Origin of the sequence: Gordonia spumicola (genome assembly GCF_009932475.1) — a bacterium.
Classification (GTDB): domain Bacteria; phylum Actinomycetota; class Actinomycetes; order Mycobacteriales; family Mycobacteriaceae; genus Gordonia; species Gordonia spumicola.
The window spans coordinates 1,319,421-1,377,091 of the sequence record NZ_BJOV01000005.1; the positions used below are offsets into that span (position 1 = coordinate 1,319,421).

Consider the following 57,671-nt stretch of genomic DNA (forward strand, 5'->3'; position numbering starts at 1 on the left):
TGGTCCCGAAGAACATCACGCTCGCCGGGCCCGAGAGCGCCGCGATGCTCCTCGTCCCGGTCCACCTGTGGTTCCTGCGCCTGGCGAAACCGTTCATCTGGGTATTCAACGCGCTCGCCAACGGCGTCCTGCGTCTGTTGCGCGTGGAGCCGAAGGACGAGCTGGCGGCCACTGTCACCGAGACCGAACTGGCGCAGATGATCGGCGAGTCGCGGGACTTCGGTCTGCTCGACGCGGGGGAACACGATCGCCTCACCCGCGCGCTCGACACCGTCCAACGGACCGTGCGGGAGGTGATGATCCCGCTCGGAGCCGTCCGCAGCGTCCAGGTGCTCCCCGACCCGGCGACCGGTGGTCTCGGACCGCGACTGGGGGCCCTCGAGGACGCTGTCCGCGAGACCGGGTACTCACGGTTCCCGGTCCGCGGTCTGGACGGGAGCTACATCGGCTATCTGCACCTCAAGGACGTGTTGGACGACGTCTTCGACGACGACGTCGACTCCGACTCCCTCGTGGCCGTCGACAAGATCCGTCCGCTTCCCCGGGTGTCCGCGACGACGCCGCTCGACGAGGCCGCCACCCAACTGCAGCGAGCGAGCGCGCACCTCGCCTCGGTCGTCGACGCGTCGGGCGCGATCGTCGGCATGGTGGCCCTGGCCGATCTCGCGGAGGCCTTCGTCGGAGCCGTCCGCGACTCGACGCACCGGATCTGATGGAGTCGTCCCTCACACGGGCGGAGTGGACGGCGCTCGCCGCCGCCCACCGCGAGCGGATCGACCGACTGATCGGCCCGTACCTCGCCGACCGACGACGCGGGGCGTCGCATCCGGTCGTCGACTTCCTGTTCACCTACTACGCGGCACGTCCGGCCCAGGTCACGCGGTGGCATCCGGGCTTCGGCGTGACCCTGGCCGACGCGCGGCGACACTACGCCGGGCTTCGCGGATACACGGTCGACGACGCGGGCTCGGCGACCGTGTCCGCAGCACACCTGGCCGCCAAGGTCGACCTCCTCGACGCGACGCTGGCGATCACCGAGGCGACCGCCGCACGCTCGCCTCGACTCGGCTGCTTCGGGCTGCACGAGTGGGCGATGGTGTATCGGACCGACGACAAGCGCCATCCCCACCCGCTGCGGCTCGGCTCGGCGGGCACCGACGCCGTCGTCGAACGGAGTTCGCTGCGCTGCACTCACTTCGATGCTTTCCGCTTCTTCACCGAGCCTGCGCGCCCACGCAACGTCACCGCCCTGACCAGGTCGGACGCCGTCGCGAACGAACAGCCCGGATGCCTGCACGCCACCATGGACCTGTACCGGTACTGCCTGCGGCTGTCCCCGTTGATCGGATCGGATCTCCTCGCCGACTGCTTCGAGCTCGCACTGACCGCGCGCGAACTCGACATGCGGGCCAGCCCCTACGATCTGACCGGTGTCGTCGACATGGCGGGTCGGCCGTACGAGCCCGTGCCGATCGAGACGCCGGAGGGTCGCGCACGGTACGTCGCGGAACAGTCGTCGATCGCCGAACGCGGCGCGATCCTGCGCGAACGCGTCGTCGCCGATTGCCGTCACCTGCGGAGTCGAGTCACGGGTCCGGAGTCCGCCGCGCGCCGTGGGCCGGTAGAATAGCCGACGCCGGATGCCTCAGTGTCCGGAATTCGCGAACGCCCACTAGAAAGGTCGTCATGTCTGATCGTGTCACCGTCAACGGCTTGCAGGTCGCTGAGGTCCTCTACGACTTCGTCAACAACAAGGCTCTGCCCGGCACCGGTGTAGACGCCGACGCCTTCTGGACCGGAGCCGCCGCGGTGATCAACGACCTCGCACCGCGCAACCGCGAACTCCTCGCCGTCCGCGACGAACTCCAGACCAAGATCGACGCCTGGCACCGCGACCACGACACCATCGACTTCGACGAGTACAAGGCCTTCCTCACCGAGATCGGCTACCTCGTCCCCGTCCCCGACGACTTCGAGATCACGACGGCAGGCGTCGACGAGGAGATCACCTCGGTCCCCGGCCCGCAGCTCGTGGTCCCGATCCTCAACGCCCGCTTCGCGCTCAACGCGTCGAACGCGCGGTGGGGCTCGCTGTACGACGCCCTGTACGGCACCGACGCCATCTCCGAGGCCGAAGGCGCGGAGAAGGGCTCGTCGTACAACAAGGTCCGCGGCGACAAGGTGATCGCCTTCGCGAAGGCCTTCCTCGACACTGCCGTTCCGCTGGAGCAGGGCAGCCACGCCGACGTCACCTCGTACGTCGTCGACGGCGACAAGGTCGTCGCGACGCTCGGCGACGCCACCACCACGTTCGCCGATCCGACCGCGTTCGTCGGCTACACCGGTGAGCCGTCGGCCCCGACCGGCGTTCTGCTGCGTCACAACGGCCTGCACCTGGAGATCCAGATCGACGCCTCGTCGCCGATCGGTTCCACCGACAAGGCCGGCGTCAAGGACGTCGCCGTCGAGTCGGCTGTCACCACCATCATGGACTTCGAGGACTCGGTCGCCGCGGTCGACGCCGACGACAAGGTGCTCGGCTACACCAACTGGCTCGGCCTCAACAAGGGCGATCTCGCCGAAGAGGTCAGCAAGGGCGGCAAGACGTTCACCCGCACGCTGAACCCCAACCGGACCTACACGGCGCCGGACGGCTCGACGCTGGAACTCCACGGCCGCAGCCTGCTGTTCGTCCGCAACGTCGGCCACCTGATGACCAACCCGGCGATCCTCGACGCCGACGGCAACGAGGTCCCCGAGGGCATCATCGACGCCCTCGTCACCTCCGCGATCGGCATCCACGGCATGAGCCCGGAGGGCCTGCAGAACTCGCGGACCGGCTCGATCTACATCGTGAAGCCGAAGATGCACGGCCCCGACGAGGTCGCGTTCACCGCCGAACTGTTCGGGCGTGTCGAGGACGTCCTCGGCCTCGACCGCAACACCCTCAAGGTCGGCATCATGGACGAGGAGCGTCGCACCTCGGTGAATCTGAAGGCCGCCATCAAGGCCGCCTCCGAGCGCGTCGTGTTCATCAACACCGGCTTCCTGGACCGCACCGGCGACGAGATCCACACCTCGATGGAGGCGGGTCCGTTCGTCCGCAAGGCCGAGATCAAGGGCCAGACCTGGTTCAACGCCTACGAGGACTCGAACGTCGACACCGGCCTCGCCGCGGGTCTCGAGCACAAGGCGCAGATCGGCAAGGGCATGTGGGCCATGCCCGATCTGATGGCCGACATGCTCGAACAGAAGATCGGCCACCCGAAGGCGGGCGCGAACACCGCATGGGTTCCGTCGCCCACCGCGGCGACGCTGCACGCGCTCCACTACCACGAGGTCGACGTCTTCGAACGTCAGGACGAGATCGCCAAGCGCGATCCGGCGTCGGTCGACGACATCCTCACGATCCCGCTCTCGGCGAACCCGAACTGGACCGACGAGGAGAAGCGTGAGGAGCTCGACAACAACGCGCAGTCGATCCTCGGCTACGTCGTGCGGTGGATCGATCACGGCGTCGGCTGCTCGAAGGTGCCCGACATCCACGACGTCGCGCTCATGGAGGACCGCGCCACGCTGCGCATCTCGAGCCAGCTGCTCGCCAACTGGCTGCGTCACGGCATCGTGACCGAGGACGACGTCGTCGCCGCTCTCAAGCGGATGGCTCCGGTCGTCGACCGCCAGAACGCCGGCGACCCGGAGTACCGTCCGCTCGCGGCCGACTTCGACTCGAACATCGCGTTCAACGCCGCCAAGGAACTGATCCTCGAGGGCGCCTCGCAGCCGAGCGGCTACACCGAGCCGATCCTGCACCGCGCGCGCCGCGAGTACAAGGCAGCAAACGCCTGACACACCTGACGGCATAGGGCGCCGGGCCGGAGGCGGTGACGTCTTCCGGCCCGGCCTCGTCAGTTCGACGACACCCGGGGTGGGCCGGGGAAGCACAGGAGGGAACGCGGTGTCGAAGCATTCGACAGGCGAGCAGAACCGGCATTTCATCGCACGACCACTCGTCGCGGGGGCACTGGTGGTGATCCTCGTGGTCGCCGTGATCGCGGCGTGGACGCACCTCGGAGACGACATCGACTCATCGGCGACGTCGGACGCCGCCGCGTGTGTCGACGGGCCCGCGAAGGTGGCCGTCGTCGCCGATCCCGCGATCGCACCCGCCCTCCAGCGGATCGCCCAGAACTACAACGACACCCAACCGGTGGTGCGCGACAAGTGCGTCACCGTCCAGGTCCGGCCCGCCGACGCGCGTGCGACTCTCGAAGGCTTGACCGCGAAGAAGTGGGACACCGAGTCGTTCGGCCCGTACCCCGGCGCGTGGGTGCCGGAGTCGTCGGTGTGGTCGGCGAAGCTTCAGACGTCCAAGGCTGCGATCCTGCAGGGACCGCCGGCGTCGCTCGTCACCTCCCCGGTACGCCTGGTGCTGCAGCGGCGTCTCGCCGAGTCGATCAACGGACGCATCGACTGGAAGGATCTGCCCGGCCTGACCGAGGCGAACTCCCTGTCGGTGTACGGTCACCGCGAGTGGGGATCCTTGCGGATCGCCATGCCGAACGGCCCGCAGTCGGACGCGTCCGCGCTCGCCGCGCAGGGCGTGGCCGCGGCGGTCGCCGACACGAAAGGCTCACTGACCGCGGCCCAGGCGTCGTCTCCGCAGGTCAAGCGCGCCGTCGAGCAGTTGATCTCCGCCCAGTTGAAGGTCGGCGACGGTTCCACGGCGTCCGTCGTGTCGTTCATCGGCGAACAGGCCGATCCGGCGACCGCCAAGGTCCGCGCGGTCCCCGCGACAGAGCAGAGCGTGTACGCGTCGACGGTCGACGACAAGACCGCGAAGGTCGCGGTGGTCTCCCCGTCCGGGGCGACGCCGGTCGCCGACTACCCGGTGATCAAACTGGCCGGCGACCTGGTCCCCGCATACGTCGGCGACGCGATCGCCGAGTTCTTCACCTTCGCCCGCAAGCCCCCGCAGATGGCGCTCATCACCGCCTCCGGCTTCCGCGGAGCGGGGCCGCTGCCCGCGCCGACCGCGACCGTTCCGTTCGGGGACGTCGTCGACCCGCTGCCGGCGGCCGAACCCGCGGCGATGCTCGCGATCAATCGGATCGTCCTGCCGGCCGCCGCCGGGTAGCCTCAGGCCTCATGTCATTCGGATTCAGAGTCGGCGTTCCCGGCATGAGGGTCCGCGTGTCCACGCGTGGAGTCCGGACCTCGATCGGCCCGCGCGCCGCACGCGTCCACGTCGGTTCGGGACGAACCGGATTCTCGACCGGATTCGGACCGTTCTACGCCTACCAGTCTGTGGGCCGCGGCCGCCCCCGATCACGCAGCAGGTCGTCCCGTCCGACGGCCGCACAGATCCAACGGTCGATCCGCGCCGCCGAACGCGAGCAGCAGATCGCGCAGCGCAACGCCGAGATCGCACGCCTCCTTCAGTACCGGACCGCGTCGGTGTCGGCGCACCTGGAACGGTTCCCACCCGCTGAGTGCCCGGTGGTGCAACCGCCCCCACCGGTGGCCGTCGACGCTGTCCGAGACGAGGCCCGGCGTCTGCGCCTCGCGTCGATTCCGATACTCGACCGATCCGCCCGCACCGATGCGAAGCGGCAGGCCGACATCGACGCCGCAGACTACTGTGCGGACGAATCGGCGCGCCTGGACCAGGTGTTCCATCGTCTCGTCGACGGCGCGGGCGACTGGTGGGCGGCGCTGACGGCCAATGACGAGGCGACAGTCTGCGAGGCTGTCAACGCAGCGTTCGCCGACAACGCCGCCGCAGGTTGCATCGTCGGCGTCGACGGCGCCGACGGATCGATCATCATGCGACAACCCGACCTCGACAGCCTCCCGGACCGAATGCCGGGCACCACCGCAGTCGGCAATCCGACGCTGCGGGCGCTCACGAAACGTGACAGGCTTGCCTGGTGGTACGACATCCTCCTGTCGAACGTCGCCGCGACGCTTCTCGAGGGATTCGCCACCGCTCCGGCGCTCGCACGCCTGCACCTAGCGGTGATAACCCGCCTACCCGGCGACCGGACACTAGGTGTGGTCATGTTCGGCACCTGGACGCGGCCCGACGTTGAACGGGTGTCGTGGACGACGACAGCCGACGCCGTCCGCGTCCTCGACATCGCTTCCGACCTCTCGTCGGCGATCAGAACCACACCGTCGGGCAACCTGTCGGCGTCTTTCAAGAAGCTGTCGTCGACGGCAGTCCCCGGACTCGACGATCTTCTGCGCACCGCCGATGTAGAGGACGACGACGATGTCGTGGGGCTCGATGAGGCCGCGCACGGTGCGGCAGGCGTCCAGGCCGGATCGAGCGACGGCGACCCGTTCGCGCTCCGCCCGTTCGCCGAGTGGGCCGCCCAATCGTCGTCGACCGGCAAGACGCGAGAGCAGGTGTACGCAGAGGAACTCGTGGTCCCCGAGGCCGCAGCGGGGACGGTGCGCAGGCTCGACGACGCCGACGCCTCCCACCTCTACGTGTCGATCGCCGGAGCACCCGACGTCGATGTGGACGTCATCGTCGGCGAAGGCGCACCCTACGCCGGGGTCGGCGTCGGTCGGCTCGCCGGTTCGGCTCCGAGCGCAGAGTTTCGTCTGCATGACCTCCCGCCGACGGTCGACCGCATTCGGGTCGTCCTTTGCGGCGTGCACCTCCGGGGCGAGACCATCGGATACGTCGCGGCACCCAACGGTCACCTGCAGGCCTGGCGTCTGCCGACGACGCTCGACGGCGACATCGTCATCGCCGAGTTCCGTCGACAGGTCTCCACCTGGTGGGCGAAGACGGACGCCACTGCTCTAGACGCTTGATCCCCGATACCGGTGGCCCCTCACGGACGCCGGTTCCAGAATTGATGCGTCACGCCGCTCCCCGTCGTCACCGACTCGATGTCGAAACGTTCGTGGACGTCGCGCCCGCCGTCGAAGATCGAGACGCCCGAGCCGAGCACGATCGGGACCGTGACCAGGTGCATGAAGTCGACGAGGTCGGCGTCCAGGAACTGGCGTACCGACGACGGACCGCCGCCGAGGCGGATGTCGCCGCCGTCGGCGAGTTCGCGCGCGAGAGCGAGTGCGTCGGCCGGTGAGGCGTCGACGAAGTGGAAGCTCGTCCCGTTCTCGAACGTCAACGTCTCGCGCGCATGGTGGGTCAGCACGACGACCGGCGTCGTGAAGGGTGGTTCGGTCCCCCACCAGCCGATCCACTCGTCGTCGGTCCACGGCCCGGTCTGCGGGCCGAACTTCTTGCGCCCCATGATCTCCGCGCCTATCCCCTGGCCCCACATGCTGTAGAACGCGCGGTCGGCGGTGATCGGCTCGTCGACGGCGTGCACGCCGTCGATCACGCGACCGTCGAATCGACTGAACAGTGCGCGCGCATGCCCGATCGGTTCGTCCAGGGTCACCGTCCCTCCGGCGCTGAAGCCGTCGAGGGAGATGTTCAGGTTGTGTACGCGCACTTTCGACATGCGGCAACGGTAACCGACGTTGGGCGCGTCGTGAGTCCAATCCGGGTGCCTCACACCAGATCCCGACAGTTGGATTCACGACGATCCCATCGGTCGACGCACCGCGCCGCGCCGCGCACCATCTTGTGTCATGACCGCTGTAGAGCTCTCCAGGAACCGATGTCGCTGACGGACCCGTCCTCTCATCCGTCGATCCCCACAGGAGCATCACCTCAGCCATGACAGACATCAGTTCCGAGCGGCTCGAAGCCGCATCAGCTCCACTCCAGTTCGCGTACTGGGTGCCGAACGTCAGCGGCGGCCTCGTCGTCTCGACGATCGAGCAGCGCACCGACTGGAGCTACGACTACAACCGCAAGCTCGCCGTCCTCGCCGAGAACAACGGCTTCGACTACGCGTTGTCGCAGGTCCGGTACATCGCTTCGTACGGAGCCGCCTACCAGCACGAGTCGACGAGCTTCTCGCTCGCCCTGCTCCTCGCCACCGAGCGCCTTAAGGTGATCGCCGCCGTCCATCCCGGGCTGTGGCAACCGGGTGTGCTCGCCAAGTTCCTGACCACCGCCGATCACCTCTCGGGCGGACGCGCCGCCGTGAACGTGGTGTCCGGATGGTTCAAGGACGAGTTCACCAAGCTCGGCGAGCCGTGGCTCGAACACGACGAGCGGTATCGCCGCACCGAGGAGTTCATCACCTATCTGCGTCGCATCTGGACCGACGACCACGCCGAGCTGAAGGGCGACTTCTACCGACTGCACGACTTCGACCTCAAACCCAAGCCCGTCGACCTGCCGGGCCGGCCGCATCCGGAGATCTTCCAGGGCGGCAACTCGACGGCCGCCAGGGCCCTGGCCGGACGCGTGTCCGACTGGTACTTCAGCAACGGCAAAGACTTCGACGGACTCACCGAGCAGGTCGTCGACGTCAACACCGAGGCCGCCCTGCACGGCCGGACCGTCAAGTTCGGCCTCAACGGGTTCCTCATCGGGCGCGACAGCGAGTCGGAGGCCCGCGACGTGCTGCGGGAGATCGTCGACAAGGCCGACCGACAGGCGGTCGAGGGCTTCGGGTCGGCCGTCAGGCAGGCCGGACCGGCCACATCGGACGGCAAGGGCATGTGGCAGGACTCGGAGTTCGCCGACCTCGTCCAGTACAACGACGGATTCCGAACCGGCTTGATCGGCACGCCCGAACAGATCGCGGAACGGATCGTCGCCTACAAGACGCGCGGCGTGAACCTGTTCCTGCTCGGCTTCCTGCACTACCTGGAGGACGTCGAGTACTTCGGCTCGACAATCCTCCCCCTGGTCCGCGAACTCGAAGCGGATCTGACCACCAGCGGCAGGCTCGAATCCGAGCTCGCACGCAACGGCGTCCTGAGCGCCTGACCCCCACCTCACAGACAGGACTCTTCATCATGACAATCACCGAATCCGCGACCGCGGCGGTCGACGCCGTCGACGGCCAGTTCGAGGCCGCGCTCCGACGGGCCGACCTCGTCGCCGCCGAGCTCCGCGCCACCGCGGCCGAACGCGACCGCGCCAACGGCGCACCGACCGCCGAGATCGAACTCCTCCGCAGCAATGACCTCCTGCAGGTCGGCGAGCCCGTCGAGTTCGGCGGGTCGGGACTGAACTACGCCCAGACGCAGCAGATCACCCGGCGCATCGCCCGCGGCGACACGTCGATCGCGCACCTGCTCGGCTACCACTACGCCCAGCAGCGCATCGCCCACCTGTTCGGGACACCGGAACAGGCGGAGGCGCTCTCGAAGCGCAACGCGTCCGAGCGCCTGTTCTGGGGCGGTGTGCAGAATCCGCGTGGCGGAAGCGGTCTGGAACTGACCCGTGACGGGGACGGATTCCGCCTCAACGGTCGACGCACCTTCGCGTCCGGCGCGAGCGTCGGCGATCAGCTGTCGGTGACCGCGACGTTCGGCGACGCCCTCGTCTTCCTGTCCCTGCCCGCGGGCAAGGAAGGCTTCACCGCGCTCGGCGACTGGGACAACATCGGCCAGCGGCTCACCGACTCGGGCGGTGTCGAGTTCGTGAACACCCCGATCTCCCGCGAGGAGATCCTCGGCGACCCCGACTCGCCGCCGACGTTCACCGCGTTCCAGCAGCTCGTGACGCCGCACTGGCAGTTGGCGTTCGTCAACTTCTACATCGGAACGGCCGAAGGCGCGTTCGACGAAGCGCTCGACTGGACGCGGTTGAACGCCAGCGCGTGGGAGACGTCGGGCCTCGACGCGGCGACGGACGACCCGTACATCCTCGAACTCGTCGGCGAGGTCCGCTCGGAGATCAGTGCGGCCGTCCTCCTCGCCGACCGTGCAGGCGACGCCCTGCAGCACGCCCTCGACATCGGCGAGTCGCTGACCGACGAGCAGCGAGCGGAAGCCGCGGTCGCGATCGCCGAGGCCAAGTACGTGACGACAAAAGTCTCGTTGGACGCGGCGTCGCGCCTGTTCGAGATCCAGGGCGCCCGCGCGACCACCACCGCCTACGGGTTCGACAGGCACTGGCGCAACCTGCGTACGCACACGGTCCACGACCCGGTGGCGTACAAGGCGCGCGAGGTCGGCGACTGGACGCTGAACCGTCGAGCACCGGCATTCTCGCTGTACAGCTGACGTGACGACACAGCTGACCGCGTCGATCACCGACCACGACGCCGCAGTCGCCGCGGTCACCGCGCTCGCACCCGCCGTCGCGGCGGGTGCGAGCGTCCGCGACCTCGCCCGCGACCTGCCGTTCGACGAGGTCACGGCCCTGTCCGCCTCCGGCCTGCTCGGCATCACCGTGCCGCGCGAGTACGGCGGGGCCGGGCTCGGCGCGGTCAGTCTGGCCGTCGTCACCGCGACTCTCGCGGCGGCGGACGCAAGCCTCGCACAGATCCCGCAGAGTCATTTCGTGTTCGTCGACGCCGCACGTCGGGTCGGCACGGACATGCTCAAGCGGCGACTGTTCGGTCGAGTCCTGGCCGGGGCGCGCATCGCCAACGCGCAGACCGAACGCGGCGGTCGAACGGTCCTCGACGACGCCACCGCCCTGCGTCGCACCGCGCGAGGCCTGCGCCTGACCGGAACCAAGTACTACTGCACCGGCGCGGCGTTCGCCGACCTGCTCGCCGTCCGGGCCGTCGGCCCCGACGGCGGATCCGTCGTCGCGTACGTCCCCGCCGACGCCGAGGGGGTGACGATCGCCGACGACTGGGACGGTGTGGGACAGCGCACCACCAGCAGCGGCACCGTCGCCTTCGACGACGTCGTGGTCGACGACGACCTCGTCCTCGACTTCGCACTCCTGCGGTCGACGCCCGGCACCTACGGCACCACCGCCCAACTGCTGCACGCAGCCGTCGACGTCGGGATCGCGCGCGGGGCCCTCGACGCACTCCCCGATCTCGTCGGCCGCGCCCGGCCGTGGTTCGAAGCCGACGTCGAGCGGGCCGCGGACGATCCGCTCCTGATCGCGCAGGCGGGGGAACTCGAGATCGACGTGCGCGCCGCGGAGGCGTTGCTCGAACACGCGGCCCGCACGGTCGACGCCGCCGACGACTCCCGCCGGTCGATCGCCGACGCGGCGCTCGCGACGGCGGCGGCGAAGGTCGCCGCCGGTCGGGCCGCTCGGCGGGTCGGATCGGAGTTGTTCGACATCGGCGGCACCCGTGCGGCTTCCTCGGCTGCCAACCTGTCGAGGCACTGGCGCGACGCGCGCACCCACACTCTGCACGACCCCGAACGCTGGAAGGTCCAGCATCTGGGCAGGTGGGCGCTCGATCGCCGCACGCCGCCCAGTCATGGAACGCTCTAGAAGGAAGTCATGTCTCTCAAGCTCCACTGGTTTCTGCCGACGTACGGCGACTCCCGATTCATCGTCGGCGGCGGCCACGGTCTGCCCGCCGGGATCGCGCGCGGCGACCGCGACGCGTCGATCGGATACCTGTCGTCGATCGCGAGGACGGCCGACGACTTCGGCTTCACCGCGGCGCTCACCCCGGCGGGCGCGTGGTGCGAGGACGCCTGGCTGACGACGGCGATGGTCGCCCGCGAGACCGAGCGTCTCGGCTTCCTCGTCGCGTTCCGCCCCGGGCTGGTGAGCCCGACGCTCGCCGCGCAGATGGCCGCGACCTTCGACAAGCACGCGCCCGGACGGCTGCTGCTGAACGTCGTCACCGGCGGCGAGTCGGCCGAACAACGCGCATACGGCGATCATCTGGACAAGGCCGCCCGCTACGCTCGGACCGACGAGTTCCTGAGCGTCGTCCGACGCCTCTGGGCGGGCGAGACCGTCACTCATCACGGTGAGCACATCACCGTCGACGACGCCACCCTCGCCACGCTCCCCGACCCGGTGCCGCCCATCTACTTCGGCGGATCGTCGCCGGAGGCCGGCGTGGTGGCCGCGCGTCACACCGACGTGTACCTGACGTGGGGCGAGCCGCCCGCCGCCGTCGCGAAGAAGGTGGAGTGGATACGGGGACTCGCCGCCGCGCAAGGACGGACCGTCCGATTCGGCGTCCGGCTGCACGTGATCACCCGCGACACCGCGGAGCAGGCGTGGGCGGAGGCCGGACGTCTCCTGTCGGCCCTCGACGACGACACCGTCGGCCACGTGCAGGACGGCCTGGGACGCAGCGAGTCGGTCGGTCAGGCCGCGATGCGAGACCTGCACGCGACGCACCGGGCCGACGGCTCGTGGCGCGACCCCCGGGCCCTGGAGATCGTCCCGAACCTGTGGTCGGGCGTCGGCCTCGTCCGTGGCGGCGCGGGTACGGCGCTCGTCGGATCACACGGCGAGGTCGCCGACCTCATCGCCGAGTACACGGCGGCCGGAATCGACGAGTTCGTGCTCTCCGGATACCCCCACCTGGAGGAGCTGTACTGGTTCGGCGAAGGCGTGATCCCCGAACTGACCCGGCGTGGGCTCTTCGACGACGGGCGGCCGCGCACCCGGGCCTCCGCAGGCAATCCATTCGTCCCCGCAGGCCGCTGATCCGGCCGAGATGACAGGAAGTCAGGACTGATATGACCGCCATCCTCGCTCGCCAGGCCCCCAGCGACCACGCCGCCCTGCGACGTGTGTTCGGACAGTACCCGTCCGGCCTCGTCGTGGTCGCGGCGCTCGGGCCGGACGGCCCGGCAGGCATCGTCGCGTCGTCGTTCACCTCCGTCTCCCTCGATCCGCCGCTCGTGTCGGTCAACATCGCCCGCACGTCGACGACACTGCCGGTCCTGCGCGGTGTCGAGGACTGGGGAGTCAGCGTGCTGGCCGACGACCAGTCGGCGGTCGCCGACCTGCTGCGACGTCCGGCGACCGAACGATTCGACGGCATCGACTGGACGTCGACCGACGCCGGGGCCGTCCACATCGACGGCGTCGCCGCGGGCTTCCACACCCGGGTGCACCGCATAGTGCCCGCGGGCGATCACGTGATCGCGCTGCTCGCCGTCACCAACCACTTCACGAGCCCCGAGTCGGGCCCGCTCGTCTTCCACCGCAGCCGTTTCCACCGCCTAGAACAGGAGAACCCTTCATGACGACGACCCCAGCGCTCCGCATCGCCGTCCAATCCGACTCGTCCGACTGGGTGGAGATCACCTCATCCGACGACGCCCCGGTGAAACGCGTGCGCACCGGCAGCCTCGGCCAGGCCGCCCAGGCGACGTCGCGGTCGTCACGTCCGGTGTTCGTCGACCTCGACGTGCACGTGTCCGACACCGTCGCCAACGCATACGCCGAATACGCCGCCGACCATCCGGGATGGTCCGCAGGCACACGCACCGGCGTCATCGTCCACCCGGGAACGGTCGCGACACTCGCGTCGCTCCTCGGCGACGTGTCGGCGGCACACGTCGCCGACGGCGTGACCCTCCGCGGCCCGGACGCCGCGGCTCTGGCCCGCATCGTCGACGACGTGACGCCGTTGCTCGCGGCCCGCGGCGTCGCGGTGCGCACCTCGGCGGCCTGACGCGGCCCTTACTCGGCGAACGCGTCGAGCGGCGGGCAGCTGCACACGAGGTTGCGGTCGCCGAACGCGCCGTCGATGCGGCGGACCGACGGCCACACCTTCGGGCGTGCGCCCGATGACGGGAGTCCGTTCGGGTACACGGCGGTCATCCGGTCGTAGCCGTGGTTCCACTCGCCGACCAGGCTCTCGGCGGTGTGCGGCGCGCCCGCGAGCGGATTGTCGTCGACGGCCCACGTGCCGTCGGCGACCTTCTCGATCTCGCCGCGGATCTTGATCATCGCGTCGATGAACGCGTCGATCTCGGCGAGGTTCTCGCTCTCGGTCGGCTCGACCATCAGGGTGCCGGCCACCGGGAAGCTCATGGTCGGCGCGTGGAAGCCGTAGTCGGCGAGACGCTTGGCGACGTCGTCGACGCTCACACCGCTCTCCTTCGACAGCTCGCGCAGGTCGAGGATGCACTCGTGGGCGACCCAGCCGTTCTCGCCCGTGTACAGGATCGGGTAGTACTCACTCAGACGTCGAGCGATGTAGTTGGCCGAAGCGATGGCCGTCAGCGATGCCGCACGCAGACCCTCCGCGCCCATCATGGCGATGTACGCGTACGTGATCGGCAGGATCGACGCGGAACCGTACGGTGCGGCCGAGATCGTCACGCCGGTCTGGTCGAGTTCGGATGCGAGCGGGTGGCTCGGCAGGAACGGTGCGAGGTGCTCACGCACCGCGACCGGTCCGACGCCGGGGCCGCCGCCGCCGTGCGGGATGCAGAACGTCTTGTGCAGGTTCAAGTGCGAGACGTCGCCGCCGAACTGGCCCGGACGCGCGAGACCGACCATGGCGTTCAGGTTGGCTCCGTCGACGTACACCTGGCCGCCGGCCTCGTGGACGGCATTGCAGATGTCGGTCACCTCGTCCTCGAACACGCCGTGCGTGGACGGGTACGTGATCATGATCGCGGCGAGCTGATCGCGATGCTTGTCGATCTTGGCGCGCAGGTCGTCGATGTCGACGTCGCCGGTGTCGCGGCTGGCGACGACCACCACGCGCATGCCGGCCATGACGGCCGACGCGGCGTTGGTTCCGTGTGCGCTCGACGGGATCAGGCACACGTCGCGTGCCTCGTCGCCACGCGAGCGGTGGTAGTTGCGGATCGCGAGCAGACCCGCGTACTCGCCCTGCGAGCCGGCGTTGGGCTGCAGGCTCACGCGGTCGTAGCCGGTGACGGCCACGAGCCAGCTCTCGAGGGTGGTGATGAGCTCACGCATGCCCTCGGTGTCGCCGAGCGGCGCGAACGGGTGGAGGCCGCCGATCTCGGGCCAGGTGATGGGCTCCATCTCGGTGGCCGCGTTGAGCTTCATGGTGCACGAGCCGAGCGGGATCATGCTGCGGTCGAGGGCGATGTCCTTATCGGACAGTTCGCGCAGGTAACGCAGCATCGCGGTCTCGGTGCGGTAGGCGTGGAACGCCTCGTGCTCGAGGTACGCGCTGGTGCGGTTCTCGATCGGCGTCGAGAACGTCGTCGGCTGAGCGGCGCCGGCGCCGAAGGCGTCGAGGACGGCCGCGATGTCGGCGTCGGTGGTGGTCTCGTCGCAGGCGATGCTCACCCGGTCCGCGTCCACCTGGCGCAGGTTGACGCCGTGGGCCTTGGCCGCGGCGACGATGCCGGCGGCGCGGCCCTGCGCGAACACCTGGACGGTGTCGAAGAACGACGCGTGCTCCACCGTCAGTCCGGCGGCGGTCAGGCGGTCGGCGATGTCCGCGGCGTGGCCGTGGACGCGCTGTGCGATCGCCTTGAGGCCGTCTGGCCCGTGGTACGACGCGTACATCGCGGCGATGATCGCCAGCAGCACCTGGGCGGTGCAGATGTTCGACGTCGCCTTCTCGCGGCGGATGTGCTGCTCGCGGGTCTGCAGCGCGAGGCGGTAGGCGAGGTTGCCGTCCGCGTCCTTCGACACGCCGACGAGCCGACCGGGCAGCTGACGCGTCACCTTGGTGGGGACGGCGAGGTAGCCCGCATGCGGTCCGCCGAAGCCCATCGGGACGCCGAACCGCTGCGTGGTGCCGAAGCAGGCGTCCGCACCGAGTTCGCCCGGCGCGGTCACCAGGGTCGCGGCGAGCAGGTCGACGCCTGCGGCGACGAGAGCGCCCCGTTCGTGGGCCGCGGCGATAATCGGTGCGGAGTCGACGATCACGCCGGACGCGCCCGGCGTCTGGAAGATGACGCCGAAGAAGTCGCCCTCCGGGAGGCCGGCGTCGTCGGCGGTCGGATCGAGCCGCGCCTCGACGACCTCGATGCCGAGCGGTTCCGCGCGCGTCTCGATCACGGCGCGCGTCTGCGGGAACAGATCGGCGTCGACGACGACGCGCGGCGACTTCGACTTGCCCGCACGGCGCAGCAGTGTCATCGCCTCGGCCGCGGCGGTGCCCTCGTCGAGCATCGAGGCGTTCGCGACCTCCATTCCGGTGAGGTCGGCGACCATCGTCTGGAAGTTGAGGAGCGCCTCGAGGCGGCCCTGGCTGATCTCCGGCTGGTACGGCGTGTAGGCCGTGTACCAGGCGGGATTCTCGAGGATGCTGCGCTTGATGACCGCGGGCGTGTGCGTGTCGTAGTAGCCGAGGCCGATCATCGACCGGGCGACGACGTTGCGGTTCGCGAGTTCGCGCATCGCCGCCGTCGCGGCCGCCTCGCTGAGCGGCGCGGGCAGCGCGTCGAGACCGGTCGGGATGCCGTCGGCGTCGACGCCGTCGGCGATCGTCGCGGGCACGACGTCGGCAGCGAGTTCGTTCAGCGAGGACACGCCGAGGACGTCGAGGATCTTCGCGAGTTCGGCGCCGTCCGGGCCGAGGTGACGCTGGGAGAACGGTGAAGACGGAGCGGAATTCGGCAGGGACGTGTCCGACACGAAGGGACCTATCTATGTCGGTCCGAGCACCGCGCCCGGACACCGGTCCTCCCCCTCTGTCGTGTCGCGAGCGACGCCTGAGAGATTCGGCTGCGGGTGACCGCGGCCTTTCACCGTGGGCGGACGGGTCGACCCGTCACTTTCCAGAGACGCCGGCAGTTGCCACGGTCCCGGGTGCCTGAGAGTTTGACGGAGAGGTGTTGCTCCTTCGGCGGCCGTCCGAGATGATCGGACGACGCTCTCCCGCGGCGTAGCGGCGCACGGACAGGATACCAAGGTGCGCGGATAGATCCGCGATCGACGAACGCCTGTCCCGTCGTACTCACACGTTCCACTGTTCGGCCTCTAGTCGCGCGCCTGCACTACCTCTACCGTTCCCCAAATGTCGTCTTCTCCGCCGCCCCGCGGGCAGATTCCGTTCGGCCCCGCCCCGTACGCGCCGAGTGGGCCCCCTGCACCGGTCGGCCCACCGGGTGGCGGTAGACGTCGCAGAAGCAGATTCAGGTCGTTCGCCGTCGCCATCGTGGCGGGAGCACTCGCTATTCTGACCGTCGTCGGCATCGTGTTCTCGGATCCGATCTCCGCGAAGATCGACGAATGGCGTTTCGGCAAGCCCGGCGAGGGCAAGGAAGCGGTTCACGTGTACTCAAACGATGCCCGTCGTCTGGTGAAGCGGTACCGCGACGTGGTCAGCCTCGACACATGCGAAGAGAAGCCCGGTGGGTCGCAGCTCTTGTTCGTTGTGAGATGCGAGCCCGCCGAGGCCAGCCCGCTGCGGGAACCCGGCTGTGCCGACTCGCGATCCGCCAACGGCGACGACGCACGCGTCGTCCAGCAGATAGCGATCACGGGGATTCCGCACGACCTCGCCGTGGGCATCCAGACAGGCGAATCGAATTACGAGTTCACCGGCGTGCCACGCAAGGGTGTTCTTCCCTCCGGCGAAACCGCATGGCTCCTGTCCGACTACGCACGCAACACGTATGGAACCAGCACGGAGTACTCCATACTCAGGAACGGCAGAACGTCGCACATACTCGCATTTCCCGCCTACACCTGCGACGAAGCGAACCTGCGGGAGTACATCTCCGCCTCGGAGTTCATCGTCCGCTGAGATCGAACGGCACCGCCGCCCCGCGATAGCAGAAAGCCACAAAAGTCACGCGGCGTCCTGGTTCAACCAAGACCGCCGCGCGACTTTTGTGGCATCGCGCTGCTAACCGGTCTTCTGGGAGCGGTTCTTGCGGCGGGCGGCGAGTTCGTCTTCCGGCGACTCCTCGCTGAAGCCGCCGTCGGCGCGTTCGGCCGGGAAGTCGGAGATGGTGCCGGTGAGTTCGCGCATGGCACCGGAGACCGCGATGCCGAAGACACCCTGTCCGCCCTGGAGGAGGTCGACGACCTCCTCGGCGGACGTGCACTCGTAGACGGTGGTCCCGTCGGAGAAGAGGGTGATGCGCGCGAGGTCTTCCACGCCGCGCTTGCGGAGGTGATCAACGGCGACGCGGATGTTCTGCAGCGAGATGCCGGTGTCGAGGAGTCGCTTGACGATCTTGAGGACCAGGATGTCCTTGAACGAGTACAGGCGTTGCGTCCCCGATCCGCCCGCACCGCGGATCGATGGAACGACGAGCTGCGTGCGCGCCCAGTAGTCGAGCTGACGGTAGGTGATGCCGGCGATCTGGCAGGCGGTCGGCACGCGGTAGCCGACTAGTTCGTCGGGAATCGTGTCGTTCGGGAACAGGCCCGGAGCAATGTCGTCGAGACCGCCCTGCACGGGCTCGGTGACGGCATCTGACCGACGATCGGACGGCATATCGCCCACGGTGACACTCCCTCGTGAACAGGACCGCTTCGCGCGCCCCCTCTGACAAGGGTACGCCCGCACGCGGTCTGCGTGAATCCCGAAGCGAACTGCTTCGGTGCTGGGAATGAAATTAGGGCCCCCGGAAGCCTCGATCAACGCAACACACCGTAAACCTCAACTTTAGGTTCAGATGTGACTATTCCGTTACCAATGAGGCTGGTGTTACTCGTGTGACTCGAGTGGCGACTATTGGGGAGACTCGGGGCCGAGGAAGTCTTCGGGAGACACCTGATCGAGGAACTCACGGAACGCTTCGACCGCATCGTCACTCGACGCGTCGTCCTCGTCCGCGGCCGCCGAATCGTCCTCCTCGGGGATCAGCAGGCCCGCGTCGTCGAGCACCTCGTCCGACGCCACGATCGGAGCCTTGGCACGCATCGCGACGGCGATCGCGTCGGAGGGACGCGCCTGGACCACGACGTCGCCGTCGAACACCATCTCGGCGTAGAACGTGCCCTCCTGCATGTCGACGATCCGCACCTCGACGAGGGTACGGCCGAACGACGTCACCAGTTCGACGATCAAGTCGTGTGTGAGCGGACGCGGAGGCTCGACACCGCGCTGTTCCAGCGCGATGGAGGCCGCCTCGCTCTGACCGATCCAGATCGGCAGGTACCGGGACCCGGCGACCTCGCGCAGCAGCAGTACCGGCTGGTTCTGTGGGGGCTCCACTCGAATGCCCACGATTCGCATCTCGCCCATCTCGGGGCCTCCTCACGGCCGCCTGTCGCGGCCAGTCGACTGCGGACCCTAATCGAGCGCGGTGCGGACCGCGGCCTTGACGAGCTGGGTGTGCAGGGTGACCGACAGCGCGGCCATCTCGCGCACCAACTCCTCGGCGCGGTCACGAGCACCGGTGCCCTTGCCCTTGGCGATGGGGCCCGCGATCTGTGCGACGAGTCCGGCCTCACGGTCGGCACTCACCTTGAATGCGCGAAGGTGGCGTGTCTCCACGCCGAAGTTCGCCAGTGCGGCGGCGGCCTCGACGAGACGAACCGCGTCCTCGTCGAAGAATCCGCCCGGCCCCGACGACAGCAGACCGTTGCGCATCAGCTCGGCGATGAATGCCGAGTCGACGCCGGTCCGCTCGATGAGCGACTCGCGGTCGACCCGGCCGCCACGCGACGCGAAGTCCGTCGCAGGCGCGACCGCGGTCCGCGCCGAGGACAGCAGACGCGCGCCGCCCGCGGCGTCGGACGTCTTGCTGTCGATCGCGTCGAGCTGCTCGCGAATCACCTTCAGCGGCAGATACCGATCCCGCTGCGCCGTCAGGACGAAACGCAGGCGCTCACAGTCCGAATTGCTGAAACGCCGGTAACCCGACGGAGCGCGCTCCGGGGTCACCAGACCCTCCGCCTCCAAGAAGCGGATCTTCGAGATCGTGACGTCCGGGAAGTCCTCGCTGAGGACCGCCAGGACCGCCCCGATGGACATCGCCGGATCGCCTGCGGCGTCCGAGCGTGCGGGCGAAGCGCTCACGCTTCCCCTGCGCGGGGTCCCGCGAGGAAGACCAGACGGAACTTGCCGATCTGGACCTCGTCGCCGTTCGCCAGGGTCGCGGTGTCGACCGGCTCACGGTTGACGTAGGTGCCGTTCAGGCTGCCGACGTCGACGACCTGGAAGTCGTCGCCGTCGCGGCGGAACTCCGCGTGACGGCGGCTGACGGTCACATCGTCCAAGAAGATGTCGCTGTCGGGATGACGACCCGACGACGTCGCGGCCTGGTCGAGCAGGAATCGCGATCCCGCATTGGGGCCACGCTTGACCACCAGCAGCGCAGTTCCGGGCGAGAGTCGTTCCACACCGGTGTCTGCGGGCTCGGCCGTCGTCGCCGGAGCGTCGATCTCCTTGATGTACTCCTCGCGGAAGACCGAAGTCGTCTCCACGGGCGCCTCAAAACCGTTGTCGTTACCGGTCACCACATCTCCTTAACCACCGTGTCCGTCGTTCCCGAGATCCCCGGGACCGGAGCGGACACTTCGCCTATTCGTGTTCAACAGATCGCGTTTCGACGCTGAAACGACTACTTGCTGGCAGGTCCGACAGTCATGTCTGAACCTACCGGTTTGTGTTCATTCACATCCCTGGTCGGGTGTGAATGAACGAACACTGGTCATCATATCCGTCTCCACCGACAAGGTGAGGGTTCGTCAACGCTGACGTGACGGATCGTTAGCCAATCGTTCAGTTTTGTCCGGCCGTCAGCCCGCGATCGCCGCGGCGTAGCCCGCGGCGTCGAGCAGATCGTCGAGGACCGCGTCCAAGTCGACGTCGTCGGCGACGGTGATCTCCACCAACCAGCCGTCCTCGTACGGCGACGAGTTGACGAGTTCGGGCGCACCGTCGAGTTCGTCGTTGGCCGCCGAGACGGTTCCCTCGAGGGGACCGAAGATGTCGGACACGCTCTTGGTCGACTCGACCTCGGCGAACGACTCGCCGACCTCGACGTCGGAGTCGACGTCGGGCAGCTGGACGAAGACGACGTCGCCGAGTGCGTCCTGTGCGAAGTCGGTGATGCCGACGCGGACGGTCTTGTCGCCGACCTTCGAGATCCACTCGTGCTCGGCGGTGTACTTCAAGTTCTCCGGGATCTTCGTGTCGCTCACGCGGACACCCCTCTCTGCTTCACAGGGACAACGGACGCCGCGAGATGCTCCCCCGACGTGACGTCAGAACTCTATCGTCCGCACGGCGTCGCGGGCGCGGCAGGGACGAAACTCATGCACGAACCGGGGGCATCGTCCGCACGACCGACACCGTCTGGATCCAGTACAGGACCAGCGACCACACGTACAGTGCGACCCCCCAGATCAGGAAGGCCCAGCCGATCGGGTAGGTGATGGTCCCGACGAGCCCGTCGATCTGGCCCGCGAGGAGCCACGGGAACGAGCTCATCAGGGCGAAGGTCGCAGCCTTGCCGATGTACAGGGTCGGCAGCGCGGTGACGCCGCGGGACTTCAACAGCGGGGCCGTCGCGAACAACAGCACGTCGCGCCCGACGATCAGCCCGATCAACCACCACGGCACGAATTCCCGCAGGCCGAAGCAGATCGGGATGACGATCACGTACAGACGGTCGGCCGCCGGGTCGAGCAACGCGCCCAGCTTGGACGACTGGCCGAGCCAGCGCGCGAGCTTGCCGTCGAGCCAGTCCGTGACACCGGAGACGAAGAGCACGACGAACGCCCAGCCGGCCGACTCCTCGACCATGAGGAGCCAGATGAAGACCGGGATCAACGCCAAACGCAGAACGCTGAGCGCGTTCGGGACGGTCCAGACCGCGTCGCTCTTCTCCGGCGGCCCGGCGGCCGTCGACGGCTCGTCGGTCACCGGAAGATGCCCACGATCCCCTGCACCGCCTGCGCGCCCGCGGACGCGAAGTGGTTCTCGTGCACGAGATAGGTCCACGTCATCGTCGAGCGGTGCATGTCGGCGTCGTCGAGGTCGAGGCCGTCCGCGGTGATCGCGGCGGTCGTGAAGGTCTCGCGCGCACCGGCCATCGCCTCGTCGACGAGCTTCGTGAACTCGGCGAAGATCAGCTTGTGGAACTCCTCCAGCGGGCTCTGCTGGCCGAGTGCGCGCAGGTGGATGCTGGCCTGCACGTCGGCGACGTACGCCAGATGGTCGGCCCACGCGCGGTCGAGGTGGAACAGCACGATCTGGCGCGCGACGTCGCCGAGGACCTCGTCGCTCACCGTCTCCGACAGTTCCTCGTACCGCTCGGCCTCGAGCTCCTTGAGATCAGTGAACGCCTTGTCGGTCTTCAGGATCGCCATGCGGCGTCGGACGATCGAGTTGCGCTGCTCGTTGACCTGGGCGTTGAAGTTCCAGGTGTTGGCGTGCAGCTGCAGCATCGCGCCCTCGGCGATCCGCTGGGCCTGCTGCACGATCTCGACGCCGCGCGGACCCATGAGACCGTCGCTGTCGTCGGGATGAAGTTCGCGCAGGTGCGTCTGATTCTTGGTGACGAGCGGATCCTCGAGGCTGGAGAAGAACACCGAGCGACCCGGATCGCCCTGACGTCCGGCGCGGCCGCGAAGCTGATTGTCGAGGCGTTCGGTGTCGTACCGGCCGGTGCCGACCACGCACAGTCCACCGAGCTCGACGACCTCGTCGCGCGCCTCGTCGTCGCCGTCCGAACCGCCGAGGCGGATGTCGGTGCCGCGACCGGCCATCTGTGTCGAGACGGTGACCGCGTCCTTGCGACCGGCCTCGGCGATGATCGCCGCCTCCTCCCGGTCGTTCTTCGCGTTGAGGACGACGGAGGCGATGCCCGCGCGCTCGAGGAAGTAGGCGAGCTCCTCGGACTGCGCGACGTCGTGGGTGCCGATGAGGACCGGCTGACCGGTCTCGTGGACCTCCTTCACGTAGTCGACGACGGCCTCCATCTTGTTGGCCTTGTTGTCGTAGACGCGGTCGGGCTCGTCCTCGCGGACATTCGGCATGTTGGACGGGATCTGCGAGACCCCGAGACCGTAGAACTGGCGGAACTGCTCGCCCGCCGCGATCGCGGTGCCGGTCATGCCGGCGACCGTCGGGTAGCGACCCATGAGCGCCTGCACGGTGATGGTGTCGATCACCTCGCCCGACGCGGTCGGCTTGAGGCCCTCTTTGTACTCGACCGCGGCCTGAACGCCGTCGGGCCAGCGCTGCAGTCGCGCCACACGCCCGCGCGACGCGTTGATCAGGTGGACTCCCCCGTCGCGCACGATGTAGTGGACGTCGCGTTCGAGCAGGTAGTACGCGTACAGCGCGACATTGACGTGCACGAGCGTGGTGCCGACGTGCTCGTCGCCGTAGATGTCGATTCCGCCGAGGGTGTCTTCGACGAAGCGCGCGCCCTCTTCGGTGAGCGACACGTTGCGCCCGTCGGTGTCGACCTCGTAGTGCTTGGACTTCAGGTGCGACACCACTTCGTGGATCGCGGTGTTGGGCGTGTCGGCCTCGGTCGATCCCGCCAGGATCAACGGCACGAGCGCCTCGTCGACGAGCACCGAGTCGGCCTCGTCGACGAGCACCACCTCGGGCTCCGGGGCCACGAGCTCGTCCTCGTGCAGCGCGAGCTGATCGCGGAGCACGTCGAACCCGATCTCGTTGACCGACGCGTACGTGACGTCGCAGGCGTACGCCTCGCGGCGCTCGTCGCGCGTGGAGTGCTCCGAGATCGCACCGACAGTGACACCGAAGACGTCATAGAGCGGACGCATCCACTCGGCGTCACGACCTGCGAGGTAGTCGTTCACCGAGACCACGTGGACGTGCTTGCCGCCGAGCGCGTATCCGATGGCGGCGATCGCACCCGCAAGCGTCTTGCCCTCACCGGTCGCCATCTCGACGACGTCACCGTCGAGCATGCGGAGCGCGCCCTGCAGCTGGACGTCGAACGGCGTCATCGAGACCGCGCGCTCACCCGCCTCACGGATCAACGCGAGGAACTTGGCGCGACCGTCGACGGTGTCGATCTCGAGGTCGGCCGCGGCGTCGGCGAACTCGTCGTCCTTGAGTTCCTTCGCCCACGACTGTTCGTCGTGCGACTTCTCGATCAACGAGATGGACTGCGACTGGTTGCGCGACGCCTGAGCGCCGAGCAGGCGCCACATGGCGTTCGAGAACTTACCCACTAGCTACCTGTTCCTCACGTGGTTCTGGTGTCCGATCGTGATCTACCGTACGCGGCGCGTCCACCGCGGGGCCGGTCCGGCTGAACTACCGTGGCCTCATGGAACACCCACGCGATCGCCGCCATGCCGTTCGAGTCCGACTGCTGCCCGTGCTCGCCCTCGTGGCGGCGGCGTCATTGGCGCTCGCCGCGTGCGGATCGGACTCGTCGGGTTCGACCTCCGACCCGGCCGCCCTCGTCGGCAAGACCTACGTGTCGGACGAGGCGACCGATCGGGTGGTGCCCGGCGGCGGACCGCTCACCGTCGCGTTCGGCGAGAACGGCCAGATCAGCGTGAACGGCGGCTGCAACGGGCAGGGCGGCACCGCCACCTTCGACGGAGACACGATGACCGTCGGGCCGATGGTCGGGACGATGATGGCGTGCCCACCGCCGCACGACACCGTCGACGCGTGGATCACGAAACTGTTCGGCGAACCGCTGACCTGGTCACTCGACAGCCGCACCCTGACGCTCACCCGCGGCGACCAGCGGATCTCCCTCAACGAACGGGTGACCCGCGCGATCGCGGGCACCACGTGGACCGTCACGGCACTGGTCCGCAACGAGGCCGTCGAGAGTTCGGCGGTCCTCGACCGCGTCAAGCCGACCCTCCGTATCGGCGGCGACGGCGTCTTCACCGGCTTCACCGGATGCAATCAGATGCGCTCCGACGCGACGGTGACCGGGTCGGGCAGCGACCAGACCATCAGATTCGGCGCCATCGCGACCACCCGCAAGATGTGCGCACCCGAGGTCACGGACGTCGAACGAGCCGTCCTCGCCGTGCTCGACGGCGACGTCACCGCCGAGGTCGACGGCGACAGTCTGCGCCTGACCAACGTCAAGGATTCGACGATCGGGCTGCGACTCACCGCCACTCCAGCGACCGAAGGCAAGTGAGCACCGCGAGACACACCCTAAGATCGTCGGCATGGCGAAGAATCCGGCACCCGTCCCGGCGAACAAGTTGACGAAGGGCATCTACGAGGCGGAGATGTTCCGCCTACAGACCGAACTGGTCGCCCTGCAGGAGTGGGTCAAAGAGACCGGCGCCCGCGTCGTGGTGATCTTCGAGGGACGTGACGCCGCGGGCAAGGGCGGAGCCATCAAACGCATCACCGAGTACCTGAGCCCGCGCATATGTCGCGTCGAGGCGCTGCCCGCGCCGACCGACAGAGAACGCGGCCAGTGGTACTACCAGCGGTACGTCGAGAAGCTGCCGACGACCGGCGAGATCGTCCTCTTCGATCGCTCCTGGTACAACCGGGCGGGCGTCGAGAAGGTGATGGGATTCTGCACCCCCGAGGAGCACACCCGCTTCCTGAGGCAGACGCCGATCTTCGAGCAGATGCTCATCGACGACGGGATCCTCCTGCGCAAGTACTGGTTCTCGGTGTCCGACGACGAACAGCTCCGCCGTTTCCGCGCGCGCCGCGACGATCCGGTCCGACAGTGGAAGCTGTCGCCGATGGACCTGGAGTCGGTGTACCGCTGGGAGGACTACTCGCGGGCCAAGGACGAGATGATGGTCCATACCGACACGTCGTCGAGCCCGTGGTACGTCGTCGAATCGGATCGGAAGAAGAACGCCAGGCTCAACATGATCTCGCACATGCTGTCGACGATCCCGTACACGCACGTCGAACGGCCTCGGGTGAAGCTGCCGAAGAAGCCGATCGCGACCGGCAGCTATCACCGGCCGCCGCGATCGCTGTCGAAGTTCGTGCCCGACCACGTCGCGACTCTCCTCGGCGACACCGACAACTGACGACATGGCACCCGATCTCTCCGACCTGCGACGGCGCACCCGGTCGGTGCGCGCCAGAGTGCGCTCACGCATCGACTCGGCCGATCTGATCTATCTCGTCACGACCGCGGGATTCCCCAATTACGGCGACGAGCTGATCACCGAGGCGTGGCTCCGGCACATTGCGCGGCGCCGTCCGACGGCCCGCGTCGTCGTCGACTCCCCGCGTCCGGGCCAGGCGTCGCTTCTCCTCGGGCACGCGAACCGGCGAGCCGTCTTCGTCGACACCCTGTGGGAACTCGTCCGCCACGCGAACTCGCCCGACGCGGTCGAGGTGGATCCCGGCGCCCCCTGGGCGTGGGTGTCCGACACGGCGAGCAGGCTCGGAGCATCGCCCCGCAACGACGCCGGGATCGAACTGCTCCTGCGGGCCGGGACGATCCACCTCGTCGGCGGCGGCTACGTCAACGCGGTCTGGCCCCACCACGTGGCGCTGGTGACGGCGATGTCGGCCGTCGCGGCGCAGACCGGCGCACGCACGGTGGCGACGGGCGCGGGCCTCACCCCGGCGGCCCCCGGGGCCGCGGGCGAGGCGCTGCTCGACGCCGCCGCTCGATTCGACGTCCTCGACGTCCGCGACGAACCGTCGTTCGATCTGCTCGCCGGGGCCCCCGGGCTGTCGCGGACCGGCGACGACGCGTGGCTCTCGCCCGCCGTCGCCCGAACACAGCGTCCGCCGTCCGGGTCGGGAGTGGTCTTGTGCGCGCAGAGCGACCTGACCGACGCGTTCGCCTGGGGCGGACTCGCCGGGACCGAGGCGCTCGTGTCGTTCGTCCGCGACACCCTCGACGCATGGGATGTCCCCGGCCGGGACGTGACGGTCGTCGAATGCATCCCGGGACACGACTACACGATCCCGACGATGCTCGGTGACCGCATCGACGGCGCAGCGGTGATCCCGTTCCGGAACCTGTGGCGCGACGGTCTGCCGGTGAACCGAGGGACGTGGCTGTCGACGCGCTATCACCCGCACATGCTGGCCGCCGCCGCGGGCGACTCCGGCGTCGCGATCGCCGCCAGCCCGGACTACTACGCGACCAAACACCAGGCCCTCGTCGACGTCGGATCGCGGTGGACCGTGGTGTCCGGCGGCGCGACCGAACCACCGCCGCGCCCGACCGCCGGCGGATTCGGCGTCGACGCCGTCCGCGCGAACGTGGCGGCGAAGAAGTCCCTCGCGAACAGTCTCTATCCGATCGGGGCACGCGTCAGGTAGAGTCGGCGATCCCATGTGGATCGGTACTCTTGAATTCGACTTCCTTCTCGGCGACGTCCACTCCCTCAAGGAGAAGCGTTCGGTCATCCGCCCGATCGTCGCCGAGATCCGCCGCAAGTACTCCGTCTCCGTCGCGGAGACGGATCATCTCGACCTCCATCGGCGCTCGGGCGTCGGCGTCGCCGTGGTCAGCGCCGACGCCGCGCACGTCACCGAGATGCTCGACACCCTCGAACGGCACGCCGCCTCCCGACCCGAGGTCACGCTCCTGTCGGCTCGACGACGTCTGGTGTCGTCGGACGAGTTGTGACGGAGTCGATCGCATCCGACACCGACTCGGCGTCGGCGCCCGCCCGGTATTCGGCCGACACCGTCCGGTAGACGGGCGTCCGGAACGCGACCGCGGCGGCGAGAACTGTCAGGACGCCCGCGACGAGGAAGATCAGTGCGATCCCGCGCGCCGGACCGGTGCCGAACACTGGCGCGAGCACCCGCGCTCCGTCGCCGTCCGCCCACGGGATGACGATGTTCTCGGCGATCGGGGCCACGATGAACGCCGTCACCGGGGCGGCCGCGGCTTCGAAAGCCCCGGCGAAGCCGAACACACGACCTTGTCGCGGCAGCGGGACGACGCGCTGAATCACGGTCTGCTCGGCCGCTTCGACGGCCGGGAACATCGCCATGAAGAACCAGGCGAGGACGATGCACAGCATGGGAGACGCCCGAAGCGTGATGGCGCCGCCGATCACGCCGGTCACCATCACGGCGATCAGCATCGTCCGCATCGGGTTCGTGCCGAGCCCGAACTTGGCGACCAGGGCGCCGCCGACCATGAAACCGGTCGCGCTGATCGCAAACACGACACCCCACATCTGCACGGAGAACAGTTCGAGCCCGTATGGGTCGAACAGCGCCATGTGGACGCCTCCGACGAAATTGTTGAACGTGGAGAACAGGATCAGCGCGAACAGTCCGGGGACGGCCCGGACCGCGCGGAACGACCCGCGCAGGTCGAAGGCGCCCTCGGCGTCGGACGCGGCCGGTTCGACTTCCTCCGGCAGCGACACGACCATCAGGTGGGCCAGCCCGACCGCCACGAACACGACCGACAACACCACCGTCCACCCCATGCCGAGGAATCCGACGGCGAGGCCGGAGAACACGCTGGTCACCATGAACGCCAGACCCTGCACAGTGCCGACCCACCCGTTGGCGCGGTCCCTGCGGTCGGCGTCGATCAGGATGGTGACCGTGGTCGAGAGCGCCACCGAGCGCATGTTCTCGATCACGGCGCCGACCAACACAAAGATCGCGAACAGCCACAGCCACGGGGAGGTCATGCTCGCCGCGGCGTCGGCGGGCATGCTCGCGAACACGACGCCCGCGAGGACGAACATGACGAGGGTGAACACCGCCGACACTCGCATCACGGTGAGCTTGCGGAACCTGTCGACGACCGTCCCGAATCCGATGCTCGCCATCGCGATGATGAGCATGTAGCCGCCGCCGATCACACCCGTGGCGATCACGTTGCGCGTCTCCAGGTAGATCCAGAAGGTCAACGCGAACCACAAGAAGCTGGTGGTGACGTTGGCGACGGCGGTGTTCAGCAGGATGTGTGCGAAAGTCCGATCACGTTCGCGGCTCGGGCGACGGAGTCCGGTGGTCATAGCAGCGTCAACAGTAGTGTCGTCGGATTCCACCCCTCAACCGAATTTCGGCGCGTCAGTGGTGCGTCGCGACGCAGAACTCGTTGCCCTCCGGATCGGCGAGGACGGTCCAGCTGAACTCGGGCATCGACCGTTCGGCGACGAGGACGGCCCCCGCGTCGACCAGCCTCGTCACCGCTTCCGCTCGATCGGCCACGCCGAAGTCGAAGTGGATCCGATTGCCCTGAGCCGGGTCGTCGACCCTCTGAAAGGCCAGCCCGGTCCGACCCTCACCGAGTGAGACGATGACGAACCAGCCGTCGTTCTCGGCGACGATCTCGCCGTCGAACGCCGCGGCCCACCAACGGGCGAGGCCGAGCGCGTCTGTCGTGTTGATCGTGACGTTGAGCAGGGTGTTCTTCATGGTGTCCACCCTACCCGGACAATCGCACTGATGTTCTACGAATACCGGGGCGATGCGTCAGGGGCGAGCGCTGAAGCCGGTGAACAGAGTCTTCTTCGCCGCCTGATACTCGGTGTTCGACGGATCGGAGGTCTGCATCGTGACCGACGCCGTGGTCCCGCCACCCGACTCGTTCGGCACCGACACGACCAGGACGCTGGCGTCGAGGTCGACGCCGTTCTGCGAGGTCATCGTGTAGTCGAAGACCTGACTGTCGAATCCGCAGGTCGACGACACCGGCTCACGCGTGATCGTGTCGGTCTTCACGACTCGCCGGAGCCCGGCGGCCTGGCGGTCGAACTCCGACTGACCGGTGGTCGGAGACTTCTCGACCGTGATCGTGAAGTTCGGGGCGAACTCGTCCGCGATGAGCGACCTGTTGACCATGATGAGCCGGACGATGTCCGAATCCATCTGACTGAAGCGCTCCCAGCCGTCGATCTTCGGTACCGCGAACCGGGCCTCACCCGGCTTGTGGGTCACCTCGATCGCGTCGGACACGTCCGCACACGGGTGCGCGTCGGCCCCCGATCGTGTCGGTGCGGCCGCGGATGTCGACTGTTCCGACGTCGTGCTCGTCGGCGCCGCGGTCGACGAGTCGTCCGATCCGCACGCCACGAGCACCAGCGGCGCCGCCGCGATGACCAGCCATGCTCCCCGTGTGCGTCGTGTCATGTTCTCTCCCCCTGCGTTCGGCTTACCCGGCGAACTATGCCAGATCCGACTCAACGACCGAAACCGGCGTCCCGGAGCGCTTGCGCCATCGAACCGCTCGCGCTGCCGCCGTCACGGTCGCTCCGGCTCTGACCGCGGTTCTGGCCGCCTGCCCGGTTCTGGCCGCCGCCTCGGTTCTGTCCCCCACGCGGTCTGCCCGACCGAGGCCCGCGACCCTCCGACTTCACGCCCTTGTCACCCGGTTCGTCGTCGAGCCGCAGCGACAGGCCGATGCGCTGGCGGTCGACGTCGACCTCCATCACCTTCACGCGGACCACCTGGCCCGACCGGACGACGTCGTGCGGGTCGGAGACGTATTTGTCCGACATCGCCGACACGTGCACGAGGCCGTCCTGATGGACGCCGATGTCGATGAACGCACCGAATGCGGCGACATTGGTCACGACGCCCTCGAGGACCATGCCGGGCTTGAGGTCGGACACCTTCTCGACGCCGCTCGCGAAGGTCGCGGTCTCGAATGCGGGTCGCGGATCGCGTCCGGGCTTCTCCAACTCGGCGATGATGTCGGTGACGGTCGGGACGCCGAAACGCTCGTCGGCGAACGCCTCCGGCTTGAGCGCGCGCAGCGTGCGCGTGTCGCCGATGATCTCGCCGAGCGGCCGGGCCGCCCCGTCGAGGATCTTGCGGACCACCGGGTACGACTCCGGGTGCACGCCGGACGCGTCGAGCGGGTCGACACCGCCTCGGATGCGGAGGAAGCCCGCGCACTGTTCGAACGCCTTCGGACCCAGCCGCGGGACGTCCAGGAGCGCCTTGCGACTGGCGAACGCGCCCACCTCGTCGCGGTGCGCGACGATCGCGTTCGCCAGCCCCGGAGTCACGCCCGACACCCGGGCGAGAAGCGGGGCCGACGCGGTGTTCAGGTCGACGCCGACCGCGTTCACCGCGTCCTCGACGACGGCGTCGAGGCTGCGGGCCAGGGTCGCCGGGGCGACGTCGTGCTGGTACTGGCCGACGCCGATCGACTTCGGGTCGATCTTGACGAGTTCGGCGAGCGGATCCTGCAGCCTGCGTGCGATCGAGACGGCTCCACGCAGCGACACGTCGAGCTGCGGCAGTTCCTGCGAGGCGTACTCCGACGCCGAGTACACCGATGCTCCCGCCTCGCTGACCACGGCCTTCGCCGGGGCCCGTCCGCCGCTCTTCGCGATCTCGGCGACGAGTTCGGCGGCCAGCGCGTCGGTCTCGCGGGACGCGGTTCCGTTTCCGATCGCGATCAGCTCGACGTCGTGACGCAGGACGAGCGCGGCGAGTTCGGCCTTCGCACGGTCCCACTGCTTCTGCGGCTGGTGCGGGAACACCGCGGTCGTGTCGACGACTTTGCCGGTCGCGTCGACGACGGCCACCTTCACACCGGTCCGGAAGCCGGGGTCGAGGCCGAGGGTCGCGCGCGTGCCTGCGGGCGCGGCGAGCAGCAGGTCCTTCAAGTTGGTCGCGAACACCGCGACCGCCTGCTCCTCCGCGCGCTGGCGGAGCCGCATGCGCGCCTCGATCGTCGCGGTGATCATCAGCTTGGTGCGCCACGCCCACCGGACGGTGCCCGCCAGCCAGGTGGACGCGCCGCCCGGGGTCGACGTGTCGACGCCGAGGGTCTGCGCGACGAGCGCCTGGTACGGCTCGTCCTCGCCGCCGTCGAAGGTCAGCGACAACGCTTCCTCCTTCTCGCCGCGCAGGACGGCGAGGACACGGTGGGACGGCATCGCGTCGAGGGACTCGGCGAAGTCGAAGTAGTCGCGGAACTTCTGGGCGGCCGCGGCGGCCTCGGCCCCCGTGCGCACCTCGGTCCGCAGACGGCCCTCCGCCCAGAAGCGGGTCCGGACCGCGCCGACGAGTTCGGCGTCCTCGGAAGCCCGCTCGATCAGGATGTGACGCGCGCCGTCAAGAGCCGCCGCGGCGTCGGCGACGTCTCCGGTCACGTACTCGGCCGCCGCTTCGTCGGGGATCAGCGTCGGGTCGGCGAGCAGCGCGTCGGCCAGCGGTTCGAGACCTGCTTCGCGGGCGATCTGCGCCTTGGTGCGACGCTTGGGCTTGTACGGCAGGTAGATGTCCTCGACGCGCGCCTTGGTGTCGGCGCTCAGCAGGGCGGCACGGAGCTCGTCGGTCAGCTTGCCCTGCTCCTCGATGGACGCGATGACCGCCGCCCGACGCTCGTCGAGTTCACGCAGGTAGCGGAGGCGTTCGTCGAGCAGTCGGAGCTGGGCGTCGTCGAGGCTGCCGGTCGCCTCCTTGCGGTAGCGGGCGATGAACGGGACCGTCGACCCGCCGTCGAGCAGGGCGACGGCCGCGGCCACCCGGCCCTCGGCGACCCCGAGCTCTCGGGCGATTCGGGTGTTCACGGACTCGACGCGCACAGTGTTGCTCACTCGGAGCAGGCTACCGAAACGCCTCGCCCCGACGTCGACGGGATGCTCGAGCGGGAATGACCGGCACTCCCGGCACGTCGTCTAGCCTGTGCTTCATGTCGGAACTCCCCCTCGATGGCGTGACGGTGGTGTCGTTGGAGCAGGCCGTCGCCGCTCCCCTCGCGACCCGCCACCTCGCCGATCTCGGAGCCAGGGTCATCAAACTCGAGCGCATCGGCGAAGGCGACTTCGCCCGCAACTACGACACCGCCGTCGACGGCATGGCGAGTCATTTCGTCTGGCTCAATCGCGGCAAGGAGTCGATCGCCCTCGACCTCAAGTCCGTCGACGGCGTCGCGATCGCGCGTGAGCTGATCGCCCGCGCCGACGTCTTCGTGCAGAACTCGGCTCCGGGGGCGGCGGCACGGCTCGGGCTCGACCCGGCTCGGCTGGCGCAGGACCACCCCGCGCTCGTCGCCGCGAGCATCACCGGTTACGGCGACGCAGGCCCGCTCCGCGACCGCAAGGCCTACGACCTCCTGATTCAGGCGGAGACCGGCCTGGTGTCGTTGACCGGGAGTCCGGACGAGCCGGCCAAGACCGGGGTCCCGGTGTCGGACATCGCCGCGGGCATGTACCTCGCGCAGTCGATCCTGGCGGCGTTGCTGCGGCGCGGAAGAACCGGTCGCGGCGGGATCGTGGACGTGTCGATGTTCGACGCGACGGCCGAATGGATCGGGCACCCGATGTACGTCCAGATGCACACCGGTCGGCAGACTCCGCGCCACGGACTCGGCCACGCCGCGATCGTCCCGTACGACTCGTTCCCAACCGTCGACGGCAGGCTCCTGATCGGCGTCCAGAACGACCGCGGCTGGCGCACCCTGATGGCCGACGTCTTCGGTCGACCCGACGTCGCCGACGACCCCCGGTTCGTCACCAACACCGACCGCGTCGCGCATCGACCGGAATGCGACGCCGCGGTGGCCGCGGAGACGGCCCGGTTCAGCGCCGCCGAGCTCGCATCCCGGCTCGACGCCGCCGGGGTGCCGTCGGCCGTCCTCAACGATGTGGCCGGTCTCGTCGACCATCCTCAACTGGCCGAGCGCGACCGCTGGCGTACCGTCGGGACGCCGGTCGGGCCGGTGCGGGCCCTGCTGCCGCCGATGGGTCTGCGCGGCGTCGAACTGGCAATGGGCGACGTGCCCGCCCTCGGCGAGCACAGTAGGGCCCTGCTGACCGAGCTCGGCTACCCGGCGACGACGTCCGAGGAGTTGATCGCCGCCGGCGTCGTCGGCTGATCGAGAGCGGGCCTGACGACTCGTGTCACCACCACGACCACCAGGACGATCAGCAGCGCCTGAATCACCGCGCCGCCGACGAGCGGCGCTCGCGGGCCGAGCCACTCGGCGAGCAGGCCGAGCAGCGGGGACCCGATCGGGGTGCCGCCCATCAGGACGGTCATGTAGAGCGCCATCACGCGACCGCGGACCTGCGGGTCGACGCTGGTCTGCACGTACATGTTCGTCGAGGTCAAGGTGACCAGCGCCGACAGCCCGACGAACGGAAGCGCCACCGCGTAGAGGTGATACGTCGGGGCCAGGCCGGACACGCCGATGAGCAGCGCGAAGACCAGGGACGAGCAGACGACGAACCGCAGGCTCGGCGCCGCCTTGCGGCGCGCGGCCAGGAGCGCGCCGAACAGCGAGCCGATCCCCATCACCGAGCCCAGCACGCCGTAGGTCTGGGCGCCGAGTCCGAATTCGTTGCGAGCCATCAGCGCATTCGTCATCTGGAAGTTCATGCCGAACGTGCCGACCGCGAACCCGACGCCCAATGCGATCAGCAGGTCGGCCCGGCGTGCGACGTACCGGAAACCCTCGCGAACCTGTCCCTTCGCGCGGGGAAGCGGCTCACTGCGGACGAGCTTGCTCTCGTCGAGCATCGCCAACGCCACCAGGAACGCCAGGTAGCTGACACCGTTGGTGAGGATCGCCCATCCGCTGCCGAAGGCCGCGATGATCAGGCCCGCGACACCGGGGCCGATGAGGCGGGCGGCGTTGAACGCCGAACTGTTCAGTCCGATCGCGTTGGTCAGACGGTCCGCCCCGACCATCTCTGACACGAACGCCTGTCGGGCGGGCACGTCGAGCGCCGATCCGATGCCGAACACGAACGCCAACGCGTAGACGTGGAGCGTGGTCGCGTCACCGACGACGGCGAGGACGCCGAGGATCAGCGCCGACACGGCCATCCACGACTGCGTCGCCATCAGGAGGCGACGCTTGTCGAAGCGGTCGGCCAACAGCCCGCCGACGGGTGAGAGCAGGAGCGCGGGCAGGAACTGCAGGGCGGTCGTGATGCCTACGGCGACGGCCGATCCACCGGACAGCTGCAGGACCAGCCAGTCCTGGGCGACGCGCTGCACCCAGGTGCCGATGTTCGACACGAAGGCCCCGGTCACGTATGTCCGGAAGTTGGGTACGGCGAGGGAGGCGAACGTCGTCGATCTCCCGCGTCTCACTCGCTGCACACTCCTTGTCGTCTGATCAGCGGAACACAGCCAGCCATCGGAGTATTCCCGGACGGTGCCCCCTCTCACGCCGCCGCGTCGGCGTGAGAGGTCAACGTCCTACGGGCGTGCGACCGGATCGGCTGCGAACTTCCCGGTTCGATGAACCACGGGTGACCGTCGTCCCCGAGGACCACCTGCCACCCGCTGTTGTGCAGCAACGTGTGATGCATCCGGCACAACAGCACCCCGTTCCTGACCGACGTGTCGCCGCCCTCTGCCCAGGGGACGATGTGGTGCGCGTCGGTCCACGAGACCGGCCGGCCGCACCCCGGGAAGGCACACCCGCAGTCCCTGGCAGCCAGGGCCTTCCGTATCCCCGGAGTCATCAACCTGTGCTCCCGACCCACATCCAGCGGGACACCCTCACCGTCCACCACGACCGCAGAGACCGCTGACGAGCACAACGCGAGCCCGACCGTCGCCGACCCAACAGGACCGGTGAACCCGAGCCGAGCGACCCCGTCACCTGGAGTTCCGGTGGTGGGCACTATGAGCGATACGTGCGGCAGGATGCCGCCGCTCGTCGGGCGTTCCGATCCCGCGAGGTAGGTCCGGACGATCTGTCCGAGCGCGTCGGCTCGCCGCTGGGCGGTGGACCGCGGGTCCCGTGACCCGTCGGGTTGCGGCACCGGCCGCATCAGCGGGTCGAGCGCCGCGGAGAGTTCTTCCCCGGTCAGCGCATCGAGGCTGATCGAGGAGACTGTGCGGCCCTCGTCGTCGGAGGTCAGGGTCATCTCGTTCAACTCCGAGTTCTCCGACGCCGCAATAGCATCCGGATCGTCCGATTGAGCCGCAAGACGAATCCCCTCGGCCTTCGCGGCCGCCTTCACCTCACCCGGCGTGGAGTTGAGCAGCAGCTTGCGCGCCAGAGTCTGCTTCTCCGCGTTGTCGAGCGGGACACGCTTGTCGACAGCTGCGACACCCCGCCCGACCTCGTCGGCCATCTCCGGCGACAGGTAGCCGTCCCGCATCCCTCGGGCCACCGAGTCGAGCCTCTCGGCGTGGCGGCCATTGCGAACAGTACGGTGCGCGACGGCCGGGGCGACGCCGATCTCCACCAACAACGACGGCATCGACAATCGTTTGCGGACCGGGATCCCGACCCGATCGGCGGCCCTGACCAACAACGCCTGAGCGCCGGCCAGGACGTTCTGGGCCCGAGCGACCTCGACTATCGCCGACAGGATCTCGGCGTCGTCGACCCCTACCCGTGAGGCCCGATCGAGAAGGCACGCCAGGCGAGGTGAGTCTCCGGACTCGGCCTCGGCGGCGGTGGCTGGTGCGAGTTCATCGACCACGTGGTCAGTGAACTCGCGGACAGTGGTTGCAAACATGGTTTCCCCCTCCATGAGCTGCGGATAGAGCAGTAGAGCACGACCCATCGACCCGCGGCTCCGCGGTGTCGGTGGGCGACGGTACGGTCACACCAAGTGCCGGAATTGCCTGGTGCCGGGTGCCGCCCCGGCTGCGCTGCAGTCCACCGCCTGCCTGGTACCCCCTGTGGGGTCCGGTGGTTCGGTTCGCCCAGACTGGGCGCTATCGAATTGTCAAAGGACGTGCAGCTCCTCGCGCTACCGAGGAACTACGTTCATGATATGGATCACCTCTGACAAAAACGTATGTTCGATGTGTAGTCCGAACGGATGAATCGTTCCGGGGGGTAAGTCTCTGCAGGCACGCTGCGCGCGCCTGCCTCTCGACTGCACCCGGGAAGCCGGGGAGACCCGTGCGGAACTGTCACCAGCCGCTTTGGGTAGTCGCCACCTGTCTGTTCGTCGCGCGCAGTCGAGACGCGGACGTGTCCGACCCGCCGGATAGTGTCTGTCTGGTGATCACGGGTGAGTTGAAGTCGAAGATCGACGGGTAAGTCCCAGGGAGTGGCGGGGTTCGGGACGCCCGATCGACGAGGTGACCGATCGCTTCGTTCACCCGAAGCCGACTGAGTAGGAGAGGCGTCGGCGGGTGAGGAAGTCGACGAAGGCGTGGATGCCGCCGGCGGAGTCGGTGCGGATCAAGATCGACTTGCCCGGCCGTGACCCGATGTCGGGGATCTGGTCGAGGATCAGCGTGGTGAGGGTGATGCGGTCGGCGGCGGTGTTGGCGCCGGCGTTGCCGGGCCGCAGGATCGCCGCGAAGGCCTCCCCGGTGCCGTCTGTGCTGACTGTGAGGATGGATCTACCACCACAACGAAATGCCTGCAGGATCGGTGTCGCGGTGGTGGGCTGTAGCTGACGATCCTCGGATGTGACCCTTGCTCTGACTGGCTCCGTGCCTTCGACGGGACTTGTCCATTCGGGGATTGTCGGCACCGGCCCGGTCGGAGCGACTGGCCTGATCAGGAGCTTGACCGACCGCCGTGTAGCAGCACCGCGATCGTGTCCCATCACAGTCCCGCCGTGACTCCTCCCGGACCGGAACCACCTGTTGGTCCCACCGGATATGGAGGAACGCAATGACCAGTCTGACGGAAATCGTGGACGTCGTCATCGGAGTCGACACACACGTCGACACCCACACCGCCGCCGCGGTGCACGCACGCACCGGAGCGGTGCTCGATCAGCTCACCGTCGCCACCACCGTCGACGGCTACCAACAACTGCTCGACTTCGCCGACGGGCGCTGGCAGCTGCGGGCCTGGGCGATCGAAGGCACCGGCGGCCACGGCGCCGGACTAACCCGGACGCTGGTCGCTCGTGAGGAACTGGTGATCGAACTCGACCGCCCCGAACGAGCGCACCGACGGCACGGGGCGAAGTCCGACCCGTTGGACGCGATCCGCGCCGCCCGCGAGGCCCTGTCCCGACCCGAGTTGGGAACCCCTCGTGCGGCCGGTGACCGGCAGGCGTTGTCGGTGCTGCTCGCGGCCCGCCGCTCGGCAGTCGACGGCTACACCGTGGCAATGCGGCAACTGTTCAGCCTGGTCATCGCCGCCCCCGAACCACTCCGCGACGCCCTGCGCGGACACCCACTACCGGAGATGGTGACGATCGCCGCCAAGCTCCGCACCCGATCCAGCTGGGACACCGAAACCACCACCACCGCAACAGTGCTCAAGACATTGGCTCGTCGAGTGCAGGGTCTGCGGAAGGAAGCCGACGAGCACGAAAAGCAGATCCTGAGCATCGTCAAATCCTGGCGGCCGGATCTCCTCACGCAACTCGGCGTCGGTCCGATCGTCGCCGCCACCGTGCTCTGCGCGTGGTCGCACCCCGGCCGAGTCCGATCCGAAGCCGCGTTCGCGATGCTCGCCGGCGTCGCGCCGATCCCCGCCAACAGTGGGCAGGTCACCACCCGCTACCGGCTCAACAGGCACGGCGACAGACAGCTCAACCGCGCCCTGCACACCGTCGTCCTGTCCCGACAACGCTACGACCAGAGCACCCGCGACTACACCGCCCGCCGCACCGCCCAAGGAAAGACACCACGCGAGATCAAACGCTGCCTCAAGCGCTACATCGCCCGCGACCTCTACCGCCTACTCGAGCACCCCACGATTGCTTGACATCCATAGGAGCGTCCGATCATGTCCGGCGGCACCGTCTGCGGCCAGGAATCTGCGGATAGAACACGATAGAGTTCTTCACCAGAAGGTGCTCCTCCCCCCTGCTCGCGATTATCGTTCGCAATAACAATCATTGCAGGTCAGAGCATATTTATTCATGAAATCAGCACGTCAGACGCATTCAGCGATGAAAGCCCGAGGCTAGGGTGGAGTGATGCGCGCAGTGATCATGAATGCCCCCGGCCAGGTGTCCGTCGTCGATCGACCCGATCCACGGATCGAAGAGCCGACCGACGCGATCATCCGCCTGGCCGCGACGTGCGTCTGCGGGTCGGACCTGTGGCCGTACCGCGGAGCCAACGACGTGCACGACGCACCGATGGGACACGAGTACGTCGGCTACGTCGAAGAGGTCGGGTCCGCGGTGACGACGGTGAAGCCGGGCGACTTCGTCGTCGGTTCGTTCATGGCGTCGGACAACACGTGCGAGATCTGTCGGGCCGGCTACCAGTCGCGATGCGTCCAGGTCCACGGTATGGGCGGCATCGGCACACAGGCCGAGTACGCGCGCATCCCGCTCGCCGACGGCACGCTCGTCGCCACGCCGGACCGCCCGGACGCCGACCTCGTCCCGTCGTACCTCGCGGCGTCGGACGTGCTCGGCACCGGGTGGTTCGCGGCGGTCGCGGCCGACGTGAAGCCGGGGTCGACGGTCGCGGTGGTGGGCGACGGCGCGGTCGGACTCCTCGGCGTGCTCGCCGCCAAGGAGTTGGGCGCCGAGCGGATCATCGCGATGAGCCGCCACGCCGACCGGCAGTCGCTGGCGCGCGAGTTCGGAGCCACCGACATCGTCGCCGAACGCGGCAAGGAGGGCGTCGCCGCGATCAAGGAGATGACCGGCGGGCTCGGCGCCCACTCGGTGATCGAGGCCGTCGGCACACAGGAGTCGATGATGCAGGCAGTCCGGTCGACGCGGCCGGGCGGCCACGTCGGGTTCGTCGGCGTGTCGCACGGTGTCGAACTGCCCGGCGACAAGCTGTTCTACTCGACGATCCACCTGCACGGCGGTCCGGCTCCGGTCCGCCGCTTCCTCCCCGACCTGATGGACCGCATCGCTCGCCGCACCATCGACCCAGGCAAGGTGTTCGACCTGACGCTCCCCCTCGAGCAGGCGGCCGACGCGTACCGGGCGATGGACGAGCGGACCGCGATCAAGGTGCTTCTGCAGCCCTGACCGCACGCGCCGACCATCGGCCGCCGTCGTGTCCGACGGCGATCGGGTGCTCGAATGCGCGCGTGATGATCTCGCTGGTGACCACGTCTCCGACCGGTCCGGAAGCGACCTCCGATCCGTGCGCGATGACGAGGGCGTGACTTGTCGTCTCGGGCAGCTCCTCCAGATGGTGCGTGACGAGGATCGACGCCACCTCGGGCGACGTGTGCGCCAGCGAGTCGATGGTCTCCAGGAGTTGTTCGCGGGCGGCGACGTCGAGTCCGGTCGTCGGCTCGTCGAGCAGCAGCAGTTCGGGGGAGCCCGCGAGTGCGCGGGCGACGAGCGCCCTGCCTCGTTCGCCCTGCGACATGGTCGGCCAGACGCTCTCGGCGCGGTCGTGCAAGCCGACCTCGTCGATCAGGGCGTGCGCGCGAGCGATCTCGTCGGCGGTCGGCGTCCAGCGCATCGGCATGTCGATGGTGCCGGTGACGCCGGTGAGCACGACCTCGACCACGCTCAGCGGCGACCGCAGCGGATGCCGGGGATTCACGTGCCCGATGTGCCGCCGCAACTCCTGCATGTCGACTCGGCCGAGGCGTTTGCCGAGGACGTCGACGGTGCCGGTGGTCGGATGCGTCTGCGCCGCGCAGAAGCCGACGATCGTCGTCTTGCCCGCACCGTTGGGGCCGAGGAGCGCCCAGTGCTCGCCCGTGCGGACGGTGAGGTCGATGCCGTGCAGGATCTCGCGACCGTCGCGTCGGAACGTGACGGCGGAGAGGTTGAGGACGTCGGTCATGACAGTGTCTCCTTCAAAGCTGTGAGGTGATTCCGGCTGACCGTCGCCGCGTCGGTCGATCGACGATGCGCGATCGCCTCGACCAGTTCGGCGTGCGCGTCGTGGTCGGCGGCCGACCCGAACGTTCCGTGCAGGCGCAGGAGGTCGGTCATCGACTCCCGCATGCGCGGCGTCGAGAGGTCGTAGAGCTCGGTCAAGATCGGGTTGGCCGCGGCGACGACGACCGCCCGGTGGAACGCCAGGTCGGCGTCGACGTGCCCGTCGACGTCGCCGACGGCGTCGGCGCGGGCCGCGAGGGCCCGGCGAATCGCACGCAGGTCCGCCGGGGTCCGCCGCTGCGCCGCCAGCGCCGCGGCCTCGGTCTCGATCGCGATGCGCGCCTCGATGACCGAGACGATCGACGCCCGCCGCATCGTCTCGCCGTGGTCCGCGGGCACGTCGAGAGCCTGGACGAACACCCCCGATCCCTGCCGGGTGGAGAGCACTCCCCGACCAGCCAGTTGCCGAATCGCCTCGCGGACGGTCGACCTGCCGACACCCAGTTGGGCGGCGAGGGTCGTCTCGCCGGGGAGACGCGCCCCGAGCGTCCACTCCCCGTCGCGGATCCGCGTGAGCAGGACCTGCGCCGCCTGGTCGGCGAGCGGCGTCCTCGTGACCTTCTGCACCGCATCACTCCTCTGCTTGTCTGACAACTTTGTGTTAGATTCTACCCATGCGCTTCGAACTCCTCCTTCTCCGCCACGGCGAGTCCTGATCCACCAGACCGGCGACTCTCCGTGGGATGCGGCACGCCGGTCTGAGTTGGAGTCACCCAGGAAGAGCTCATCATGAATCGTCAACAACCCTCCGGCATGCCGTCGCACCGCTACCGAGACGTGTTCTCGCGCGTCGACGTCCCGCTCACCGACCGCAGCTGGCCGTCCAACCGCATCACCGAGGCTCCCCTGTGGGTGCCGGTGGACCTCCGGGACGGCAACCAGGCGCTGCCCGAACCGATGAACCCCGCACGCAAGCTGGCGTTCTTCGAGTTGATGGTCGAGATCGGGTACAAGGAGATCGAAGTCGGGTACCCGTCGGCGTCCGCTGCCGACTTCGACTTCGTCCGACTGCTCGCCGAACAGCGGCTGATCCCCGACGACGTCACGATCGTCGTGTTCACTCCGGCACGACGCGACCTCATCGAACGCACCGTCGCGTCCGTCGCAGAGATCGCCACCGACGTGGTGATCCACATGTACACGGCGACCGCTCCGACCTGGCGCGACGTCGTGCTGCGCCGCGACGTCGCCGATCTGAGCGACCTCATCGCCCGCGGCGGCCGCGACGTCCTCGAACTCTGCGGCGGCGCGGACAATGTCCGCTTCGAGTTCTCACCCGAGGTGTTCAACCTGACCGAACCCGACGTGGTGCTCGACATCTGCGACGCGATGACCACGCTGTGGGACGCCACACCCGACCGGCCTGTCATCCTCAACCTGCCGGCGACCGTCGAGGTCGCCACGCCGAACGTGTACGCCGATCAGATCGAGTACATGCACCGGAACCTCGCGCGGCGCGAGTCGGTGATCCTGTCCGTCCACCCGCACAACGACCGCGGAACCGGTGTCGCGTGCGCGGAACTCGCCGTCCTGGCCGGCGCGCAGCGGGTCGAGGGCTGCGTGTTCGGCAACGGCGAACGGACCGGCAACGTCGACATCGCGACGCTCGCCCTGAATCTGCACGCACAGGGCGTCGACCCGATGATCGACTTCTCCGACATCGACCGGATTCGGCGGGTCGTCGAACACGCGACCGGCATCGAGATCCATCCGCGACACCCGTACGTCGGAGACCTCGTGCACACGGCGTTCAGCGGAACGCACCAGGACGCGATCCGGAAGGGCTTCGCGGCGCGGCGCGAACAGGCCGACGACGACGCGCCGTGGACGGTCCCCTACCTGCCGATCGACCCGGCCGACATCGGACGCTCGTACGACGCGGTGATCCGAGTGAACTCGCAGTCCGGCAAGGGCGGCATCGCCCACCTGCTCGAATCGGAGTTCGGCGTGCGGCTGCCGCGCCGACTCGAGATCGCCTTCGCGTCGGTGGTCCAGGAGCGCACGGATCACGCGGGCGGAGAGGTCGGCGCATCGGACCTGTGGACGATGTTCGTCGACGCGTTCGTCCGCGACGTGGACGACGCACAGGTCGTCGAGGTCGACGTGATCGGCAGCCATACGACCACGGTGACCGTCGACGGCGTCGCACGGAGTGTCGGCCTGATCGAGTGGTCGACGGGCGGTCGGACCCGGTGGGCCGCCGGGATCGGTGACACCGAACCGCGTGCCGAGGCGGCTGCCGCGCGGTCGGCCGCCGCGATCGCGCGCGAGTGTCAGCGTTCGGAGTCGAGCACCCTGTCGTACGCGTCGTTGAACGCCTTGAGCTGAGCGAGGAGGCCGTCGGGAGTGCCCGGCGCGAGGTCCGAGAACACCCGGTCCAGGCGCGTGACCCGAAGGAGGCCGTCGTGCTCGAAGGCGCGGCGGCCTTCGTCGGTCGGGCGGTGCAGACGGCTCACTCGGCCGGGGACCTCGTACCGCTCCACATAGCCGCGCTTGATCGCGGCGTTCACCTGGCGGTTGACCGTCGACTGCTCGAGGTCGAGCGCATCGGTCAGCTCGCGGAGGGTGCGATCCCGCCCGTCGGACAGCTGCCAGAGGATCGCGAACGCTGACGAGTCGAGCACCGCCCCCTCGTACTCGTCGCTCCGCCTCTTCCGCATGCGCAGGAACTCCTCGACGAGCCCGCGATACACCGGCGACGACCAGATCGAGTCGTCATCGTCCGACAGCACGTGCGGGCCCCTTCCTGAGTTCGCGCCCGTGGCGGCACGGGTGACGCAGCCGAGTATGTCACATGTCCGATTTTGAATGTCCCCGACGGATATGTACCGTGCATAATCTGTCCAGACGACCAGTCGACATCATTCAGAAGGACGCACATGTCACTCGACTCCAAACCCGACGAGACGACCGGGAACGATCGTTCGGCGATCTTCGTCGTCGCGGTGCTCTGCTTCGGCGGCCTCGTGGCATCGCTCATGCAGACGCTCATCATCCCGATCCAGCCGGAACTGCCGACGCTGCTGCACACCACGATCGGCAACGCGTCGTGGATCATCACCGCCACCCTGCTCGCGGCCGCGGTCGCCATGCCGATCGCGGGACGACTCGGCGACATGTTCGGCAAGCAGCGGGTACTGCTCGTCAGCGCGTGCCTGCTCGTGGTCGGTTCGGTGATCTGTGCGCTGTCGTCGTCGCTCGTCCCGATGATCGTCGGACGCGCCGTCCAGGGCCTGGCGATGGGCTTCATCCCGGTCGGCATCAGCCTCATGCGTGAGGTCACCCCTCCCCGCCTGACCGCGGTGTCCGTCTCCGCGATGAGCGCGACCCTCGGCGTCGGCGGAGCCATCGGCCTGCCGCTGTCGGCGTGGATAGCCCAAGACCTCGACTGGCACGCCCTGTTCTGGGTCGCCGCGGGTCTGGCCGCCGTCGTCGCCCTCCTCGTCCAGGTCGTGGTCCCTCACATCGACGACGCAGCGGGCGGACGCTTCGACGGCATCGGAGCCGTCGGCCTCGCGATCGGCCTGTCGAGCGTGCTCGTCGCGATCTCGAAGGGCAACGACTGGGGCTGGACCGACGCGCGGACGCTCGGCTTCGCGATCGGCGGCGTCGTCGTGCTCCTGGTCTGGGGCGCGTTCGAGCTCCGCCAGTCCGAACCGCTCGTCGACCTGCGCACCACCGCCACGCCTGCCGTCCTCCTCACCAACCTCGCCGCCATCGCGATCGGATTCGGCATGATGGCGCAGGCCATCGTCATGCCGATGCTCATGGAGCTCCCCGAAGCTGCGGGCGGCATGGGACAGTCGCTGCTGCACGCGGGCCTCTGGATGGCGCCCGGCGGCCTGATGATGCTGGTGTTCGCGCCGGTCTCGGCACGCATGATGAACACGTTCGGCCCGAAGATCACCCTCGCCGTCGGAGCCTCCGTCCTCGGTGTCGGCTACCTGTGCGCCTACTTCCTGATGAACGCTCCGTGGCAGATGGCGATCGCGTCGGTCATCGGCTCCGCAGGCGTCGGCATCGGCTACGCCGCCATGCCGACACTGATCATGGGCGCGGTCCCGATGACCGAGATCGGCGCGGCCGTCGGCCTCAACGGCCTCATGCGCTCGGTCGGCACCACCCTGTCGTCGGCGATCATGGCCGTCATCCTGACCAGTTCGACGTTCGCGCTGGGCGGCAAGGAGATCCCCACCCACGACGCGTTCAAGTGGTGCTTCCTCATCGGAGCGGTCGCGGCCTTCGTCGGCGTCGCGATCACCCTCGCGATCCCGACAGTCAAGCGGCTCCAGCAGCAGGGCGTCGAGGTCCGCGAGACCGCCAAGGTCTAGCGCGGGCTAGAGCGGCGCGGGGGCGGTGCCGCTGCCGAAGGGCGAGCCGCCGAGCCGCTCGCGGCCGTGCGGCGCCGCCCAGTTCGCGAGATCGGGGCCCTTCGGGACGATGCCCGACGGATTGATGTCCCGGTGGACCTCGTAGTAATGCGACTTGATGTGATCGAAGTTCGTCGAGTCGCCGAAACCCGGCGTCTGGAACAGGTCGCGAGCATACGCCCAGAGGACCGGCATCTCGGACAGCTTCTCGCGGTTGCACTTGAAATGCCCGTGGTAGACGGGGTCGAACCGGGCGAGCGTGGTGAACAGCCGAACGTCGGCTTCGGTGATCGTGTCCCCGACCAGGTACCGCTGGTTCTTCAGCCGCTCCGACAACCAGTCGAGGCGACCGAACAGCTGGTCGTAGGCCGCATCGTACGACTCCTGCGAACCGGCGAAACCACACCGGTACACGCCGTTGTTGACATCCCGGTAGACCAGCGCATTCACCTCGTCGATCTCGGCGCGCAGGTCCTCCGGGTACAGCTGCGGCGCACCGTCGCGGTGGAACTCGGTCCACTCGAGCGAGAAATCGACGGTGATCTGCCGGAAGTCGTTCGTGACGACGGCGCCCGTCGGCACGTCGACGATCGCGGGGACGGTGATCCCCTTCTCGTAGCCCGGGACGCGCGCGAAGTACGCGTCCTGCAGGCGCGGGATCCGCAGCACCGGGTCGAGGTGATCCGGGTCGAGGTCGAACGTCCACGACCGCTTGTCGTGCGTGGGGCCGCACACGCCCATGCTGATGGCGTCCTCCAGCCCGAGGAGTCGTCTGACGATGATCGTCCGAGTGGCCCACGGACACGCGTACGACACCACGAGCCGGTACCGGCCCGCCTCGACCGGGTATCCGTCCGCTCCGTCACGGGTGATGCGCGTCTCGATGTACCTGGTGTCACGCTCGTACGGCTGATTCGCCTCGACGTACGTCCCCTGCTCGGCCATGTGTCTACATCCCTTCGAACGCGCGGCCCAGTTCGACGTCGACGTCGATGAGTCGGGCCTTCTTCACTTCCGGCTTGTCCACCTCGTCGGCGACGAAGCGGGCGATCACGCGTCGGATCTCATCGTCCACCTGAGCGAGGTAGCGGATGATCGACCCGCGGATGTTGTGCGACGCGACGTCGACGAACACATCCCTCGGACGCGGCGTCTCCACCTCGATGCGCAGCTGGAGGGGTTCGGCGCAGCGCACCGACAGCGGCAGCGTGACGAGTCCGTCGACGTCGTACCTGATCCGGTCGACCTTGAGGTCGACGACAAGGCCGATGAACAGCGGCAGTTTGACCGTGAAAGTGATGGTGTCGGCCACCTGGCGAGTGATCTCCGGTTCGGCGATCTTGACGTTCGCCTGGACCTTGACGACTCCACCGGGGCCCGCCGCGATCGGCCCGACCTGGAACTCCTCGCCTGCGATCGCGGTGAATGCGGCTCCGATCCGGTCCTCGGTCACGGCGACCTCGAAGAACCTCCGACCGAACTGCTCGTACGTCAAGTAGGCCCGGCCGTCGCCGGTGACCTCGGACGATGCCGCCACGTCGTCGACCTCACTGCCTTCCGCCTCGATCTCGACACCGACCTCCACGGGGTCGTGCTGATCGTCGAGGGCCTGATCCTGCGTCACTTCTTCGGAAACCACATTCTCGGACACCGTTACATCGTGCCGCATCCCCGGCCCGATCGCCTACCTCGCACCGATCGCGGCTATCGACGGCTCGCATCGGGCAGTCGCGGCCCGCACGGGACGCCCGGCAGCGTCGTCGCCTCGAAGTGCCACCACTCGTTGTCGTACGTGCGACACAACCCGAACCGGTAGCCGTTGCGTTCGAGCCAGGCCGCCCCGGCGCGCGGACCGACGTCGATCGCGTCCCCCGCGACGTGGGTGGACCGAGACGGCGGAAGCACCCACCTGCTCGCCGCACCCGGGCTTCCGTACTGGCGGACGCCGTCGCGCCACATCCGGTCCTGCTCCGCCCATGACCGCTTGCCCGAGGTGATGCTCAGCGGCACGCCCGACCGGCCGGCCGCATCGCGGGCCAGCGTGTACTCGACCGCCAGCTGCGGCGACAGGCCCGCCGTCCCCGGTGCGAGACGTACGCCGAGCACGGTCGCGGCCGGGGCCGCCGTCGCCGGGGCGGCCGCCGACGCCGCCAGACACAACGTGGTGACGACGGTGAGGATCGAGAGTCGGGTCATGGCGTCGACGCTACCGAGGTCCGCGGATTTTCGCGCGCGCTGACTTCAAATGCCGCCCGGCCCGCAGCGGTGGCGGAATCACCGTGATCCGATCTCCTCCGCGCAGGTCAGGGCGCATCGGCCAGGGTCTCGCGGTGGCGCGTTTCCGGCCGGGTCGGCGAGGGTCGACGACGCCGCGCGGAACAGCCGTCGAGCAGCCATAGGCTGCCTCCCATGCCGAATCAGACCGATCCCCTCGACGCTCGCCGTCCGCCGACCGCGACGCGTCGCCGTCGCGCCGACGACGCCCGTGTGGTGGCCGACGTGCTACGCCGGGGAATCGACAGGGGCGACCGGATCGGAGCCATCGACGAGTCGGCCCTGACGACCGAGTTCGACGTCTCACGCAACACCGTCCGGGACGCGTTGGCGATCTTGTCGGCCGAAGGCCAGATCGACAGGTCTCCGCGCGTCGGCACCCACGTCGTCCGCCGCAAGGCCGAACACGGCATCGACGCCCTGCGCGGCCTCCAAGAGACCCTGCGCGGTCTCGGTGAGGTCCACAACGAGGTCCGAGTCGCGACGGTGCTCCGCGCGCCGGCCGCAGTCGCCCGACGCCTGGAGATGTCGCCCGGCGACGACGTCGTCTACATCGAACGGATCCGCAGGCTCGACGACGAGCCGATCAGCCTCGATCTCACCTACCTCACCCCCGACGTCGGAATCCCCCTGTTGGAGCACGACATCGAGAACACCGACGTGTTCACCCTCCTCGAACGGGTGTCCGGGACACGTCTGCACTCGGCCGAGCAGAGCGTCGAAGCCGCCTGCGCCGACCCGCACTCGGCGGCCAATCTCGACGTTCCGTCAGGCACCGCGCTGCTGCTCATCGAACGTCTCACCCGCCTCGGACCGACGGCCCGCCCCGTCGACCTCGAGTACCTGCGCCTGCGCAGCGACCGCATCAGCCTGCACGCGACCGCATTCCGCGATCCCCAACCGATCGGAGAACCCCGATGAGCCTCGTCAACAACCGCGCCGACGTCCCCGTCACGATCGACGAATCCCTGTGCATCGACGGTTGCACGCTGTGCGTCGAGGTGTGCCCGCTCGACTCGCTCGCGATCAACCCGGAGTCGGGCAAGGCCTTCATGCACGTCGACGAGTGCTGGTACTGCGGGCCGTGCGCCATCCGTTGCCCCACCGGCGCCGTCACGGTGAACATGCCGTACCTGCTGCGCTGACCGCATCTCCCCCGACCCGTCCCCTCACAGCCCGAGGTTCCCGCCATGCCCCGTTTCCGCCATGCCCTGATCCCCGTCCTGACCGCCGCCGTCGCGCTCGCCACCACCGCCTGCTCGCTCTCCCCCGACGATGACGACTCGACCGTCATCGTCGTCGGCTATCAGTCGAAGACGATCAACACCGTCACCGCGGGAACGCTCCTGCGGGCGCGCGGCGACTTCGAGCATCGGCTCGACGAGGTCACGAAGCGGACCGGCGCGAAGTACTCGGTCCGCTGGGAGGACTACGACACCGGCGCCCCGATCACCACCGGGATGATCGCGGGCAAGATCGACATCGGATCGATGGGCGACTACCCGATGCTCATCAACGGGTCCCGCGCCAATGCGACCCCCGCGACGGCCACCTCGATCCTCTCGGTCACCGGATCGTCGCCCAAGGGCTCGCTGAACATGGTGGTGACGAAGCCCGACTCGACGATCGCGTCGATCCGGGACCTCGCGGACAAGCGGGTCTCTGCCAGTGTCGGATCGGCGGGCCACGGCACCCTGCTCGCGGGGCTCGCCGGGGCGGGCATCGCCGCCGACCGGGTCGACGTGACCAATCAGCAGCCGCAGCTCGGCGCGTCGTCGCTCGAGAGCGGAAAGGTCGACGCGCTCGCCCAGTTCGTCGCGTGGCCCGGCCTGCTGGTGTTCCAGAACAAGGCGAAGCTGATCTACGACGGCGCGCAGCTGGGTCGGCCGACCCTGCACGGCACGATCGCCCGCAACGCCTTCGTCGCGGCCCACCCCGATGTCGTCCAGGCCTTTCTGGAAGCTCAACTCGACTCGACGAAGGCGCTGGCCGACAACCCGCTGGCGGCCGCGAAGCAGGTCGCCGATGCGAGCGGACTCCCGCCCGAGGTGGTGTACCTGTACAACGGTCCGGGCGGAACGGACTTCAATCCGGCGCTCAAGCCGTCCCTCGTCGACGCTCTCGCCGCGGACAAGCCGTACCTGCGGTCGATCGGCGACTTCCCGAACCCCGTCGACCTCTCGACGTTCGTGAACGACGAGCCGCTGCGTGCGGCGGTCGCCGCGACCGGCGGCGACTACCGGGCGCTCCTGCACCGGACGGGCAACGCCTCCACCGCGGTCGGCGAGGTCTGGTACTCGGGAACGACCACCACCAAGGTCGGCGATGCGACCGCGGTCTTGAAGCTGGTGCGTGCCGCGCGGGACGCGAACCGTCCGGTGACCGCCGCGTACATCACCGACCCGGCGCTCGGGACCCGCTGGTTCGCCGATCACGCCGTGTGGCTGCGGGACGGTTCGACGTTTCAGGCCTTCACCACGACGGACGGCGCAGCCGCGTGGCGGGCGACGCACCCGACTGCGGTCCCGGTCAGCTACGCCGACGCCCTGAAGCAGGTGCAGCCGTGACCGAGGCCTCGATCGACATCGCACGTGTGCAGCCCGTCGCTCGACTCGGCGGACTACGCCGCCCGGCCCTGCGCCTCGCGACCGTCCTCGTGACGCTCGGGCTGTGGCAGTTCCTGGCGGCGAACGACGTGGTCCTCTGGCTGCACTTCGACACCGTCCCGTCGCCGACGGAGGTGCTCGACGCGTGGATCGACCGCCTCGGGACCAGCGGCTACTACCTCGACATCGGGCAGTCCCTGATCCGGATCGGCACCGGCTTCGTCCTCGCCACCGCGATCGGAGTCCCCCTCGGCATCGCGCTCGGCAGGTCGAGCCTCGCGGGCGACACCCTCGGAACCCTTACCGAGCTCGCCCGTCCGATACCGGCGATCGCGTTGGTCCCCATCGCGATCCTGGTGTTCCCGAGCGACGAGGCCGGCATGGTGTTCATCACCTGCGTGGCCGCCCTGTTCCCGATCGTCGTGTCGACCAGGCACGCCGTCCGCGCGCTCCCGACCATCTGGGAGGAGTCGGTCCTGACCATGGGCGGCACCCGGCGCGACGTGGTGCTGCGGGTGGTCCTGCCCGGCATCATGCCCGGCGTGTTCGGCGGCCTGTCCGTCGGCATCGGCGTCGCCTGGATCTGCCTGATCTCCGCGGAGATGATCTCGGGCAGGCTCGGCATCGGCTACCAGACGTGGCAGAGCTACACCGTCGTCGACTATCCCGGCGTGTTCGTCGGGATGTTCACCATCGCCGCCCTCGGCGCCCTCACCTCGGGCGCCATCGAGTTCATCGGCCGCCGGGTGACCGGCTGGCTGCCACGAGGAGAGAAGCAGTCATGAGCACCGACATCGACATCGTCGACGCGACCCTGCGCCACGGCGACCGAACCGTCGTCGACCGCCTGTCCCTGTCGATCCCGGCGGGCCAGATCCTGGTGGTCACCGGACCGTCCGGCTGCGGGAAGTCGACGCTTCTGCGCGCGATCGCAGGGCTGCGACCGATCGACGAGGGCACGATCAGCGTGGGCGGACATCGGGTGACCGGCACGTCCGGAGACCGTGCGATGGTGTTCCAGGACGACGCCCTCCATCCGTGGCGCACCGTCCGACGCAACATCGCCCTCGCGCTCGGACTGCGCGGCGTCCCGCGCGGTGAGCGTCGCGCCGAGACCGACCGCTGGATCTCCGAGATCGGCCTCGACGAGTTCGCCGACCATCTGCCCCGCGAACTGTCTGGCGGCATGCGTCAGCGAGTACAACTCGCCCGCGGGTTGGCGGGCGCGCCGCGGGCCGTGCTGATGGACGAGCCGTTCGGCGCACTCGACGCCCAGACCAGGACGTCGATGCAGCAGTTGTTGATCCGCACGCTGCACGCTCACCCGGCGACGGTCGTCTTCGTGACGCACGACGTCGACGAGGCCGTGCTGCTCGGCGACCGGATCGTCGTCCTCGATCACGCGGGCGCCGGGGTCCGCCGCATCGTGGACGTTCCGCGTCCTCGTGTCGACAGCGTCGAGAACCGTGCCGCCCGAGACGAGGCGGCCGCCGCCCTCGTCGGCGGCGACCAGATCCGAGAGAAGGTCCCCGCATGACCGCCCCCACATCCGACACCCCGCTGCGCGCACCCGATCTCGCCGATGCGAAGCGCCTCGACTGCGACGTCCTGGTGATCGGCGGCGGCACCGCCGGCTCGATGGCCGCACTGACCGCCGCCGAGAACGGCGCGAACGTCCTGTTGTTGGAGAAGGCGCACGTCCGTCACTCCGGGGCGCTCGCCATGGGGATGGACGGCGTCAACAACGCAGTCATCCCAGGCAAGGCGACACCCGAGGACTACGTCGCCGAGATCACTCGAGCCAACGACGGCATCGTCGACCAGAAGACCGTGTATCAGACCGCGACGCGCGGTTTCGGCATGATCTCGCGCCTCGAACGGTACGGCGTGAAGTTCGAGAAGGACGAGTACGGCGAGTACGCGGTCCGCCGCGTCCACCGTTCCGGCTCGTACGTGCTGCCGATGCCCGAGGGCCGCGATGTGAAGAAGGTGCTCTACCGGGTGCTCCGACGCCGCGACATGCGGGAGAAGATCACCATCGAGAACCGACTCATGCCCGTTCGGGTGCTCACCGAGAACGGTCGGGCCGTGGGCGCGGCCGCCCTGCACACGCGGACCGGCGAGTTCTATGTGATCGGCGCGAAGTCGGTGATCCTGGCGACCGGCCCCTGCGGTCGTCTCGGGTTGCCCGCGTCCGGCTACCTGTACGGGACGTACGAGAATCCGACCAACGCGGGCGACGGCTACTCGATGGCGTACCACGCCGGAGCCGAACTGTCGGGCATCGAGTGCTTCCAGATCAATCCGCTGATCAAGGACTACAACGGCCCCGCGTGCGCCTACGTCGCGAACCCGTTCGGCGGCTACCAGGTGAACGCCGACGGCGACCGCTTCGTCGACTCCGACTACTGGTCGGGCGACATGATGACCGAGGTGGTGCGCGAGATCGACTCCGCGCGCGGACCGATCTACCTCAAGGTCTCCCACCTGCCGACCGAGACGATCGACACGCTCGAGTCGATCCTGCACACCACCGAACGTCCGACTCGCGGTACCTTCCACGCGAACCGGGGCCACAGCTATCACACGCACGACATCGAGATGCACGTCTCCGAGATCGGCCTGTGCAGTGGGCACTCGGCGTCGGGCGTGTGGGTCGACGAGAACGGAGCCACATCGGTCGACGGCCTGTACGCGGCGGGCGACCTCGCGTGCGTCCCGCACAACTACATGATCGGAGCCTTCGTGTACGGCGAGCTGACGGGTGGCCATGCGAGCGACCGCGCGAAGGGCGTCGACGCCCCCGGAGAACTTCCCGCCGACCAGGTCGCCGCGGCGCACGAATTGATCTACCGTCCGCTTCGCAATCCGGACGGGCCCCCGCAGCCGCAGGTGGAGTACAAGCTGCGCCGCTTCGTGAACGACTACGTCGCTCCCCCGAAGACGTCGAACAAACTCGGCATCGCGATCGAGACGTTCGAGCGGATGAAGGGCGAGATCGCCGAGATGGGCGCTCGGACGCCCCACGAGTTGATGCGGTGCGCCGAGGTCACCTTCATCCGCGACTGCGCCGAGCTCGCCGCACGCAGCTCGCTGACCAGGACCGAGAGCCGGTGGGGCCTGTACCACCAGCGTGACGACATCACCGAACGCGACGACGCAGCCTGGGGCTATCACCTCAACGTGCGCAAGTCCGAGACGGGCGAGATGGAGTTCCTCGGCCGCCCTGTCGCACCGTATCTGGTGCCCGTCGACGGGCTCGATCACCTTCCGCCCACGGATCGTTCGGTGATCTCCATCGAACAGCCCGCCGTGTCGGTCGGGCCGGGCGACGGGCTGTCGACCGGTGGAGCGGCCCGGCCGGTGGCGAGTCCGGGCGCTCCCGTCGAGAAGCGGGAGCCCCTGTCGCCGCGCATCGCCGAGTTGGTCCGCATGGAGTCGCCGACCGTCGACGATCTGGCGGCATACCTGACCGATCCGGGCGCCCCGGTTCGTCGGACCGCGGTCGCCACGTTGACCGAACACACACCGGCGGGATTCGACCTGGCGCTCGCGGAGGCGTTGGGCGACGTCGACGGGGGCGTCCGCCAGGCCGCCGTCGAAGCGCTCCGCGAGCTCGTCGAGGTGCTGTCGGGCAAACCCGACTTCGTGGGCGCGCTCCGGTCGTCCGCGGCCTCGGACGATCACCTCGTGCGGGCCGGGGTCCTCGACGTGCTCCGGGCGTTGAAGGAGGCCGACGTCGACTTCTTCGCCGGCTTCGTCGACGACCGTCACCATCGGGTGCGGATCGAGTCGATCCGCGGACTGGTCTCGTTGGACGCGGCGTCGCAGATCGCGGTCGCGGCCGCCGACTCCGACCGCGAGGTCCGGGTGGTCGCCGCACAGGGACTGGCGACGGTCGGGGCCGGCGCGCGGACGCTGCGCACCCTGGCGATGGACGTCGACCCGCTCGTCCGCGCGACCGCGCTGGCCGCCCTGTCGACGCTCGGCGACGGCGAGGTCGACGGGAAGTTGCTGCGGAAAGCGTTGCGCGACAGCGCATGGCAGGTCCGGAAGGGCGCGGCGACCGGCCTGGCCGTCGCTCCGGGGCCGGAGTCGGTGACCGCGTTGGCTCCGCTGGTGTCCGATCCGCACGGCGACGTCCGCAAGGCTGCCGTGCAGACTCTGCGTCCGTGGTCGGACGATCCGGTCGTCGCCGAACTGATCGACCTGGCGCGCTCAGACGAGGACGCCGACGTCCGGGCCGCGGCCCGCTGACCCCCTCTTATCGGAGCACCACCAGTTCTCTCGTCGACCTGGTCATCGAGACGTACCGGTCCACGGCTCCGGCCACGCCGCCGCCGAACTGGTCGGGGTCCACGAGCACGACGAGGTCGAACTCGAGCCCTTTCGCGGTTCCGGGTGTCAGGACCGCGACCCGCGCGCGGGGACCGAACCCGTGCGCACCGATCACGCACACAGTGCCGTCGTTCACCGCGAGCCAGTCGTCGACGACGGCGCCGAGATCGGCGACGGCGCCCTCGCGCACGGGGACGCCGGCCGACCGCACCGCCGACGGGACCTCGGCGTCGGGCACCGCGCCGCGGATCTGTGCCGCGGCGACCGTCATGACTTCCTCCGGGGTCCGGTAGTTGACGGTCAGGGTCCGGGTGGTGACCTCGTGCAGGCCGACGCGTGCCAGTCGCTCCGCCCACGATTCGGCGAATCCGTCGCGGGCCTGTGCTCGGTCGCCGACGATCGTCATGCTCCCGGACGGACACCGGTCGACCAGCATCCGCCACTGCGCGTCGGTCAGTTCTTGCGCTTCGTCGACGACGATGTGCGCGAACGGTCCGGCCAGCGCGTCGGGCTCGACCCGGACCAGGTCGGCGTCGTCGACGATGACGCCCTGGATGTCTTCGGCGCGCAGCATGGTGGCGAGTGCGCCCATGTCGTCGGCCCCGGCGATCAGGTCGTCGACGACGGCGTCCATCACGCGCCTGCGCTCGGCGGTTTCGACGCGGGCCCTGGCCGCCCGCCGGGCCGCGCCTGGATCGCCGAGTCGCCTGCGGGCGGCGTCGAGCAGGGGGACGTCGTCGGCCGTCCACGCGGTCGGGTCGGCCCGTTGCAGCATCGCCACCTCGCCGTCGCTCAGGTGCGGGGCGCATCGCCGCAGATAGGCGGGCACCGTCCAGAGGTCGCCGACGAGATCGGCAGCCTCGATCAGCGGCCACACCCGGCCGACCGCTCGATGCAGGTCGGCGTTCGCATACAGCTCGGCTCGCAGGGTCTGCGGATCGACGTCGACGTCCGCGCCGTCGACGAGGATGTCGAGCAGCACGGCCCACAGGTCGTCACGCGCCTCGTTGTGCGGGACTCCCCGCGGCACCGCTCGGAGCGCTTCGGTCCAGTCGGCCGGATCCACGGTGAACGTCCCGTAGTCGGTGTCGACGTCGACGCCCTCTCGCGGCGGCTCCTCGTAGAAGCCGACCGCCGGTTCGATCGCGTCGACCATCGCCGTCGTCGCCTTGAGCGCCGTGACCCGCGCATCGGACTCGGGCGGGTAGCCGTCGCCGCCGGGCACCGTCTCGGCGAGAGTGCAGGCCGTGACGCCCTCTTCGCCGAGGCCGGGCAGGACATCGGCGATGTACGCGAGGTACGGACGGTGCGGTCCGACGATCAGGATCCGGCCGCGGCCGGCCTGCAGCCGAGGGTCCGCGTAGAGGAGATACGCGGCCCGATGGAGGGCGACGACGGTCTTGCCTGTCCCCGGCCCGCCGTCCACCAGGAGCACTCCCTTCGACGACGCGCGGATCGCGGCGTCCTGATCGGCCGCGATGGTGCCGAGCACCGACTGCATGGTCGCCGATCGGCTCGCGCCGAGGCTCGCGATGAACGACGACTGCGCGTCGAGTGCGGCGCTCGACGACTCGTCGTCGGTGAACCGTTCGTCCCAGTAGTCGACGATCGCTCCCCGCGCCCACCGGTAGTGCCTGCGGCCCGCGAGCCCGCGCGGGTCGGCGAGGGTCGCCGCGAAGAACGGGGCGGCGTCGGGGGTGCGCCAGTCGATCACCAGGGTGTGGCCGTCCGCGTCGCTCAGGCCGATGCGTCCGATGTAGACCGGGTCGCCGTCCACCGGGTCGATCCGCCCGAGGACCAGGTCGGAGCCCAACCTCGACAGGGTCCGCAGTCGGGACTCCAACCGTCGGATCTCCAGGTCGCGTTCGACGCCCGCCCCGCCGCGCAGGTCGGTCGCCAGCCTCGCCGCGCTCAACTCCGCCGTCGCCTGCTCGGTCTGCTCGACGACGCGCTCGGCGATCGCGGTCATGCGGGCGGTGTCGGCGGCGATCAGACTCGGGTCTGCTTTGCCGGTCGCGGTGTCGGGCAGTCGGAAAACGGTGCTGGTCACGGGTCCCCTCTCGTCGTGAGTGGACCATTCTGCACCGCCCCGGCGGCCTTGCCGCAAGCCCCGGTCCACGCGCTATGGTGAAAGGGGAGAGACCGGCGCCCCGATCACGATGCGGTGATGCGCACTTTCACATTCTTCATCAGCGGCTGGTCGCTCTGAACGCTGTAGTCGGCGGCACCGATCAGCGCGTTCATCTCCGGCATGTAACCCGCGGCCGCGCCCCGTGGCAGGTCGTACGCGATCGCCCGGTACCGGCACAGCGACCGCTGCGAACCGTCCTTCGAGGTGGACACGATGTCGACGAACTGGCCCTCGGTCAGTCCCCGATCGGCCATGTCGTCGGCGTTCATGAACACGAGTTCACGAAGGTTCTTGACGCCCCGGTAGCGATCGTCGCTGGAGTAGATCGTCGTGTTCCACTGGTCGTGCGATCGCATCGTCTGCAACACCAGGACGTCCGGATCGGACGGAACGACGTCAGGTGTCGGCGCGTGGCTGAACTCCGCGAGCCTGCTCGGGGTGTGGAAGATCCGTTCCCGAGCGGCCTGGGGGATGCGGAATCCGAGGGGTCGACGGACGAGTTCGTTGAACCCCTCGAATCCGGGCAGCACCCGTGCCATCGCGTCACGGATCCTGTCGTAGTCGGCGACCATCTCCTCCCACGGCGTGGTGCTCGCGGGCAGCGTCGCCCGGGCCATGCCGCCGAGGATCGCCAACTCCGATCGCAGGTGCGGCGACGCGGGCCTGCGTTTGCCCGCGGACAGTTGGACGTTGCTCATCGCGTCCTCGCACGACACGCCCTGCGGGCCGCCCGCCTGCACGTCCTTCTCGGTGCGACCGAGGCACGGCAGGATCAGCGCCTTGCGCCCGTGGACGAGATGGCTGCGATTGAGTTTGGTGCTGACCTGCACGGTCAGTTCGCACCGGGTGAGTCCCTGCGCGGTGAACGTGGTGTCGGGCGCGGCGAGCACGAAGTTGCCTCCGAGGGCGACGAACACCTTCACCGTGCCGTCGTTCATGCCCGCGACGGTCTGCACAGTGTCCAGCCCGTGGGCGCGCGGCGACGAGATGCCGAACTCGGCGTCGAGTGCGGCGAGGAACGGCTCCTTCGGCCGGTGGTCGATGCCGCACGTCCGGTTGCCCTGGACATTGCTGTGCCCGCGGACCGGCGACGGCCCGGAGCCCTCGCGGCCGATGTTGCCGCGCAGGAGCAGCACGTTCATGAACTCGCGGACGGTGTCGACCCCGTGTTCGTGCTGGGTGACGCCGAGGCACCACGAGACGATCGACCGGGGCGAGTCGAGATAGATCTGGGCGAGCGCACGCACGGTCTCCTCGTCGACGCCCGCCTGGCGGGTCAGTTCGTCCCACGAGGCGGCGTCGACGAGCGCCCGGTACTCCTCGAATCCGGAGGTGAAGCGCTCCAGGAAAGCGTGGTCGAGGGCGCCGCCGCCGGGATCGCGGTCCTCGGCTTCGAAGACCGCCTTGGCGACACCGCGCATCAGGGCGAGGTCGCCGCCGGGCCGCACCTGGACGTCCATCGTCCCGGTGTCGGTGGAATGGAACCGCGCCATCTCCAGCACCTCGTGCGGGACGATCGTGCGGGTGGACGCGACCTCTTTCATCGGGTTGATGTGGACCACTTGCGCGCCGCGCTTGACCGCGTGTGCCAGTGACGTGAGCATCCGCGGCGCGTTCGACGCGGCGTTCACACCGAACACGAACAGTGCGTCGCACGCGTCCCAGTCGTCGAG

51 protein-coding genes, 1 pseudogene and 1 riboswitch (2 of these 53 cut by a window edge) are annotated in these 57,671 nt (G+C 68.8%); of the genes and pseudogenes, 27 read left to right on the plus strand and 25 right to left on the minus strand.

Annotated elements, in window-relative coordinates:
- The 5 genes from GYB83_RS17505 to GYB83_RS17525 all read left to right on the plus strand — a co-directional run.
- Window positions 1–713 carry the 3' portion of a hemolysin family protein gene (locus GYB83_RS17505; RefSeq protein ID WP_161896633.1) on the plus strand. 364 nt of this gene lie to the left of the window's left edge, so 713 of the gene's 1,077 nt are visible here — the last part of the coding sequence; its start codon lies beyond the left edge, outside the window; it ends in the stop codon at window positions 711–713.
- Window positions 713–1,630: a 3-methyladenine DNA glycosylase gene (locus tag GYB83_RS17510; protein ID WP_161896634.1), complete on the plus strand. Its 918-nt coding sequence runs from the start codon at window positions 713–715 to the stop codon at window positions 1,628–1,630. The genes GYB83_RS17505 and GYB83_RS17510 overlap by 1 nt, the downstream gene beginning before the upstream one ends.
- Before the next feature lie 56 nt (window positions 1,631–1,686).
- Window positions 1,687–3,849, plus strand: a complete 2,163-nt coding sequence (locus tag GYB83_RS17515) for a malate synthase G (protein ID WP_161896635.1) — start codon at window positions 1,687–1,689, stop codon at window positions 3,847–3,849.
- Between the two features lie 109 nt (window positions 3,850–3,958).
- Window positions 3,959–5,137, plus strand: coding sequence for a hypothetical protein (locus GYB83_RS17520; RefSeq protein ID WP_161896636.1), 1,179 nt, complete (start codon window positions 3,959–3,961; stop codon window positions 5,135–5,137).
- Window positions 5,138–5,148: 11 nt separating this feature from the next.
- A complete protein-coding gene (locus GYB83_RS17525) occupies window positions 5,149–6,828 on the plus strand; it encodes a DUF4236 domain-containing protein (RefSeq protein ID WP_161896637.1) in 1,680 nt (559 codons plus the stop codon).
- A 20-nt stretch (window positions 6,829–6,848) separates the two neighbouring features.
- On the opposite strand, the gene GYB83_RS17530 is transcribed toward GYB83_RS17525, so the two are convergent.
- Window positions 6,849–7,487: a dihydrofolate reductase family protein gene (locus GYB83_RS17530; RefSeq protein WP_161896638.1), complete on the minus strand. Its 639-nt coding sequence runs from the start codon at window positions 7,485–7,487 to the stop codon at window positions 6,849–6,851.
- Window positions 7,488–7,705: 218 nt separating this feature from the next.
- Here GYB83_RS17530 and sfnG point away from each other — a divergent pair, with 218 nt between their 5' ends.
- Genes sfnG through GYB83_RS17560 form a run of 6 tightly spaced genes read left to right on the plus strand, consistent with a single transcriptional unit; the run spans window position 7,706 to window position 13,457 of the window.
- Window positions 7,706–8,872, plus strand: coding sequence for a dimethylsulfone monooxygenase SfnG (gene sfnG / locus GYB83_RS17535; protein WP_161896639.1), 1,167 nt, complete (start codon window positions 7,706–7,708; stop codon window positions 8,870–8,872).
- A 29-nt stretch (window positions 8,873–8,901) separates the two neighbouring features.
- Window positions 8,902–10,116 (plus strand): acyl-CoA dehydrogenase family protein, encoded by a 1,215-nt coding sequence (locus tag GYB83_RS17540; protein WP_161896640.1) that lies wholly within the window; start codon window positions 8,902–8,904, stop codon window positions 10,114–10,116.
- Between the two features lies 1 nt (window position 10,117).
- On the plus strand, window positions 10,118–11,299 hold the full coding sequence (locus GYB83_RS17545; protein WP_228461582.1) for an SfnB family sulfur acquisition oxidoreductase: 1,182 nt from the start codon (window positions 10,118–10,120) through the stop codon (window positions 11,297–11,299).
- A 9-nt stretch (window positions 11,300–11,308) separates the two neighbouring features.
- Window positions 11,309–12,481 (plus strand): LLM class flavin-dependent oxidoreductase, encoded by a 1,173-nt coding sequence (locus GYB83_RS17550; protein WP_161896641.1) that lies wholly within the window; start codon window positions 11,309–11,311, stop codon window positions 12,479–12,481.
- Between the two features lie 32 nt (window positions 12,482–12,513).
- A complete protein-coding gene (locus GYB83_RS17555) occupies window positions 12,514–13,026 on the plus strand; it encodes a flavin reductase family protein (protein WP_161896642.1) in 513 nt (170 codons plus the stop codon).
- Entirely contained in the window at window positions 13,023–13,457 is a 435-nt protein-coding gene (locus tag GYB83_RS17560) for a hypothetical protein (protein ID WP_161896643.1), read from the plus strand. Before GYB83_RS17555 ends, GYB83_RS17560 begins: the two co-directional genes overlap by 4 nt.
- Window positions 13,458–13,465: 8 nt before the next feature.
- On the opposite strand, the gene gcvP is transcribed toward GYB83_RS17560, so the two are convergent.
- Window positions 13,466–16,357: an aminomethyl-transferring glycine dehydrogenase gene (gcvP, locus tag GYB83_RS17565; protein WP_228461584.1), complete on the minus strand. Its 2,892-nt coding sequence runs from the start codon at window positions 16,355–16,357 to the stop codon at window positions 13,466–13,468.
- 155 nt (window positions 16,358–16,512) lie between these two features.
- Window positions 16,513–16,613, minus strand: a riboswitch (glycine riboswitch).
- Between the two features lie 267 nt (window positions 16,614–16,880).
- On the opposite strand from gcvP, the gene GYB83_RS17570 reads away from it, so the two are divergent.
- Window positions 16,881–17,471 (plus strand): hypothetical protein, encoded by a 591-nt coding sequence (locus tag GYB83_RS17570; RefSeq protein WP_161896644.1) that lies wholly within the window; start codon window positions 16,881–16,883, stop codon window positions 17,469–17,471.
- Between the two features lie 102 nt (window positions 17,472–17,573).
- Here GYB83_RS17570 and GYB83_RS17575 read toward each other — a convergent pair whose 3' ends face one another.
- From GYB83_RS17575 to secA2, 7 genes are all read right to left on the minus strand, one after another.
- Window positions 17,574–18,170: a MerR family transcriptional regulator gene (locus GYB83_RS17575; RefSeq protein ID WP_228461586.1), complete on the minus strand. Its 597-nt coding sequence runs from the start codon at window positions 18,168–18,170 to the stop codon at window positions 17,574–17,576.
- 237 nt (window positions 18,171–18,407) lie between these two features.
- Complete coding sequence (locus tag GYB83_RS17580; RefSeq protein ID WP_161896646.1) at window positions 18,408–18,923, minus strand: bifunctional nuclease family protein; 516 nt, start codon at window positions 18,921–18,923, stop codon at window positions 18,408–18,410.
- Window positions 18,924–18,971: 48 nt separating this feature from the next.
- Entirely contained in the window at window positions 18,972–19,700 is a 729-nt protein-coding gene (ftsR, locus tag GYB83_RS17585; protein ID WP_443093432.1) for a transcriptional regulator FtsR, read from the minus strand.
- On the minus strand, window positions 19,697–20,140 hold the full coding sequence (gene garA / locus GYB83_RS17590; protein ID WP_161896647.1) for a glycogen accumulation regulator GarA: 444 nt from the start codon (window positions 20,138–20,140) through the stop codon (window positions 19,697–19,699). Before garA ends, ftsR begins: the two co-directional genes overlap by 4 nt.
- 282 nt (window positions 20,141–20,422) lie before the next feature.
- The gene (gene gcvH / locus GYB83_RS17595; protein WP_161896648.1) at window positions 20,423–20,827 is read right to left on the minus strand and encodes a glycine cleavage system protein GcvH; all 405 of its coding nucleotides are present in this window, start codon (window positions 20,825–20,827) and stop codon (window positions 20,423–20,425) included.
- Between the two features lie 112 nt (window positions 20,828–20,939).
- Window positions 20,940–21,551 carry a CDP-alcohol phosphatidyltransferase family protein gene (locus GYB83_RS17600; RefSeq protein WP_161896649.1) on the minus strand — a complete coding sequence of 204 codons (612 nt, stop codon included), beginning with the start codon at window positions 21,549–21,551 and terminating at the stop codon, window positions 20,940–20,942.
- On the minus strand, window positions 21,548–23,842 hold the full coding sequence (gene secA2, locus GYB83_RS17605) for an accessory Sec system translocase SecA2 (RefSeq protein ID WP_161896650.1): 2,295 nt from the start codon (window positions 23,840–23,842) through the stop codon (window positions 21,548–21,550). The genes GYB83_RS17600 and secA2 overlap by 4 nt, the downstream gene beginning before the upstream one ends.
- 98 nt (window positions 23,843–23,940) lie before the next feature.
- Here secA2 and GYB83_RS17610 point away from each other — a divergent pair, with 98 nt between their 5' ends.
- The 4 genes from GYB83_RS17610 to GYB83_RS17625 are packed head-to-tail and all read left to right on the plus strand — an operon-like array spanning window position 23,941 to window position 27,216.
- A complete protein-coding gene (locus tag GYB83_RS17610; protein WP_161896651.1) occupies window positions 23,941–24,783 on the plus strand; it encodes an META domain-containing protein in 843 nt (280 codons plus the stop codon).
- A 31-nt stretch (window positions 24,784–24,814) separates the two neighbouring features.
- On the plus strand, window positions 24,815–25,651 hold the full coding sequence (gene ppk2 / locus GYB83_RS17615) for a polyphosphate kinase 2 (protein ID WP_161896652.1): 837 nt from the start codon (window positions 24,815–24,817) through the stop codon (window positions 25,649–25,651).
- A gap of 4 nt (window positions 25,652–25,655) precedes the next feature.
- The gene (locus GYB83_RS17620; RefSeq protein WP_161896653.1) at window positions 25,656–26,906 is read left to right on the plus strand and encodes a polysaccharide pyruvyl transferase family protein; all 1,251 of its coding nucleotides are present in this window, start codon (window positions 25,656–25,658) and stop codon (window positions 26,904–26,906) included.
- Between the two features lie 13 nt (window positions 26,907–26,919).
- Complete coding sequence (locus GYB83_RS17625; protein ID WP_161896654.1) at window positions 26,920–27,216, plus strand: DUF503 domain-containing protein; 297 nt, start codon at window positions 26,920–26,922, stop codon at window positions 27,214–27,216.
- On the opposite strand, the gene GYB83_RS17630 is transcribed toward GYB83_RS17625, so the two are convergent.
- From GYB83_RS17630 to GYB83_RS17645, 4 genes are read right to left on the minus strand one after another with little or no spacing between them, the layout of a single operon-like run.
- The gene (locus GYB83_RS17630; RefSeq protein WP_161896655.1) at window positions 27,167–28,576 is read right to left on the minus strand and encodes an MFS transporter; all 1,410 of its coding nucleotides are present in this window, start codon (window positions 28,574–28,576) and stop codon (window positions 27,167–27,169) included. The two genes, GYB83_RS17625 and GYB83_RS17630, sit on opposite strands and share 50 nt — an antisense overlap.
- Window positions 28,577–28,631: 55 nt before the next feature.
- Entirely contained in the window at window positions 28,632–28,979 is a 348-nt protein-coding gene (locus GYB83_RS17635; RefSeq protein WP_161896656.1) for a VOC family protein, read from the minus strand.
- Between the two features lie 57 nt (window positions 28,980–29,036).
- The gene (locus GYB83_RS17640) at window positions 29,037–29,693 is read right to left on the minus strand and encodes a hypothetical protein (RefSeq protein ID WP_161896657.1); all 657 of its coding nucleotides are present in this window, start codon (window positions 29,691–29,693) and stop codon (window positions 29,037–29,039) included.
- Window positions 29,694–29,743: 50 nt separating this feature from the next.
- On the minus strand, window positions 29,744–32,116 hold the full coding sequence (locus GYB83_RS17645) for a Tex family protein (RefSeq protein WP_161896658.1): 2,373 nt from the start codon (window positions 32,114–32,116) through the stop codon (window positions 29,744–29,746).
- 95 nt (window positions 32,117–32,211) lie between these two features.
- Here GYB83_RS17645 and GYB83_RS17650 point away from each other — a divergent pair, with 95 nt between their 5' ends.
- Window positions 32,212–33,396 (plus strand): CaiB/BaiF CoA transferase family protein, encoded by a 1,185-nt coding sequence (locus GYB83_RS17650; protein WP_186349801.1) that lies wholly within the window; start codon window positions 32,212–32,214, stop codon window positions 33,394–33,396.
- Here the strand turns inward: GYB83_RS17650 and GYB83_RS17655 are convergent.
- From GYB83_RS17655 to GYB83_RS17665, 3 genes and pseudogenes are all read right to left on the minus strand, one after another.
- On the minus strand, window positions 33,345–34,619 hold the full coding sequence (locus GYB83_RS17655) for an MFS transporter (RefSeq protein ID WP_161896660.1): 1,275 nt from the start codon (window positions 34,617–34,619) through the stop codon (window positions 33,345–33,347). The two genes, GYB83_RS17650 and GYB83_RS17655, sit on opposite strands and share 52 nt — an antisense overlap.
- Window positions 34,620–34,693: 74 nt before the next feature.
- On the minus strand, window positions 34,694–36,004 hold the full coding sequence (locus GYB83_RS17660) for an HNH endonuclease signature motif containing protein (protein ID WP_161896661.1): 1,311 nt from the start codon (window positions 36,002–36,004) through the stop codon (window positions 34,694–34,696).
- A 597-nt stretch (window positions 36,005–36,601) separates the two neighbouring features.
- A pseudogene (locus GYB83_RS17665) lies at window positions 36,602–36,820 on the minus strand (transposase); the annotation flags it as partial.
- 302 nt (window positions 36,821–37,122) lie between these two features.
- On the opposite strand from GYB83_RS17665, the gene GYB83_RS17670 reads away from it, so the two are divergent.
- Together GYB83_RS17670 and GYB83_RS17675 are read left to right on the plus strand one after the other, a co-directional pair.
- Window positions 37,123–38,172 (plus strand): IS110 family RNA-guided transposase, encoded by a 1,050-nt coding sequence (locus tag GYB83_RS17670; RefSeq protein WP_161896662.1) that lies wholly within the window; start codon window positions 37,123–37,125, stop codon window positions 38,170–38,172.
- 214 nt (window positions 38,173–38,386) lie between these two features.
- A complete protein-coding gene (locus tag GYB83_RS17675; RefSeq protein ID WP_161896663.1) occupies window positions 38,387–39,406 on the plus strand; it encodes a zinc-dependent alcohol dehydrogenase family protein in 1,020 nt (339 codons plus the stop codon).
- Here the strand turns inward: GYB83_RS17675 and GYB83_RS17680 are convergent.
- Window positions 39,384–40,181 carry an ABC transporter ATP-binding protein gene (locus GYB83_RS17680; protein WP_161896664.1) on the minus strand — a complete coding sequence of 266 codons (798 nt, stop codon included), beginning with the start codon at window positions 40,179–40,181 and terminating at the stop codon, window positions 39,384–39,386. The two genes, GYB83_RS17675 and GYB83_RS17680, sit on opposite strands and share 23 nt — an antisense overlap.
- Window positions 40,178–40,846, minus strand: a complete 669-nt coding sequence (locus GYB83_RS17685; RefSeq protein ID WP_161896665.1) for a FadR/GntR family transcriptional regulator — start codon at window positions 40,844–40,846, stop codon at window positions 40,178–40,180. The genes GYB83_RS17680 and GYB83_RS17685 overlap by 4 nt, the downstream gene beginning before the upstream one ends.
- A gap of 162 nt (window positions 40,847–41,008) precedes the next feature.
- Here GYB83_RS17685 and GYB83_RS17690 point away from each other — a divergent pair, with 162 nt between their 5' ends.
- Window positions 41,009–42,607, plus strand: a complete 1,599-nt coding sequence (locus tag GYB83_RS17690; RefSeq protein WP_228461588.1) for a 2-isopropylmalate synthase — start codon at window positions 41,009–41,011, stop codon at window positions 42,605–42,607.
- Here the strand turns inward: GYB83_RS17690 and GYB83_RS17695 are convergent.
- Window positions 42,553–43,011 carry a MarR family winged helix-turn-helix transcriptional regulator gene (locus GYB83_RS17695; RefSeq protein ID WP_161896666.1) on the minus strand — a complete coding sequence of 153 codons (459 nt, stop codon included), beginning with the start codon at window positions 43,009–43,011 and terminating at the stop codon, window positions 42,553–42,555. The two genes, GYB83_RS17690 and GYB83_RS17695, sit on opposite strands and share 55 nt — an antisense overlap.
- A 147-nt stretch (window positions 43,012–43,158) precedes the next feature.
- Between GYB83_RS17695 and GYB83_RS17700 the strand changes: the two genes are divergently transcribed.
- Entirely contained in the window at window positions 43,159–44,610 is a 1,452-nt protein-coding gene (locus tag GYB83_RS17700; RefSeq protein WP_161896667.1) for an MFS transporter, read from the plus strand.
- A gap of 6 nt (window positions 44,611–44,616) precedes the next feature.
- Here the strand turns inward: GYB83_RS17700 and GYB83_RS17705 are convergent, their stop codons facing one another.
- The 4 genes from GYB83_RS17705 to GYB83_RS23915 all read right to left on the minus strand — a co-directional run bounded on the left by GYB83_RS17705 (window position 44,617) and on the right by GYB83_RS23915 (window position 47,046).
- Window positions 44,617–45,594: a glutathione S-transferase family protein gene (locus GYB83_RS17705; RefSeq protein WP_161896668.1), complete on the minus strand. Its 978-nt coding sequence runs from the start codon at window positions 45,592–45,594 to the stop codon at window positions 44,617–44,619.
- Between the two features lie 4 nt (window positions 45,595–45,598).
- The gene (locus GYB83_RS17710; protein WP_161897569.1) at window positions 45,599–46,186 is read right to left on the minus strand and encodes a hypothetical protein; all 588 of its coding nucleotides are present in this window, start codon (window positions 46,184–46,186) and stop codon (window positions 45,599–45,601) included.
- Window positions 46,187–46,353: 167 nt separating this feature from the next.
- Window positions 46,354–46,845, minus strand: coding sequence for a M15 family metallopeptidase (locus GYB83_RS17715; protein WP_161896669.1), 492 nt, complete (start codon window positions 46,843–46,845; stop codon window positions 46,354–46,356).
- 78 nt (window positions 46,846–46,923) lie between these two features.
- Window positions 46,924–47,046 carry a hypothetical protein gene (locus GYB83_RS23915; protein WP_267130334.1) on the minus strand — a complete coding sequence of 41 codons (123 nt, stop codon included), beginning with the start codon at window positions 47,044–47,046 and terminating at the stop codon, window positions 46,924–46,926.
- 12 nt (window positions 47,047–47,058) lie between these two features.
- Between GYB83_RS23915 and GYB83_RS17720 the strand changes: the two genes are divergently transcribed.
- The 6 genes from GYB83_RS17720 to GYB83_RS17745 are packed head-to-tail and all read left to right on the plus strand — an operon-like array spanning window position 47,059 to window position 53,786.
- Window positions 47,059–47,844, plus strand: a complete 786-nt coding sequence (locus GYB83_RS17720; RefSeq protein WP_161896670.1) for a GntR family transcriptional regulator — start codon at window positions 47,059–47,061, stop codon at window positions 47,842–47,844.
- On the plus strand, window positions 47,841–48,068 hold the full coding sequence (locus tag GYB83_RS17725; protein WP_161896671.1) for a 4Fe-4S dicluster domain-containing protein: 228 nt from the start codon (window positions 47,841–47,843) through the stop codon (window positions 48,066–48,068). The genes GYB83_RS17720 and GYB83_RS17725 overlap by 4 nt, the downstream gene beginning before the upstream one ends.
- A gap of 45 nt (window positions 48,069–48,113) precedes the next feature.
- Window positions 48,114–49,490 (plus strand): ABC transporter substrate-binding protein, encoded by a 1,377-nt coding sequence (locus GYB83_RS17730; RefSeq protein ID WP_161896672.1) that lies wholly within the window; start codon window positions 48,114–48,116, stop codon window positions 49,488–49,490.
- Between the two features lie 26 nt (window positions 49,491–49,516).
- Window positions 49,517–50,314 (plus strand): ABC transporter permease, encoded by a 798-nt coding sequence (locus GYB83_RS17735; protein ID WP_371865337.1) that lies wholly within the window; start codon window positions 49,517–49,519, stop codon window positions 50,312–50,314.
- A complete protein-coding gene (locus GYB83_RS17740; RefSeq protein WP_161896674.1) occupies window positions 50,311–51,066 on the plus strand; it encodes an ABC transporter ATP-binding protein in 756 nt (251 codons plus the stop codon). Before GYB83_RS17735 ends, GYB83_RS17740 begins: the two co-directional genes overlap by 4 nt.
- Window positions 51,063–53,786: a fumarate reductase/succinate dehydrogenase flavoprotein subunit gene (locus GYB83_RS17745; RefSeq protein ID WP_371865224.1), complete on the plus strand. Its 2,724-nt coding sequence runs from the start codon at window positions 51,063–51,065 to the stop codon at window positions 53,784–53,786. The genes GYB83_RS17740 and GYB83_RS17745 overlap by 4 nt, the downstream gene beginning before the upstream one ends.
- Window positions 53,787–53,793: 7 nt before the next feature.
- Here the strand turns inward: GYB83_RS17745 and helR are convergent, their stop codons facing one another.
- Both helR and GYB83_RS17755 read right to left on the minus strand, forming a co-directional pair.
- Entirely contained in the window at window positions 53,794–55,917 is a 2,124-nt protein-coding gene (helR, locus tag GYB83_RS17750) for an RNA polymerase recycling motor ATPase HelR (protein WP_228461590.1), read from the minus strand.
- Between the two features lie 104 nt (window positions 55,918–56,021).
- Window positions 56,022–57,671: the 3' portion of an FdhF/YdeP family oxidoreductase gene (locus GYB83_RS17755; RefSeq protein ID WP_161896675.1), read on the minus strand. It continues 696 nt past the right edge of the window; the window shows 1,650 of its 2,346 coding nt (coding positions 697–2,346); its start codon lies off the right edge, out of view — the gene reads right to left on this strand; the stop codon is at window positions 56,022–56,024.

Coding starts and splice junctions, on each gene's coding strand:
- GYB83_RS17745 (WP_371865224.1), top strand. CDS start 51,063: ATGACCGCCCCCACATCCGACACCCCGCTGCGCGCACCCGATCTCGCC.
- GYB83_RS17705 (WP_161896668.1), bottom strand. CDS start 45,594: ATGGCCGAGCAGGGGACGTACGTCGAGGCGAATCAGCCGTACGAGCGT.
- GYB83_RS17720 (WP_161896670.1), top strand. CDS start 47,059: ATGCCGAATCAGACCGATCCCCTCGACGCTCGCCGTCCGCCGACCGCG.
- GYB83_RS17730 (WP_161896672.1), top strand. CDS start 48,114: ATGCCCCGTTTCCGCCATGCCCTGATCCCCGTCCTGACCGCCGCCGTC.
- GYB83_RS17550 (WP_161896641.1), top strand. CDS start 11,309: ATGTCTCTCAAGCTCCACTGGTTTCTGCCGACGTACGGCGACTCCCGA.
- GYB83_RS17700 (WP_161896667.1), top strand. CDS start 43,159: ATGTCACTCGACTCCAAACCCGACGAGACGACCGGGAACGATCGTTCG.
- GYB83_RS17715 (WP_161896669.1), bottom strand. CDS start 46,845: ATGACCCGACTCTCGATCCTCACCGTCGTCACCACGTTGTGTCTGGCG.
- GYB83_RS17625 (WP_161896654.1), top strand. CDS start 26,920: ATGTGGATCGGTACTCTTGAATTCGACTTCCTTCTCGGCGACGTCCAC.
- GYB83_RS17650 (WP_186349801.1), top strand. CDS start 32,212: ATGTCGGAACTCCCCCTCGATGGCGTGACGGTGGTGTCGTTGGAGCAG.
- GYB83_RS17680 (WP_161896664.1), bottom strand. CDS start 40,181: ATGACCGACGTCCTCAACCTCTCCGCCGTCACGTTCCGACGCGACGGT.
- GYB83_RS17510 (WP_161896634.1), top strand. CDS start 713: ATGGAGTCGTCCCTCACACGGGCGGAGTGGACGGCGCTCGCCGCCGCC.
- GYB83_RS17610 (WP_161896651.1), top strand. CDS start 23,941: ATGGAACACCCACGCGATCGCCGCCATGCCGTTCGAGTCCGACTGCTG.
- GYB83_RS17620 (WP_161896653.1), top strand. CDS start 25,656: ATGGCACCCGATCTCTCCGACCTGCGACGGCGCACCCGGTCGGTGCGC.
- GYB83_RS17540 (WP_161896640.1), top strand. CDS start 8,902: ATGACAATCACCGAATCCGCGACCGCGGCGGTCGACGCCGTCGACGGC.
- GYB83_RS17575 (WP_228461586.1), bottom strand. CDS start 18,170: ATGCCGTCCGATCGTCGGTCAGATGCCGTCACCGAGCCCGTGCAGGGC.
- GYB83_RS23915 (WP_267130334.1), bottom strand. CDS start 47,046: ATGGCTGCTCGACGGCTGTTCCGCGCGGCGTCGTCGACCCTCGCCGAC.
- GYB83_RS17530 (WP_161896638.1), bottom strand. CDS start 7,487: ATGTCGAAAGTGCGCGTACACAACCTGAACATCTCCCTCGACGGCTTC.
- GYB83_RS17525 (WP_161896637.1), top strand. CDS start 5,149: ATGTCATTCGGATTCAGAGTCGGCGTTCCCGGCATGAGGGTCCGCGTG.
- GYB83_RS17580 (WP_161896646.1), bottom strand. CDS start 18,923: ATGGGCGAGATGCGAATCGTGGGCATTCGAGTGGAGCCCCCACAGAAC.
- GYB83_RS17640 (WP_161896657.1), bottom strand. CDS start 29,693: ATGACACGACGCACACGGGGAGCATGGCTGGTCATCGCGGCGGCGCCG.
- GYB83_RS17675 (WP_161896663.1), top strand. CDS start 38,387: ATGCGCGCAGTGATCATGAATGCCCCCGGCCAGGTGTCCGTCGTCGAT.
- GYB83_RS17690 (WP_228461588.1), top strand. CDS start 41,009: ATGAATCGTCAACAACCCTCCGGCATGCCGTCGCACCGCTACCGAGAC.
- GYB83_RS17660 (WP_161896661.1), bottom strand. CDS start 36,004: ATGTTTGCAACCACTGTCCGCGAGTTCACTGACCACGTGGTCGATGAA.
- sfnG (WP_161896639.1), top strand. CDS start 7,706: ATGACAGACATCAGTTCCGAGCGGCTCGAAGCCGCATCAGCTCCACTC.
- GYB83_RS17630 (WP_161896655.1), bottom strand. CDS start 28,576: ATGACCACCGGACTCCGTCGCCCGAGCCGCGAACGTGATCGGACTTTC.
- GYB83_RS17670 (WP_161896662.1), top strand. CDS start 37,123: ATGACCAGTCTGACGGAAATCGTGGACGTCGTCATCGGAGTCGACACA.
- GYB83_RS17725 (WP_161896671.1), top strand. CDS start 47,841: ATGAGCCTCGTCAACAACCGCGCCGACGTCCCCGTCACGATCGACGAA.
- ppk2 (WP_161896652.1), top strand. CDS start 24,815: ATGGCGAAGAATCCGGCACCCGTCCCGGCGAACAAGTTGACGAAGGGC.
- GYB83_RS17555 (WP_161896642.1), top strand. CDS start 12,514: ATGACCGCCATCCTCGCTCGCCAGGCCCCCAGCGACCACGCCGCCCTG.
- GYB83_RS17635 (WP_161896656.1), bottom strand. CDS start 28,979: ATGAAGAACACCCTGCTCAACGTCACGATCAACACGACAGACGCGCTC.
- GYB83_RS17740 (WP_161896674.1), top strand. CDS start 50,311: ATGAGCACCGACATCGACATCGTCGACGCGACCCTGCGCCACGGCGAC.
- GYB83_RS17560 (WP_161896643.1), top strand. CDS start 13,023: ATGACGACGACCCCAGCGCTCCGCATCGCCGTCCAATCCGACTCGTCC.
- GYB83_RS17515 (WP_161896635.1), top strand. CDS start 1,687: ATGTCTGATCGTGTCACCGTCAACGGCTTGCAGGTCGCTGAGGTCCTC.